A 56,657-nucleotide genomic window follows, 5' to 3' on the forward strand; every position below is an offset into this window, starting at 1 on the left:
TGCGGTAGGGGTGGTGGCGGCCGCACTCACCGCCCGGCCCCTGACCCGCGGGTCGGCCGCAGGGACCGCTGCCGCAGAGTCAGACTCGGCCGGCGGTGGTTCGGCTTCCGGCTCGGCCGACGGTGGCTCCGCCTCCGGCGGCCCGGCTGCTGGCGGCTCGACGGCCGGGTTCACCTCGACGGCCGGCTCGCGCTCCGCGGACACCGCGGCGGGCGCCCCGGTGCCGGAAGACGCGTCGGCGGCCGTCTCCGCCGGGGAATGCGGCGAAGCGGCCGGCTCGGGCGCAGGTCTGCTGGTCGGCGGATCATGCGGTGCGCCCGCCCAGAGTGCACCGGCAGCGGGCGGTGGCGGCGGTTGGTAGGCCTTGGAAGGCTCCGCCTCGGCCGGCGGCTCCGGCAGGGCGGTGCCGACCGGCGGTAGCGGTGGCAACGGGGACAGCTCGCTGTCGTCCACGCCGTCCCGACCGGAACGGGTAGCCACAGCCCGACCGTCAGGCTCGGGATCTGCCACCCCGGTCGCCGGTCTGACCTGCGGATCGTCCATTGTTGCCTCCCGCGCCCACACCCGGGCCGGTAGGCCGGGTCGGAAGTACGTCAACCCTCACCGTGCCACATCCGCGCACGAGCGCACAGCCGGCCGCAGGTCCGGCACCCTCAGTCGCTGTCGGGGCTACCGTCCGCAGCCGGGCTTGTCTGGCTACGGCTCGCGCTCGGCGTACCGCCACTCGGCTCGGCGGCCGACGTGCTGACCGGCGGCGTCTGCGGCTGCGTGCTCTGCGGAGGCCTCGGCGTCGGGGCCGGCGTCACCGGCGGGGTCGGCGGAGGCGTGGTCGGCGGGGTGGCCGGCGGCGTCGTGGGCGTCGTGGTGGGCGGCGTCGCCGGTGGCGTGGTGGGCGGCTTGGTGGTCGGCGTCGGCCGTGGCGGTGTCGTCGGCGGCCGGGTGGGCGGCGTCGTGCTCGGCGGCGGCGTGGGCGCGTTCGGTCCCGGCACCGCCGGGAAGATCCGGGTCGCGGCGTAGAACCGCGACCACCAGACGGTGGAGACCTTGACCACGTCGCCGGTGGTCGGCGCGTGCACCATCTTGCCGTTGCCGATGTACATGCCGACGTGGTGGATGGTGGTCCAGCTGTTGCCGGAGGCGAAGAAGACCAGGTCGCCGGGGAGCAGCGCCTCGCGGGCGACGCTCTGGTTACGGGTGCCGTTGTACTGGTCGCGGGAGACCCGGGGGATCCGCTTACCCACCGAGAGGTAGGAGGCGAGCATCAGACCGGAGCAGTCGAACCGGTCCGGGCCCTCGGCTCCCCACAGGTACGGGTCGCCCCGCTGGGCGAGGGCGTAACGCATCGCGGCCAGCGCCTTGGGGTGGGCGACCATCCCGGCCACGCTGTCGGTGCCGATCTGCGCACCGATGCGCTGCTCCGCGGCTTCGCGGGCGCGTTCGATCGCCGCTAGCTGGTCGGCGTTGGAGCGCTTGAGCGCCACCAGGGCGGCGGAGCGTTCCTTGTATCGCTTCTCGGTCGCCGTGAACTCGGCGCCCTTCTGCTGATAGGTCTGGGACGCGGCCTGGTAGGCGGACTCCGCCTCCTGTTCGGTCCGCAGTGCCCGGGCCACCTCGCCGGCGGCCAGTTCGGAGTCGCCGGAGCGCTGCTCGCCCCGCTCGATCCGCCGCAGCAGGTCCAGGCCGTGCAGGTCGGAGCCGAACGCACCGGGCGGCAGTGCCGCTTCGTCCTTGAGGGCGCCCGCCGCCGCGTTGTCCGCCGTCGCCCGCGCATTGGCCAGGTTCATCCGGGCCGTCTGCCGGGCACCGTCGGCGGTGGTCAGCGCGGTGGTGGCCGCGTCCCGCTCCTGCCGGAGTCGCAGCAGTTGGTCGCCGAGCTGCGCGACCTCCACCTCCATGGCGAGGATCTGGCTCGCCAGCGGGCCGTTCACGCTCGGTGGCAACGGATAGGAGGTCGTCGGCGCACCGGTGGTCGGCGCGCCGGTGGTCGGCACGTTCGGCACCCCGACCGGCTCCGGTCGCACCCCCGAGTCGGGGACCGTGTTCGGCAGTGGCGGCTCGGCGTAGACCGGGGTCGCCATCGCCCCGGCGACTATCGCACCGACCACGGCCGACCAGACCAGCGGGCGTAGCACCGGCGAAAGTTCGCTGATCGGCCGGTCCGGTCGTCCGCGCCTGCTGTTGGCCATGCCGCTCCCGTTTCCGTGCACGGCAGCGCGCGCGGCGCGGCCGTGGTATCGCCGGTGGTGGTGTATCGCGTCCCACTTTGTCTTACCTCAATGCGTCGGTGATGTCGATCCGCCGGCAGGTAACGAGACGCTGAGAAGCCGGTTAAGGCTAGCCGGTCCCGTGAACCACGTCGCTGCCGCCGGCCGTCTCCGCGAGCACACCGCCGCTCCACGTAGGCTCGACGAGGATCGTGCCTGGAAGGACGTGCTGGGATGGATGCCGGACGCAAGCGTGAGCTGGAAGAGAAGGTGTACGCGGGGGCTCGGCTCAGCCGCGCCGACGGCGAGGCGCTCTACACCGCTGACGACCTGGTCTGGCTCGGCCGGCTGGCGCACCGACGGCGTGCGGGACACGGCGGTGACCAGGTGCTCTTCGCCGTCGAGCGGCGGCTGACGCTGGCCGGGGCCGGCGCGGTCGCCGAGATCGTCCGCCGGGCGACCGAGCTGGCCGCCGACGGCATCACCGGACTGCAACTCGTCGGTCCGTCGCACCCCGGCCTGCCCTGGGAGCACTATCCGGAACTGCTCCGGGCGTTGCGGGCGGCGCTGCCGGACGTCGAGTTGACCGCGTTCTCCGCAACCGACATCCACCGGCTCGAAGAGCAGACCGGGCGGACGGCCGACGAGATCCTCGACGAACTCGTCGATGCCGGGCTGGCGTCGATGACCGGTGGCGGGGCGGAGATCTTCGACCCGGAGGTACGCGCGCAGCTCGCCGTGCACGACTGCGACTGGGCGGACTGGGTCCGGATCCATCGGGCGGCCTTTGCCAGGGGGATCGGCGCCCCGGCCACCATGCGCTACGGCCACGTGGAGGAGCCCCGGCACCGCGTCGACCACCTGCTGCGGCTGCGCGAGGTGCAGGACGAGACCGGCGGGTTTGCCACCTTCGTGCCGTTGCGCCACCGGCACGACGTGGCGGATCCGACGGTCGGCGGTCCCGGCGCCGGACCGTCGGGGCGGAGCGTTCTGCCGGGGCGGAGCGTGGAGACGTCGCCGGCCGCCTCGCTGAGGACCTTCGCCGTCTCCCGGCTGCTGCTCGACAACGTGCCGCACCTGACCGCCTGCTGGGCGACCCACGGCTTCCCGGTGGCTCAGCTATCCCTCGGTTTCGGCGTGGACGACCTGGCGGGTTCGGCGGCTGCCCCGCAGGTCGCCGGCGATGCCGACCCGTTCCCGGAGCCGAACCGGGATGTCCTGCTCGACCTGATCCGGGACGCCGACTTCCGCCCGGTCGAACGGGACACCCGCCACGCCGTGGTGCGCGAGTACGACGCCCCGCCGAGCCTGGCCGAGCGGCGGGCCGTACCGCAGCGGGTCTGGGCCTGACCGCCGCCGCCCCCGGCGGGAGACCGATCAGCGCGGACACCCGCGGCGTGTGGCCTGGCGGACGAGCCCGGCACACGCTCTTAACCTCGCCCATGTCCGGCGTGCGTGTTGGCGTGCGCCGGCTGCCAGAGCGGGCGCATAGCGTACACGGTCTGTGGAGATCGATAGCGTTCAGTCCGGTCGGGTCGGACGGGCACGCGGTGCCCTGCGGTTCCGCCGCCGCCGGCAGGTGGTGGCCGTACTCGTGGGTGTCGCCGTGCTCGCCTCGCCGGCGTACGCCACCGCGGCGCCGACCCCCGGCCCGGGAGGCGCAGGCGTGGACATCACCGTGCAGGTGGCGCCCTCCGGGAGTGCGAGTCCCACGGCCGGTCCGAGCCCCACTGCCAGCCCAGGGCCGACGGGCACCCCGACATCGCCCGCCGGGTCGGGGGGTGGGTTGCCGCGCACCGGTCGCTCGCTGGTCGCGCTGGTCGCACTCGGCGCACTTCTGCTGGTGATCGGGATGGGACTGCGGCTGCTGGCGCGTCGGCGCGGCGACGATGTCGTGAGCGACGATGTCGTGATTGGGGCGGTTCGGTCCGCTGGACGAAATCAGCGGAGCAACTGACGACACGCCGGCTACCGGCGTTATCGAGCCAATGCAGAATACGTCCCAATTCCTGACTCGCCGTGAACTGATGTTTACCCCCCGCACGTCTGGCGTGAGTATTCGGATTCACGGTGCGTCATGGGTGCTGCACAACATCATCACGGTGGTTGCCCGATCGGGACGGTGCGGACGGGCATTTCAGGCCCTTACGGGAGGGATCCGGTGCAGCATCCCAGCTTCGTCTTCCTGTCCATGTCCACAGGCTCGGATTCCCGGTCGCGCGAGGGCGCTGAGGAGGTCGTCTGGATGCTCGTTTCGCCCAACAACCGGAAACTCGGCCGGGGGGACGTGGGCTACCCGACGTACGTCGAATGCTGGGCGGCCGTCGAACGGTTGCGCGACCAGCATCACCGGGCGAATGCGCTTGCAGTGACCGACGGGTTCACCGGTCAATGGGCCTGGCGGCTGGAAATCGACGGCGGGACGGTCGCTGTCTCCAGCCGGTCCTATCTACGGGCCCGGGAGTGCAACTACAACCTGGAACGGTTCCTCGCCGCGATTCCGCTGGCCGAGATCGTCGAGGGCACCCGCCTGGTGCGGAACGGTCGTGGTGGGGGGTCGCAGGCCGACCGGGCCGGCGCGCGACGTACGGCGGGCAGCCTCCTGCAACCCCGACTCCTGCCACCCCGGCCGGACGAGGAGCTGAGCGACCCGCGACGGTCCTTCGAATCCGACCTGCTCCGGCGGATCGACGACGAGACCAGGACCCGCCGGTGGCCGCGGTAGACCTCGCCCGGAGCAGCGTTCCGGCGTCTCCGGACGGGCCGGCGAGCGGTCCCCGCCGGGTGCGGGAGCGGCGCGGACCGGCCGACCTGGTGTTCCGTGGGCTAGCGCGCGGCGGCGGTCTGGTCGTGCTCTGCGTCATGCTGCTCGTCGGGGGTTTCCTGCTCTATCAGGCGCAGGACGCGTTGAGAATCGCGGGCTGGTCGTTCCTGACCACTCAGGAGTGGGACCCGGACGCCGGTGCGGGGCACTTCGGAATCGCGGCTGTGCTGACCGGTACGGTGCTGATCGCCCTGGTGGCGATCGTGGTCGCGGTGCCGCTGGCCACGGGCGCGGCGCTCTACATCTCCGAATACGCGCCGAGGCGGATCAAGCAGACGCTGATCAGTCTCGTCGACCTGATGGCCGCGGTGCCGAGCGTCGTCTACGGGCTGTGGGGTTTCTTCCTGCTCCAGGACAACGTGCTGGGGTTGAGCAACTGGATCGCCACCTATTTCGGATGGATCCCGATCTTCGAGGTCAGGGGTTCCGACCCGCGCGATCCGCTCTCGACGATGACGGTCTACACCTCGTCGACCTTTATCGCCGGACTGGTGGTGGGCATGATGATCACGCCGATCGTCTGTTCGATCATGCGGGAGGTCTTTTCCCAGGCACCGGCCGGCGAGCGGGAGGGCGCGTATGCCCTCGGCGCGACGAAATGGGGGATGATCAGGGCGGTCGTGCTTCCATTCGGCCGCGGCGGCATGATCGGCGGAACGATGCTCGGGCTGGGCCGGGCACTCGGCGAGACGATCGCGATCGTGATGATTATTTCCCCCGTCTTCGAGATCCAGCCGCGCATCCTGGAAAACGGCGCCAGCTCGGTCGCGGCCCTGATCGCCCTCAGGTACGGCGACTCCAGTGCGGCCGGCATCTCGGCACTCTTCGCGGCCGGCCTGGCCCTGTTCGTCATGACTCTGATCGTGAACTTCCTCGCCTCGATGATCATCGCTCGAAGCCGCTCCGGCGCGGCGAGCGAGGTCTGACGGCGTGCCGACGATGAGCAAGGTGCACCGCAGATGAGCCCGAAGCACGCGATTGACGAGCGGACCACCACGCCGCAGAGTGCCCGCACCACCACCCTCCCGGTACGGCCGGACCGTCCAGAAGCGGCGGAGGTGCGCCGGGTCACCGACACGGTGCGCCGGACGGACATCTTCGCCGCGGTCGGCGCGGCGGTCGCCGCGCTGAGTCTGACCACACTGATCTACACCCAACTTGCGCCCTTCGACGGCGTGCTGGGCTTCGTCGTGATCGGCTATCTCGCGTTCCTCGGCTGCTACGCCCTGCTGGTGTCGCTGGACGAGGACGGCCCCGCCGTCCGGGACCGGCTGGTCGGCGCCGTCGTGCACAGTCTCGGGTTTCTGGTTCTCGTCGTCCTGGTGCTGGTGGTCCTCTACACCTTCACCGAGGGCTGGGCGCCCCTGACGCACCTCAACTTCTTCACCGAGGACATGTCGGTCACCGGACCGCTCGAACCCCTCACCCAGGGCGGCGCGCTGCACGCGATCGTCGGCACGTTGCAGCAGATCAGCCTGGCCCTGCTGGCCACCGTGCCGCTGGCGGTGGTCTGCGCGGTGTTCATCAGCGAGATCCCGGGGCGGTTCAGCCGGCTGGTCCGGACGATAGCCGAGGCGATGACCGCGCTGCCCTCCATCGTGGCCGGTCTCTTCATCTACGCGACCGTGATTCTCGCCCTCGGCTACCGGCACTCGAGTCTCGCCACCGCCCTGGCGATAGGCGTGATGATGCTGCCGATCATCATCCGCGCCGCGGACGTGGTCATCCGGCTGGTCCCGGGCAACCTCCGGGAGGCCGCGCTGGCCCTGGGCGCCTCCCAGTGGCGGACGGTCTGGCACGTCGTGCTGCCGACCGCGCGGTCGGGACTGACCACCGCGGTGATCCTCGGTACCGCCCGGGGCGTCGGGGAGACCTCCCCGGTGCTGCTGACCGCGGGCGGCGCCACCAGCGTAAACCTGAACGCCTTCGAGGGCTGGAACAACTCGCTGCCGCTGGCCACCTACTCGCTGACGCGTTCCCCCGAGGAGAACTTCATCGTCCGGGGTTTCGGCACGGCCGCGATCCTGATGATCCTGGTGCTGCTCCTCTTCGTCGTGGCGCGGATCGTCGGCGGGCGCGGCCCTGGGCAGCTGAGTCGCGGTCAACTGCGGCGCCGGTCCCGACAGTCGGCCCGGGACGCGGCGCGGTTCGCCCGCCGGTCCGGCATGCCTGCCGAGACCGACCACCCGATACGTCCGCTCCTGCCGGGCACCGACGTGGCGACCGGCGCTGGCGGTGATCACCACAGTGGTCACGCCGTTTCCCCACCCGACAAGGAGAATCGCGATGGCTGAGACCGCTACCCGGAGGCGCCGGGGGGTGGCCTGGCTGGTCACACTCGCCCTGGTCGCGGCGTGGGTGGTGCTCGGCACACCCGCCGAAGCCGCACCCAGGCTCGTCTCGATCACCGGGTCCGGCTCGACCTGGAGCCAGAACGCGCTCGACCAGTGGCGCGCCGACGTCCGGCAGAACGACATCACCGTGCACTACAGCGGCGTCGGCTCGACCGCCGGGCGCAATGCCTTCGCGCAGGGCACGGTCGACTTCGGCGTCTCGGAGATCGAGTACGGCGCGGAGGCGAACGAGGCCATCCCGCGCCGGAGGTTCGCGTACATGCCGATCGTGGCCGGCGGCACCTCCTTCATGTACAACCTGAAGATCGGTGGTCGGCGGGTGACCAACCTGCGGCTCTCGGGTGAGGTGATCACCAAGATCTTCACCGGGTCGATCAAGATGTGGAACGACCCGGCGATCCGGGCCGACAACCCCGGGCTCAACATGCCCGCCCGGCGGATCGTCCCGGTCGTCCGCTCCGACGGCTCCGGCACCACCGCCCAGTTCGTCAAGTGGATGAACAACCAGTACCCGTCGCTCTGGCGACCCTGGTGCCGCTCCAAGGGCCGGACCGAGGCGCAGTGCAACGTCCTGTCGTTCTATCCGCCCGGGTTCACCTCGCAGGCCGGGTCGAGCCAGATCGCCGGGTACGTCGCCGGCAGCAACGCCGAGGGCGCCATCACCTACGTCGAATACTCGTACGCCAAGGACAACGGGTTTCCGGTGGCCAAGGTGCTCAACCGGGCCGGGTACTACGTTGAGCCGACCGCCAGCAGCGTGGCGGTGGCGCTGACCAAGGCGCAGATCGAGACGAGCAATCCGCAGGCCCAGAACTACCTCACGCAGAAGCTGGAGAACGTCTACAGCGACCGTGACCCGCGGACGTACCCGCTCTCGTCGTACTCCTACATGATCATTCCGGTCGAGCGCGAGAACGGCATCACCGACGACAAGGGGTACACGCTCGGCCGGTTCGCCTACTACTTCCTCTGCCAGGGCCAGCAGAAGGTCGACCTGCTCGGCTACTCTCCCCTGCCGATCAACCTGGTGGACGCGGGCTTCAAGCAGGTGGCCCGGATCCCCGGGGTGGTGCAGGAGAGGCACCCGATCCAGAGCTGCCGCAACCCCACCTTCTCCACCGACGGGACCAACACCCTCGCCCGGAACGCGCCGCACCCCAAGGAGTGCGACAAGAAGGGCAACGGCCAACAGTGCACGACCGGCACCGGCGGTGCCGCCAACACTCCCACCCAGAACAGCAACAACGGTGGCAACGGATCCACCGGCGGCGGTACCAACGGCGGTCCCACCGGCGGTCCCACCGGCGGCGCCGGCCCGACCGCGACCGCCGGCCCGAACGCGAGCCAGTCGGCCGGGCCGGGGCAGATCGACCCGGAGACCGGTGAGGTGCTCGGTGCCGGCGCCGGCAGCGGGGGCGAGCAGTTCGTCACGGGTGTACCGGTCTCGCTGGACGGCGAGGGTGGGTGGCGGCTCCAGCACACCATGATGCTGCTTGCCGCGATCGTGCTGCTCGCCCTGGTGATCGGGCCGCCGTTCATCTTCCGGCGCTCCGGAGGCACCGGCCGGGGCAGCGCGGGGCGGTCCCGATGAGCCGCCGGCTGACCCGCCCGTCGCCACGCCGGCGCGTGGCGGCGGCGCTGATGGCGGCCCTGGTCGCGCCGCTGGCGCTGCTCGCCGTCGGTGAACTGGACACCCGGCAGCCGGCGGCGGCGGCCGTAGCCGGCGGCCGGCTCACCGACTCCGCCATGACGCAGAGCGGCCGTCGCGGTCAGTACGAGGACTTCTCCGGTCTTCAGGTCACCGTCTCGCAGACCAGGGATCTCGTCACCCAGGGGATCGAGATCAGCTGGACCGGCGGTACGCCGACCGCGCCGGAGAGCGCGTACGGGCGGAACTACCTCCAGTTCATGCAGTGCTGGGGGCCCGATCCCAATGCCCCCGACTTCCGGGAGACCTGCCAGTTCGGCGGCCTGACGGACAAGGGCGAGGTCAGCGAGGAGCTCGAACTCCAGGTGGGGGTCTCGGCCTCCGGCCGGTCCGTGAACTTCAACCTCGACGCCACCGGCAATCCGGCCGGCCGCGATCCGGCCGAACACCTACCGGCCGATGCGCAGGCCATCCCCTTCCGCTCCTCCGACGGCGACCGTACCCGGATGAAGGACTTCCCGCTGCCGGGTGCGCCCGACGACGGCGTCCCCGACATCGAGGACTTCTTCCGGCGTGACGAGACCAACGAGGTGGTGGCGGCCCGGACCGGGCCGGACGGGGCCGGCCGAGCCATCTTCGAGGTGCAGCGTGGGTCGGACGCCAAGGGGCTGAACTGCGGCGAGGTGCTGCCCGGAGCCACCACCGGCCGGCGGTGCTGGCTGGTGGTCGTCCCCCGGGGGGAGCGGGACTTCCACGGCAACGTCTACCAGAGCACCCGGCGGGCGAGCGGGTCACCGCTGCTGCCAAGCTACTTCGCCAACCGGATCGTGTTTCCGCTCGACTTCGAGCCCATCCGCCCGCCGTGCCCGCTGGGTGGCGAGGTCTTCGACACGGTCGGCTCCGAACTGGTGGCGCCGGCGGCGGTGAGCTGGCAGACCACGCTCTGCTCCGGCGGGAAGGCCGCCTTCTCGCACACGGTCACCACCGAGGTCACCGCCGACGCGGCCGTACTCGCACCCGGTGCCGAGGGCCGGGGGGTCGCCTACGTCGACGAACCGGTGGTCCGCGAGGAGACCGATCCGGCGATCGTGCACGCTCCGATCACCATCAACGCGGCGGTGATCGCTTTCCAGATCGAGGCCCGGACCTCCAGGTCGGAGGTGCCGAGCTCGACACCGGAGGCGCAGCGGCTCAACGGCCAGCCGCTGCCGGAACTGAAGCTGACCCCCCGCCTGGTGGCCAAACTGCTGACCCAGTCGTACCAGCAGGATGTGCCCAACCCGAGTCCCGAGGACCCGCAGGGCAGCAGTCCGGACATCGCCAAGAATCCGCGGTCCATACGTGTCGACACCGAATTCCTCAAACTCAATCCTGTCTTCGAGAGCTTCTTTCCCACGTCGCGGCACTACCCGATTCAGATGCCCGACGGTGAATCGGTGCTGGCCCGCCGGCTGTGGCAGTGGGTGTTGGCGGACGAGGCGGCCCGCAAATGGCTCTCCGGGCTCCCCGACAAACAGAACATGCGGGTGAACCCGGCCTACGTGCCGCTGGTCTTCGGCGACGGGCAGGGCCTTTCCCGATTTCCGAAGGAGGACCCGAGCTGCCGTACGGGTGAGGTCACCAACGGCGTGCCGAAGTTCCCGTACTGCATGCCCGGCTTCGCTCCCTGGGCAGAGAGTCTGGAGGTCGCCGCGCGGCAGACGCTGCGCAGCGACGCCCGGCAGCGGATCGTGTGGGACGAGACCGCCGGTGGCGTCGATCCGGAGAACCCGCTGGCGAGGCTGGGCGACTACAAGGCCGCACCCCCGCCGTTGCCGGGCCGGAAGTTCGGCCTCGGCATCACGGACGCGGCCTCGGCGGCCCGCTACGGACTGGCCACCGCGAGCCTCTGCGACGCGGAGGGGGAGAACTGCGTGCGGGCGGACACCGCCGGCCTGCTGGCCGGGGTCGATGCGATGGAACCCTCGGCGGTCGAGGGGGTGTTGCAGGCGAATCCGAGCAGGTCCGTGCCGGGCGCGTATCCGCTCACCATGCTGACCTACGCCGCCGCCAACCTGGAGCGGTCGGAGCCGGCCCGTCGCGAGTACGCCCGGCTGCTGCGGTACGCCGCCACGGACGGGCAGACGATCGGCTCCAAGCCCGGACAGCTTCCACCCGGCTACGTGCCGCTGCCGGAGCCGCTGCGGAACCAGACCCTGGCGGTCGCCGCCGAACTGGCGAAGTCCACACCCTCGCCGGCCACGACGACCGACCCTGCCCCACCGCCGGGATCGGATCCGGCGGCCGTGCCCCCGCCCGCGTCGACTCCGGCGCCGGGAGTGACCCCGAGCGTCGCGCCGACGCCGGGGCCCACTCCGACACCTCCGGGCACGCCGGCTCCGGTCGCCGCGACCACGCCGACCCCGGGCGAGCCGGTCGGCTGGCTGCGTTTCCTGCTCCTCGCTCTCCTCGGCGTCGGGGTGGCGAGCGGTATCTCCGGCCCGACCATGCTCACGCTCGGTTATCGCCGACCCCCGTCAACCGGGGCCGAGCCGTGAGGAATCGGCGGCCGGCAGCCGTATCGGCGACGGAATCGACGGCATATATAAGTGACGATTCATTCGGCCTACACGTTGGCGAAATACTGCGCACTGAACGTTCCCTCGACTCGGGTATCGGTGTCCCGGCCCGGCGGCTGATGCTCCAGACGGCTCGCTCACCTGGAGCAACGAGCCGGAACTCTCTTATGGAGAAAGGGAGACAATGCAGGCGAGGATAATTACCAGAGCGGTGGTCGCGTGTCTTGCCGCCGCTCTCGGTGTCGCGGCGGCGGCCAGCCCGGCCGTCGCCGACCCGAACCCGGTGACCGACTACCGGATGCTGACCGGGGTCGGCTCGGACACCACCCAGGACGTGCTGAACGGCCTGGGTGACGCGGTCACCATCAGCGGCAACAAGGTGATCGCGTCCTGGGACGCGCGGGGCAGCGCGAACGTCAAGACCAAGCTCACCGGCTGCGAATTCCCCCGGCCGAACGGCTCGACCGCGGGTCGGGTCGCGCTCCGGGACTCGGAGCTTCCGGGCAGCCCGACCGCCGGCTGCGTCGACTTCGCGCGGTCGTCGAGCAGCACCACCAACGTGCCCGCCGGGACCGGGACCTGGATCCCGTTCGCGGTGGACGCGGTGACCTTCGCCATCAACCGGAACAGCGACCTGCCGATCAACATGTCGGTGGCGCTGCTCCAGAACATCTACAAGTGCGTGATCAGCCACATCGGTGGCGTACCGATCCAGCCGCTGCTGATCCAGGCCGGCTCCGGCACCCGGCAGTTCTGGAACGGGCAGATGTCCATCACCGACCAGGAGATCGCCCTCGGCGACTACCCGTGCCTCGTGCCGGCGTCGTCGACGGTGCCGGACGGGACCGGCCAGCCGGAGGTCCAGGAGCACGACGCGCGGGTGCTGACCGGCCACAACGACTACATCATGCCGTTCTCGATCGCCCAGCACATCGCCCAGGGCAACGCCCTGCCGGGGGTCGAGGACCGGCGCGGCCCGTCGGAGCTCGGCCGGATCAACACCGTGTCGCCGTACGCCGCCGGCACGGCGCCGCCGAACGAGGTGATGAACGTCAACTTCCCGGTACGCCGGACGGTCTACAACATCGTGCCCACCGCCAAGCTGAACAACAGTGTGATCGACCAGGTCTTCACCGGTGCGGACTCGCTGCTCTGCCAGCAGGGCGCCCTCATCCAGCAGTACGGATTCGGGGTGGCCGCCGACTGCGGTTCCGTCGCCCTGCGCGGCAACCTCTGACGGCACCGCCGTAAACACCGCACCACGAAACCGTTCGTGCTCGCGGCCGGCCCGGGTCGGTCGCGAGCACGAACGTGTCGGTGCTGCGCCGCCGGGCCATTCATCTGGCCTTCATGCGGCCGAAGGATCGGGCACGAAACGTTTTCTGAATACCGGTATCGATGCCCTCGGGGACGCGAAATGCTGATCGCGGCCCATTCAAATAGGGGAATGGGTCGACCTCCTGTTTCGCGAAAGGGAGAACTATGCAGGTCAAGTCCCTCGGAAAGGCGGTGGGGACGGCGCTCGTCGCCGCACTCGCCGTCGCGACCGTGGCCACCCCGGCCTCGGCCGACCCGTTCGGCGGGTTTCCCCCGTACCCGACCGACCCTGCGGCCTACCGGATCCTGGCGGGCACCGGCTCGGACACCACGCAGGACGTGATGAACGGTCTGGGCGCGGCGATCGGCGGCGGCAGCGTGCTCGCGTCCTGGGACGCGCGCGGCACCTCGCCGATCAAGACCAAGGTCGACAACTGCGTGTTCCAGCGGCCGAACGGCTCGACGGAGGGCAACCGCTCGCTGTGGGCCTCGAAGGTGCAGTCCCCGACGGTGAGCACGATCGAGGACTGCGTGGACTTCGCCCGGTCGTCCAGCAGCACGACCCTGGTGGCGGGCGGCAACGGGACCTGGATCCCGTTCGCCCTGGACGCGGTGACGTACGCGATCAACGAGAACAGCGACCTGCCGCTCAACATGTCGCTCTCGCTGCTGCAGAACATCTACAAGTGCGTCACCCCGACGGTCGGCACCTTCCCGGTCCAGCCGCTGCTGATCCAGCCCGGCTCGGGCACGCGGCAGTTCTGGAACCAGCAGATGGGCATCACCGACGCCGAGATCAACGCCGGTGACTACCCCTGCCTGGTCCCGGCGTCGCCGACCGTGCCGGACGGTAGCGGGGTCGCGCCGGTGCAGGAGCACGACGGCCGGGAGCTGACCGGTCACCACGACTACGTCATGCCGTTCTCGATCGCCCAGCACATCGCGCAGGGGAACAGCCTGCCGGGCGTCGAGGACCGGCGTGGCCCGTCGCTGCTCGGCAGCATCAACACGGTGCGGCCGTACGCGACCGGGACCAACCCGCCGAACGAGGTGCTGAACCCGAACTTCCCGCTCAACCGGCGCGTGTACAACATCGTCGCGTCGAGCGAGTTGACCGAGGAGTGGATCGACCGGGTCTTCACCGCCGGTGGTTCCTTCGGCTCGCTCCTCTGCGACCAGAGCGGGGTCATCACCAGCTACGGCTTCGCCACGATCAACGACTGCGGGTCCGTCTCCCTGACGGGCAACATGAACACCTCCGGGTGGCCTCCGGCGTGACGTCCGGGTTCTAGTCCGGCGAGGCGTCGACGACTGTGCGGACTCGCGACCGGCGCGCCACGTCGGTCGCGAGTTCCCGTTGAAATGCGCCATCGGTCGAATGGCCGGCCGTGTGCTCCATCGAATGGTCCACAGGGCTTCCCGTTCATCTGGCCTTCATGACGGCGAAGCATTGGGCACGAAACGTTTCCGAAGGGCGGGTGTCGATGTACCCGCCGGGCGCGGAATGCTGACCGTGGTCATTTCGTCGGCCACCCCGGAGGAGCCGCGGCAGCAGTTTCCCTCCAAGCGCCGACGAATTGATCGAAATCGCAGATCAGAGCATCACCAATGGAGCAGACCGCAGAAACCGTACCGAGAGGAAGTGCTTCGTGAGCAAGGCCAAGTCTCTGCTCGGCCGGACGGCAGTAGCGCTGTCGACCGCCGCGATCGCGACCCTGGCGCTGGCCGGCCTGGCCGGCCCGGCGCAGGCGGAAAGCCCGATTCTCGGCACCGTGGCCCTGACGCCGATCAGTGGCAGCGTGCAGGACAACCCGTTCGTGACGGCGGCCACCACCTCGGCGGCCTGCCCGACCGGCTTCGGGGAGAACGCCGCGCTGAAGGTCGGCCCGCCCGGCGGCCCGTACAGCCCGCTCGCCCGCATCGGCGGCCTCGCCGACTACGACCAGGCGCCGTTCACGCTCGAGGCGAACCGATCGCTGGCCACCGCGCTCGGCGGTGCCCCGGCGGACGGGACCTACGAGGTGGCCATCTCCTGCTCGGGCGCGACCGGGGCGGCCCCGAAGGACTTCTCCACCCTCATCACCGTCGCGGGCGGGACCTGGGCGGTCAAGAACGCGGCGTCGACCAGCACCCGGCTGACCGCCAAGCCGGGACTCTTCGCCGTCAAGGGCCAGCGGGTGACGCTGACCGCCAAGGTGCGGCCGGACGCCGCCGGCAGCGTCGAGTTCTTCGCCGGCTCCACCAGCATCGGTACCGCGTCGGTGACGGACGGCAAGGCCGTCTTCGCCACAACCGCGCTGCCGAAGGGCCTGCTCCAGCTCACGGCCACGTTCACCCCGGAGGACCCGCGCCGGTACGCCGCCTCGGCCTCGCAGATCTGCTATCTCGTGATCGGTTGAGGCGCGCGCCGAGGCGCGTGACCGGCCGAGGCGCGTGACCGGGTGGCCGGGTGTCCCTCGTGGACGTCCGGCCACGTGCCCGTGTTCCCGGCGGGGACGTCCGCCCCGACCAGATGTCCCCGACCAGGTATCGCCCGTGTAGGCATCGCCCGTGTAGGCATCGCCCGTCCCACCCAGGAAGGACCGCCGTGAAAGGCCCAATCCACCGGCTCGACCGAGCCGCCTCGACGCTGATCGGGGTCGCACTGCTCTCCGGTGCCGCCATGGTCGGCACGGCGCTGGTCGGGCTCACCCCGCCCGCCCAGGCGGCTCCCTCACTCGGCACCCTCGCTCTCGCTCCGGCGACCGGTACGGTCGACGACGTTCCGGCGTTCACCGCGACCACCTCGGCGGCCTGCCCCACCGGCTGGGGCGCCCAGGCGCAGATCCGGATCAGCCCGGCCGACCAGTCGGGCCGACCGACCGGCGGCACCCTCGACCGGATCGCCAGCGACACCGGGTACGACAGCGCTCCGTTCACCCTGACCACCAACCGGTCGATCGCGAAGGCGCTGGACCCGGATGACAGGGACGCCGTGATCCCGGCCCCGGCGGACGGCGACTACCGGATCACGATCGAGTGCATGACCGAGCTGGCCGAGGCGCACGTCGACTGGTTCCAGACGGTGATCACGATCAGCGGACCGAACTGGCAGGTCAGAGACGAGCCGACCGCATCACCCGGGCCGTCCGGCTCGTCGACGCCGACCGGTACGCCCACGGCCACGCCCACGGCAACCACGAGCCCGACGTCGTCGCCCACCCCGACCGCCACGGCCAGCCCCACACCGACGGCGACCGCGAGCCCGACGCCCACCCCGACCGGGACGGCCAGCCCGACGCCGACGTCGACCGGGACGGCCAGCCCGACTCCGAGCCGGACGACCTCCACCCCGACGGGCGGAGGCGGCGGCGACCTGGCCCTGACCGGCACCTCGATGCCGATGCTGCTGACCGGTGGGACGGTCCTCATCCTCACCGGGGCCGCGGCGATGGTGCTGGCCCGCCGCCGGGACACCCCACAGGGATAGCCGGAGTTCCCGACCGCCGGGCCAGCAGAGAGGAAGCCATGTCCGTACTGGCAGGACTGACGTACCGGGGAGCGGCGCTGCTGCTCTGGACGGCCGTGGTCGCCGCGGCCGGGCTGTCGGTGCCCGCGCCGGGCGCGCGGGCGGCGTTCGCCGGGCGCGCCGTGGCGCTCGGCGCGCTCACCGTCACGCCGACGAGCGGGACCGTCGACGGCAGCCCGATGCTCGCCTCGGCCACCACCTCGACGCCGTGCCCCGCCGGCTACGGCGCGGCGGCGCTGCTCCGGGTCGGGCCGCCCGGCGGTCCGTACAGCAACATCGCCCGGCCGGCCGGCGCGGGCGGCTACGACCGGGCACCGGTCACGATGAACCCGAACCGGTCGATGGCGATGTCCCAGGGACGGCCACCCGCGGATGGCGAGTACCGGATCGTCGTCGAGTGCGTCAGCGAGACCCGGGGGACACATCCCGGGCGCTTCGAGGCACCGATCGTGGTGCGTGGCAACACCTGGCGGCTCGGTGGCGGCACGGGTGACCAGCCCGGCGGCGGCACCGGGGGGCAGCCCGACCCGAGGGGCGGCCGGCCGGGAGGTGCGACCGGCGCGCCCTCGGGTGGCGACGGCGGCCCGGCCAGCACCCCGTCCGCCGTACCGAGCGGTGCGACCGGAGAGCCGGCCGACGCGGCCAGCGGCGCGACCGGCGTACCCGAGCTGGCCTCGGGGCGGGACGGGGACGGCCCGCCGCTGCCCTGGATTCTCGGCGGGGTCGCCCTGCTGGTCGTCGCGGCCGGTGCCGCCGTGCCGCTGATCCGCCGACGCGGGGGCCGGGCGGCGGGCCGAGGAGGGGACGGGCATCCGTGACCGCGACAATCGAGCCCTCGACCGTGCCACCGGTCGACACCCGGCAGCGGAAACCGGTGGACCTGCCACCGGACGGACCACCGCCCGGCCCCGCCCGGCCGCCGTCGCAGACCCCGGCCAGGCTGCCCCGGTCGGTCGAGATTCCGGCGGTACGGATCGGCGGCACGGTGCTGACGCTTCTCGGGGTGCTGCTGCTGACCTTCGTCGTACACCTCACGCTGATCTCGCAGCTCCGCCACGAGCGGTCCCAGCAGACGGCGTACTCGGACTTCCGCAAGGAACTCGCCGAGGGAGTCGCGCCGGTGGGCCAGACCGATCTCGACGGCGGGTTGCTCCGCCCCGGCAGCTCGGTCGCCGTCCTGCGGATTCCCGCGATCGACACCAGGCAGGTGGTTGTCGAGGGGACCACCTCGGGCGTGCTCCAGGACGGTCCGGGACACCGCCGCGACACGGTGCTGCCCGGCCAGGCCGGAACCAGCGTCGTACTGGGCCGGCGTGCCGGCTACGGCGGCCCCTTCGCCGGCCTGCCGCTGTTGGGACGGGGCGACGAGATCGTCGTGGTCACCGGGCAGGGCGAGCACCGATACCAGGTCACCGGCCTGCGGCGGCCGGGCGATCCGCTGCCGCCCCGGCTGGCCGACGGCGCGGGCCGGCTCACCCTGGCGACCGCCGACGGCCGGCCGTACCTGCCGACCAACGTCCTGTACGTCGACGCCGACCTGGTCTCGCCCGCCCAACCGGCCCCGCAGCGGCGGTTCGGCGCGCAGTCCCTGACGGCGGCCGAGAGGTCGATGGCCGGCGACCCCGACGCCTGGGTGCCGCTGGTGCTCTGGGGCCAGGCGCTGCTGGTCGCCGCGTACGCGGTGAGCTGGGCCTGGGCCCGCTGGGGCGGCTGGCAGGCGTGGGTGTCGGGAATGCCGCTGCTCACCGTGCTCGGCCTCGCCGTCGCCGACCAGGCCGCCCGACTCCTGCCCAACCTCTACTGACGACCAGACATGACGACGGAGCCGAGATGAGCCTGGACACCACCTCCATCCTGCCCACCGCCCCGATCGGTCCGGCCGGTGCCCTGGCCGACCTGGAAGCACGGTCGATCTCCGCCTGGTTCGGCCGGCACAAGGTGCTCGACCGGGTCTCGCTGACCATGGCCGCCGGCGAGGTGACCGCCCTGATCGGACCCTCCGGCTGCGGCAAGTCGACGTTCCTGCGGATTCTCAACCGGATGCACGAGCTGATCCCGGGGGCGTCGCTCGCCGGCGAGGTGCTGCTGGACGGCCAGGACCTCTATGCGCCGGTCCGCCGGATCACCGACGCACGGCGGCAGGTGGGAATGGTCTTCCAGAAGCCGAACCCGTTTCCGACGATGTCCATCTACGACAACGTCGTCGCGGGCCTGCGACTCACCGGCACACGGGTCGGCCGGGACGACCGGGACGCCCTGGTCGAGGAGTGCCTGACCAAGGCCGGACTCTGGCGGGAGGTACGGGACCGGCTCCGGTCCCCGGGCGGTGCGCTCTCCGGGGGGCAGCAGCAGCGGCTCTGCATCGCCCGCTCGCTGGCGGTCCGGCCGAGGGTGCTGCTGATGGACGAGCCGTGTTCGGCGCTGGACCCGACCTCGACCCGGCGGATCGAGGAAACCGTCGCCGAGCTGGTGGCCGAGGTGACGATCGTGATCGTCACGCACAACATGCAGCAGGCGGCGCGGGTCTCCGACCGGTGTGCGTTCTTCCTCGCCGAGCAGGGCACGCCCGGCGTCATCGTGGAGCACGGGCCGACCGAGGTGATGTTCGACAGCCCGCAGGATCCGCGTACCCATGACTATGTGCACGGACGGTTCGGGTAGCCCGGCCCCGCCGGGCGGTCCCGGCCGGCGGTCGCGCCGGACGCGACCGGCTATGCCCGGGCCGGGTCCGACATCTGGCATTCATGCGGTGGATCACCTCGATTCTTCCTGCCGTCAGTCCCGTGTCAGTTTGCTCGTAACCCGCAATTTTCCTGTTGCATGTCCGGCCTTGGCGTGGGCCTGCACGACGGGTCACGGCCCGTGTGCAGCCTGATCGAGGTCGCGGCGGGTGACCTGCCTCCCATCGGGGAGAGCCGCCGCCGCACTCCTGCCGAAGGAAGTGATTCATGAAGGCAACAAAGGCCCTGCTCGGCCGGGCGACCGCGCTGGCCGGCGCGGTCGCGCTGGCCGCGGTCGGTCTGGCCGGCGTCGCGGCGCCGGCCCAGGCCGCCGTGGCGGGCACCCTTACCCTCAACCCGACCAGTGGCACCGTTACCGACAATCCGATGCTCACCGGGGCCACCACCTCGGCGGCCTGCCCCACCGGCTTCGGTGACCAGGCCGCGCTGCGGGTCGGCCCGGTCGGTGCTCAGGTGGCGAACCTCAACCGGATCGCCAGCGACACCGGATATGACACCGCTCCGTTCACCCTGACCGCGAACCGGTCGATGGCCACGGCGCTGGCCGGCACCCCGGCCGACGGCGACTACGTCGTCGTCGTCGAGTGCCTCAGCGAGCTCAACGGCGTACACCCGGACCGCTTCGAGACCGTCATCGCGGTGAGCGGCGGCAACTGGCAGGTCAAGGGCGCGGTCGACCCCGCCGTCCCGACCACCACCACGCTGGCGGCCAGCCCGACCGGACCGGTCGAGTCGGGCACCCCGGTGACCCTCACCGCCACGCTGGCTCCGGCGGAGGCGACCGGCTCGGTCGAGTTCCGCCGTGGTGGCACCGCCCTCGGCACCGCGCCGGTGTCGGGCGGTACGGCGGCACTCACCGTCTCCACCCTCCCGGTCGGAAGCAACTCGCTGACCGCCCAGTTCACCCCGGCGGACCCGGCGGCGTACGAGCCGTCCACCTCCGCCCCGCTGGGTGTCCAGGTCACCGCGCCGGGTGCCGTCACCGGCGAGCAGCGGATCAGGGCAGAGATCGCCGGCGGTGGGCTGCTGCTGGAGATGGCCGGCACCGACGTCGCCCTCACCGGCGGCACCGTGGGCGGTACGGCCACCGGCACGCTGAACACGGCGAAGGTGAGCGACCTGCGGGGCACCGGTGCCGGTTGGAACCTGACCGGCCAGGTGGAGGACTTCGTGGGGCCGTCCGCGGCCACCATCGACGGCGACCAGCTCGGCTGGACGCCGGACGCCAGCAAGGTCAGCGGCAGCGGTGCCGCCATCGCGGGTGCGGTGGCGGCGCCGGGTTCCGGCCTCGGTGAGACCAGGACCCTGTGCCGGGCCGACGAGGGCAGCAGCGCCGGCGTCTTCGAGTGCGGCGCCGGTCTGACCCTCGGCATTCCGGACACCACCACGCCGGGCAGCTACGCCGCCACCCTGACCCTGACGTTGGTCTGACCTCGGTCCGACCGCCCGAGGGGGCATTCGAACCGGTGGAGGCACCACGGGCCACCCGCCCGTGGTGCCTCCACCGCGCATCCATATCCGGACCAGACCGTCCCGCAGCCGCACCTGGCCCGATGGCGGGGGCGCCGACCGGGTCGTCGGGGCGAACGAGGAGAGATCATGACCACATACCGACCACGCCGGGTCGTCGCCGCGTTGGCCGCCGCCGCAGCCGGTCTGCTGGCCGGTACGGCCCTGCCCGGCCCGGCGGGTGCCGCCGCTCCGGGCGACGAGTTCCGGTGGACCGTCGAACCGGCCGCCGGGGGAAGCCCGCGCAGCCAGTTCAGCTATGTGCTCACCCCCGGACAGCAGATCGACGATCGCGTCGTCGTCACCAACCGGGCCGGCCGACCGCTCACCTTCACCGTCTACGCCACCGACGCCGCCACCTCGGCGGACGGTGCGTTCGCGCTGCCACCGGCCAGCCAGCCGGCACGCGACGTCGGCGCCTGGGTCGACCTCGGCCGCCAGACCCGGACCCTGCGCGCCGGTGAGCCAGCCGTCCTGCCGTTCCGGCTGACCGTCCCCGGCAACGCGACCCCCGGGGACCACGCCGCCGGGATAGTCGCTGCGGTCGTCGAACAGCAGACCAACGCCGAGGGGCAGCGGGTCACCGTCGAGCGCCGGGTCGGCGCCCGGATCTACCTCCGGGTGAACGGACCGCTGACCCCGATGCTCGACGTCACCGCGGTCGAGGTCCGGTACGCGAACCCGTGGGTGCCGTTCACCCGGGGCCCGGCGACGGTCACCTATCAGGTGGTCAACCCCGGCAACGTCCGGGCCGGCGGGACGGCGCGGGTGAGCGCCACCGGCCCGTTCGGCCTGCCGCTCGCCGGCGACCGGGAGGTGACCCTGCCGGAGATGCTTCCCGGGGCGCGGGTCACCCTGGTCCAGCGGATCGACGACGTGCTCCCGGCAGGCATGATCACCGGTACGGTACGGGTCGACGCCTCGACCAGCCAGGGGCCGCTGCCCGTGCTGATCAGCAGCGGGACCGTCTGGCACGTGCCCTGGACGTTGCTCTGTCTGCTCGTCGGAGTCGCCGGTGTGCTGCTGGTCCTGCTCCGGTGGCGGCGGCGTCGCCGCCGGAGGGTCGAGCCGATCGGGGCGTCCCCGGCCCGGCAGGGTGGTCCCGCCGAACGCCCGGACCCGGTGGTCGGGGTCGGGGGCGCCGTCGGGTAGCCGCCCTTTCCACCGGGCGCGCCGGCTCGCGTACCCTCGATGGGTCATGAGCGAGCGCAGCGAGCGAATCAGCCAGCTCAGTGCCGAGGTGCCTCGTGGCGGCACGCAGCGCAGCGGAGTGCCGTCATGAGCGAGCGCAGCGAGCGGGCGCCCTTCCCCCGGCGGGACGAGCGGGGGCGGATCGTCGTGCTCGCCGACCTGCTCGGGGTGGCTCTGGCCGGGGTGGTCGTCGGGCTGCTCGGCCTGCTGGTCTTCGACGCCGGGTTCGCCCTGCTCGGTCTCGGAGACTTCGGCGGGGCCAGCGGGTGGCTGGCGCTGATCCTGCCGGTCTGGATCTTCGTCGAGGAGTTCCGCGCCTGGAGCTTCGGTCCGGCCCGGATCGCGGCGGCGTTGGTGGCGGCGGCCGTCGGGATCGCCACGGGGCTGCTCGCCGCCGGGCTGGCCGCCTCGACCCCACCGCTGGTCTCGGGCGGGCTGGCTGCGGCGGTCTTCGCCATGGCGTACGCGTTGGTCTGGTTTGTCGGCGTCCGCTGGCTCGCCGGCCGGACGAACTGATCGGAGATGCGACGATGAGTCCCGCGGTGAAGTACACGCTGGGCCGGCTCGGGCTGTTCGTGGCGGTCGCCCTGGCGCTCTGGCCGGTGGAGATGAACATCTTCCTCAAGCTCATGCTGGCGGTGGCCTTCTCCGCGGCGCTGGCGTTCTTCCTGCTCCGGGGCTGGCGCGACGAGATGGCCCAGCAGCTGGCCGGGGCCGCGGAGCGGCGCCGGGCCGAGAAGGAGCGGCTCCGCGCCGCCCTGGCGGGCGACGAGAGGGCTGCCGGCCCGGAGAAGCCGACCGAGAAGCAGACCGAGAAGCCGACCGACAAGCCGGGCTGAGCCGGGGCCGGATGGGCACCGGCCCCGCACCCGGGCGTCGTTGACCGGGTACGGGGTCGATGATCCTCCCCAGGTGGGCTCCACCACCGGTGCGGCCACCGCCGCCGGGCGGGTCACCAGTTCGTCGAGCCGGCCAGCCTCGGCCAGGGCTTCCACCACGGCTTGATCAGGTATGCGATCCCGCCCGACCCGCCGGAGACACCGCCGTTGGCGTTGATCCGCTTGGTACGCAGCCAGATCTGCTCGAACTGGTCCCGCCGGTAGACGTTGCGCACCGCGTCGTTGCTGGACGACGCCGGATCGTTGATCACCACGTCGCCGTCGTGGGTGAAGCCGACCACCACGAAGAGGTGCCCCGAGGTGCCGTAGTTGGCCCCCTCCAACTCCTCGGCCAGGAAGGACTGGCTGGTGATCACCGGCATGCCGGCGGCGACGAAGTGCTCCACCTCGTCCAGCGAGTGCAGCCGGGTGACCTTTGCCTCCAGCCCGGGGAACGAGGCGGCGTACGCGGTGTTGAAGGGCCAGTTGCCGCAGCCGGAGTAGGCGTAGTCGTAGGTCATCCGGGCGGCGTGGTTGACCGTCGGGTCCGGATAGTCGGGGTCGACCCAGGCGGTCTCCTCGGCCGACGGCTTCCGCCCCCAGTACTCCAGCACCATCGCGGTGGAGGTCGGTGAGCACCAGGCCTGCCCGCCGCCGTTGTACTCCGGGTAGTGGCCGGCGTGGATGTTCTGCGAGTGACGGGGGACGGCCAGTTCCCGGCCCCAGGCGATCCGGCCCGTGCTCGCCGGCACGGTGAACCGGTCCGGCACCATCGAGCTCATCGCGCCGAGCATCCGGACCCGGGGCGACCGCCGGTTCTCCGGCGCCCGGTAGAGGGTCAGCCGGAGCTGGTACGCCCGCAGCAGCACCCCGTTCGTCACGTCGTCGATGGCGAAGGTGTCGGTCCAGATCGTCGACCACGGATCGCCCTGCCGGTTGACCGTGGCACGCCTGATGTCCTGGTCGCCCGCGGCCCACCGGCCCAGCACGTACCAGGGGGTCAGCTCGCCGGTGTTGTAGGTGCCCTGGAGTTCGATCTGGATCCAGGTGCCGGCCGGCGTCTCGGCGTTCCACGAGGCGACCAGCTCGCTGGCGTCGAAGCCGACCGGGGTGACCGGCGAGGTCCAGGTGGCGTACGACCAGGTGCGGGTGGTCCCGGTGTAAGGGTCGGTGTATTCGGTGCTGCCGGCCGGCCGCAGCATGGTGATTCCGGTGCGTGCGCCGGGGACGGCGACGGTGCCCTGGTGGGTCCCGCGCCGCCAGTCGGCGTAGCCGGACCAGTCCTGCCAGGTGATCTGCTCGTCGTGCGGGATCGGGCGGGGACGACCGGGTGTCGCGCCGGCCCGGGTCGGCACGCCGGTGCCGAGCATGGCGAGGGTGGAGAGGCCGGCGAGGGTGAAGCTGCGCCGGCTGATCGGGTTCGGGGAACTGGCCATCGATACTCCGCGGGGACGAAGGTCGGATCCTGACGCCACTATCCCGTCCGTCGAGAACTTTCGCCAGATGTTCAAGCAAAGAAAATCTTTGCCGGCATGAGGGTCAGACTGGCATGGGACACGGAGTGATCAATATTGATATGACCATGGTACGGATGGTGCAGTGTGCACTACCCAGCGGTGTCCTCCCTACCCCCAGGAGGTTTTACATGCTCGTCCGCACCGAAAGACCCGGGCCGTCGATCCGGCGCCGGGCCAGGGTCGGCGCGCTCGCCGGCACCGTCGTGCTCGGACTCGTCGTGGCCGGACTCGGCCCCGCCGGCACCGCCAGCGCCCGGCCGGACCGGGCCGAGGCGGAACAGGTCGCCAGCGCCGAATACCGGGTGACCGGTCCGCGTACCCTCGCCGACCGGAACGCGGTGGCGGCCACCGGTACCTCGATCGACTACGCCGAGCACGGCGCGCTCTACGTCACCGCCACGCCCGCCGAGGTCAAGGCGATCACGGCGCTCGGCTTCGAGGTGGCGGCCGTACCGGCACCGCCGGACCGGGGCCAGCACCAGCACGACGGGGACGTCGGCGTCCTCGACTTCCCGCCGGCCGACTCGGCGTACCACAACTACGCCGAGCTGAACACGGTGATCAACCAGGTGGTCGCGGACCATCCGTCGATCGCCCGCCGGTCGAGCATGGGCACCTCCTACGAGGGACGCGACCTGCCGGTCATCAAGATCTCCGACAACGTGGGCACCGACGAGAACGAGCCGGAGATCCTCTTCAACTCCCAGCAGCACGCCCGGGAGCACCTGACCGTCGAGATGGCGATCTACCTGCTCAACCTCTTCACCGACAACTACGGCTCGGACTCCCGGATCACCAACATCGTCAACACCCGGGAGATCTGGATCGTCCCGACGGTCAACCCGGACGGCAGCGAGTACGACATCGCCACCGGCTCCTACCGGTCCTGGCGGAAGAACCGGCAGCCGAACAGCGGCTCGTCGTACGTCGGCACCGACCTGAACCGCAACTGGGGCTACAACTGGGGCTGCTGCGGCGGCTCCTCCGGCTCGACCTCCTCGGAGACCTACCGGGGCCCGTCGGCCTTCTCCGCGCCGGAGACCGCCCGGCTGCGCGACTTCGTCAACAGCCGGGTCGTCGGCGGTACCCAGCAGATCAAGGTGAACATCGACTTCCACACCTACTCGCAGCTCGTGCTCTGGCCGTACGGCTACACGACCGCGAACACCGGGCCGGGCCTCAACGCCGACCAGGAGCGGGTGTTCCGCACCCTCGGCCAGCAGATGGCGGCCACCAACGGCTACACCCCGGAACAGTCCAGCGACCTCTACATCACCGACGGGGACAGCCTGGACTGGATGTGGGCCACCCACAACATCTTCGCGTACACCTTCGAGATGTACCCGGGCTCGGCCGGTGGCGGCGGCTTCTACCCGCCCGACGAGGTCATCCCGGCGCAGACCTCCCGCAACCGCGAGGCGGTGCTGATCCTGAGCGAGTACGCCGACTGCCCGTACCGGGTGGTGGGGCTCCAGGCGACGTACTGCGGCACCGGCGGTGGCGGCACCACCGTCTGGTCCGACACCTTCGAGACCGCGACCGGCTGGACCGTCAACCCGGCCGGCACCGACACCGCCACCACCGGAGCCTGGGAACGGGGTACGGCCCAGCCGACCACCTCCAGCGGTGCCAAGCAGCTCGCCCCGTACGCCGGCAGCAACGACCTGGTCACCGGCAGGCTGGCCGGCTCGTCGGCGGGTGACTACGACCTTGACGGCGGGGTGACCAGCGCCCAGTCACCGGCGATCACGCTGCCGGGCAGCGGCACGCTGACGCTCTCCCTGGCCTGGTATCTCGCGCACGGCTCGAACTCGTCCTCCGCGGACTACTTCCGGGTGAGCGTCGTGCACAGCGGTGGCACGACCCAGCTGTTCAACCAGGCCGGTGCCGCGAGCAACCGCAACGGCAGCTGGAGCACGGCCAGCGCCAATCTGTCGGCGTACGCCGGGCAGACGGTGCGGCTGCTGGTCCAGGCCGCCGACGCCTCCTCCGCCAGCCTGGTCGAGGCGGCCGTCGACAACGTCACGATCACCTCCTCCTGACCACCTCCTCCTGCCCACCTCCTCCTGACCACCTCCTCCTGCCCACCTGCTCCGAACCGCGAACGTCGGTGGCGGGGAGAGCTAGTCCGCGAGGGTGTCCAGGATCTGCTGGCCGTACTTCGCGAGCTTGTTCTCCCCGACCCCGTTGACCCCGGCCAGCTCGGCCAGGCTGCTCGGCGGCTCGGCCGCGATCTGCCGCAGCGTCGCGTCGTGGAAGATGACGTACGCCGGCACACCCTGCTCCTTGGCGGTCGCCGCGCGCCAGGCCCGCAGGCGTTCGAAGACCGGCTCGGCGGCGGGCGGCAGCGCGGCGGCGGCGCCGGCGCCCGACCTCGCGGCTCGGCCGGTCGACGCACTCCGGCCGCCCGACGCGGCCCGGGGCGCCTCCCGGCGCATCATCACCGTGCGCCGCCTGCCGAGCACGTCCCCGCTCGCCTCGGTCAGCACCAGCGTGCCGTAGTCGCCCTCGACCGCCAGCAGCCCCTGGGCGAGCAGTTGCCGCACCACCCCGCGCCACTCCGACTCGGTCAGCTCGGTGCCGATCCCGAAGACGCTGAGCGCGTCGTGCCGGTGCTGGACGACCTTGTCGGTCCGCCGGCCGAGCAGGATGTCGATAGACTGGCCGGCGCCGAACCGCTGGTCACGCTCGCGGTGCAGGCGGAGCACGGTGGAGAGCAGCTTCTGCGCCGCGATGGTGCCGTCCCAGGACTCCGGCGGGGTCAGGCAGGTGTCGCAGTTGCCGCACGCCTCGCCCTGCTGGCCGAAGTAGCCGAGCAGCTGGAGCCGCCGGCACTGCACGGTCTCGCAGAGCGCCAGCATGGCGTCGAGGTGCGCGCCGAGCGCCCGGCGGCGGGCGAGGTCGCCGTCGGAGGTCTCGATCATCTTGCGCTGCTGCACCACGTCGGCGAGCCCGTACGCCAGCCAGGCGGTCGACGGCAGACCGTCGCGGCCGGCCCGTCCGGTCTCCTGGTAGTAGCCCTCGACCGACTTCGGCAGGTCGAGATGGACGACGAAGCGGACATCCGGTTTGTCGATCCCCATCCCGAAGGCGATCGTGGCGACCATCACCAGCCCGTCCTCGCGGAGGAAGCGCTGCTGGTTGGCGGCCCGGGTGCGTGCGTCGAGGCCGGCGTGATAGGGCAGGGCGGCGATGCCCTGCTGCACCAGGAACTCGGCGGTCCTCTCCACCGACGCCCGGGAGAGGCAGTAGACGATGCCGGCGTCGCCGGGATGCTCGGTGCGGAGCAGGTCGAGGAGCTGCTTCTTCGGCTCCCGCTTCGGCACGATCCGGTACTGGATGTTGGGCCGGTCGAAGCTGGCGACGAAGTGCCGGGCGTCCTTGAGGTTGAGCCGGGCCGCGATCTCGGCGTGGGTCTCCGGGGTGGCGGTGGCGGTCAGCGCGATCCGGGGAACCGCCGGCCACCGCTCGTGCAGCATCGACAGCGCCAGGTAGTCGGGACGGAAATCGTGGCCCCACTGGGCGACGCAGTGCGCCTCGTCGATCGCGAAGAGCGCGACGGTGCCCCGGTCGAGCAGCCGGAGCACGGAGTCGGCGCGCAGCGCCTCCGGCGCGAGGTAGAGCAGGTCGATCTCGCCCGCGAGGAAGGCCGACTCGACCAGCCGGCGGTCTTCGAGGTCCTGGGTCGAGTTGAGGAAGCCGGCGCGGACGCCGAGGGTGGTCAGGGCGTCGACCTGGTCCTGCATCAGCGCGATCAGTGGCGAGATGACGACACCGACCCCGTCGCGCAGCAGGGCCGGGATCTGGTAGCAGAGCGACTTGCCGCCACCGGTCGGCATCAGCACCAGCGCGTCGCCGCCGCCGACGAGCTGGTCGATGATCTCTCGCTGCTCGCTCCGGAAGCTGTCGTAGCCGAAGACCCGGCGCAGCACCTCGAGAGCGCGATCGGGCGCTTGGTCGCCATCGACGATGGGGAGGGCCATTCGCCGGATTCTACGAGCACCGCCCGACGGAAACCTTCCGCTGGGCCGGAGTCACGGAGCCGCTGGGCGGAGGTCACGGAGCCGCTGGGCGGAGGTCACGGAGCGGATGCGCTACCGTTCACCCCGGACCACCCCGCAGCGAAGCCGGTGCGAAACCGGCGCTGTCCCGCAACTGTGATGCCTCCCGTCCGTCCGCCGCCGCGCCGTCGCGGCATGCGCCGGAGCATGGCGAGGATGAGCCAGGTCGCCTGCGGTGCGGTCGCGGAAAGCGCCTTCGAGGAAGGGCGCCCCGCAGGCGGGCGCAGCGGCACCTGTCGGCGGAGCACCGGACCTCGTCCGACAGGAGGACCCGATGTCCCGACGACGCATGCCCCGGTTGCTGGCCGCGCTGCTGGCCGGAGCGATGCTGGCCCTGGCCGGCTGTGCCACCGACGATCCCGGTCCGGAGCCGACCTCCGGTGCCGGCGGCGCCACATATCCGGTGACGGTGGGCACGCTCACCCTCGACAAGCGCCCCGAGAAGATCGTCGTACTCGGGCCGACCGCCACCGAGATGCTCTTCGCGATCGGCGCCGGTGACCAGGTCACCGCCGCCGACGACAACTCGAACCATCCGGCGGACGCGCCCAGGACCGAGCTGTCGGCGTTCACCCCGAACGCCGAGGCGGTGGCGGCGAAGAACCCCGACCTGGTGGTGCTGACCAACGACCTGAACAAGATCGTCGACCAGCTCGGCCAGCTGAGGATCCCGTACTACCTGGCACCGGCGGCGGGAACGCTTGACGACACGTACCGGCAGATCACCGACCTCGGCGCGCTCACCGGGCATCCGGCGGAGGCGGCCGACCTGGTCACCCGGATGAAGGGCGACATCGCGACGCTGGTCGGCGACCTGCCGCAGCGGGAGAAACTGAGCTACTTCTACGAACTCGGTCCGGAGTACTACACGGCGACCAGCAGGACCTTCGTCGGCTCGCTCTTCACGATGGTCGGGCTGGAGAACATCGCCGACCCGGCCGACGCCGACGGGTCGAAGGGCGGCTATCCGCAGCTCGCCGAGGAGGCGATCATCGCGGCAGATCCCGACCTGGTCTTCCTGGCCGACACCAAGTGCTGCCAGCAGTCCGCGGAGACCGTCGCGGCCCGCAAGGGCTGGTCCGGGATGACCGCCGTGCGGGACAACCGGATCGTCCCGCTCGACGACGACATCGCGTCCCGGTGGGGTCCCCGGGTCGTCGACCTGCTCCGGGCGATCGTGGACGCGGTCGCCAAGGTCCCCGCTTGAGTTCAGCCGGGACCGCGGCGGGCGTCCCGACCGGAGCCGGCCGCTCATCCCGGGACGGCCGGGCGCCCGGGCCGGTCCGCCCGGTCCGCCCGGCCCGGCCGGCCCGGCCGGCCGGGCTGCGCCGCCGGTGGCTCGTCGCCGGCTTCGGCGCGGTGGTCGTCGCCGCGCTGGCCGGCATCGCGTTCGGGCCGGTCAGCCTGCCACCGGGCAGCGTCGCGGTCGAGCTGCTGAACCTCGTACCCGGGGTGGACCTGCACAGCGGCCTGCACGAGCGCGAGATCGCGATCGTCACCGAGCTGCGGCTGCCCCGGGTGGTGCTCGGCCTGCTGGTCGGCGGGATGCTGGCCCTGGCCGGCGGCTGCTACCAGGGCGTCTTCCGCAACCCGCTGGCCGACCCGCACCTGCTCGGCGTCGCCGCCGGCGCCGGCCTCGCGGTCACCGCCGTGATCGTGGCGCGCGGCGTCACCGGTGCCGACGTCACGGTCGGGCTGCCGGTCACCGTCCCGCTCGCCGCGTTCGTCGGTGCGATCGGCGCGGTGCTGCTGACCTACCTGCTCGGCGCGGCCGGCGGACGGGACCGCTCCCCGGCCACGCTGATCCTGGCCGGGGTCGCCGTCTCCGCCTTCCTCGCCGCCGGCCAGACCTACCTGCTGCAACGCAACGCCGAGAGCATCCAGGACGTCTACTCCTGGATGCTGGGCCGGCTCGCCACCGCCGGCTGGCACGACGTGCTGGTGGTGCTCCCGTACGCGCTCTTCACCACCGCCGTGGTGCTGGTGCACCGACGCGAACTCGACGTGCTGGCCCTCGGCGACGACGAGGCGAGCAGTCTGGGGCTGCATCCGCAGCGCTCCCGGCTGCTGCTGGTGGCCGCCGCCTCGCTCGGCACCGCCGCCGCCGTCTCGGTCTCCGGACTGATCGGCTTCGTCGGCATCATCGTCCCGCACATCGTGCGGATGCTGGCCGGGGCGAGCTACCGGGCGATCCTGCCGCTCTCGGTCCTCTTCGGCGGCGCCTTCCTGACCCTGACCGACCTGGCCGCGCGTACCGTCGCGGCGCCGGCCGAGATCCCGATCGGCGTGGTCACCGCGCTGCTCGGCGGCCCGTTCTTCGCGATCGTGCTGCGCACCACCCGGCGGGTGGCGGAATGACCGCCGTTGCCCCGGGCACCGTCGCGGTCGAGGTGACCGGGCTCGACATCACCCTCGGCGGGGCGCGGATCCTGACCGGGGTGGAGCTGTCGGTCCGGGCCGGGGAGTGGGTCACGGTGATCGGCCCGAACGGCGCCGGCAAGTCGACGCTGCTCCGCGCGGTCGGCGGGTTGCTGCCGGCCGGCACCGGGGCGATCTCCCTCTTCGGTACGCCGATCGCCCGGCTCCGCCGCCGCGACCGGGCCCGCACGGTGGCGACCGTGCCGCAGTCCCCGGTCGTGCCGGCCGGGATGGCGGTGCTCGACTACGTGCTGCTCGGCCGCACCCCGTACGTGCCGCCGTTGGGCCGGGAGTCCGCCGCCGACCTGGTGGCGGCGTCCGACGTCCTCGACCGGCTGGACCTGACCGGATTCGCCGCCCGGCCGCTGGCGACGCTCTCCGGCGGGGAGCGGCAGCGGGTCTTCCTGGCCCGGGCGCTGGCCCAGGGCGCCCCGCTGCTGCTGCTGGACGAGCCGACCAGCGCACTGGACATCGGTCACCAGCAGGAGGTGCTGGAACTCGTCGACCAGCTCCGCACCGACCACGGCCTGACGGTGCTGGCCACCATGCACGACCTCTCGGTCGCCGGCGAGTACGCCGACCGGATGGTGCTGCTCGCCGGCGGTGCGGTGGTCGCCGACGGCCCGCCCCGGGAGGTGCTCACCGACGACATCCTCGGCGCGCACTACCGGGCCCGGGTGCGGGTGATCGAGGGCGAACACGGTCCCCTCGTCGTCCCGGTCCGGGCCCGGCGTGCCACCGACCGACCGTCGTGCGGCGGCTAGCTGAACCGCCGTCCCTCGTCCCGGCGGTACGCCCAGCCGGCGATCGTGGCCAGCACCACGATCCAGACGCCGAGCATCGTCAGCGAGAGCGGGTTGACCGGGAAGTCGCCGACCGCCGCCCACATCAGCTCCACCGCGCCCCGGGTCGGCAGGAACGGGGCGATCGTCTGGATGAATCCCGGTGACTGGTCGGGCGGGAAGAGCAGCCCGCCGCCGACCGCCAGCGGGAAGAAGAGCACCTGGGCGACGACGATGGCGGCCCTGCTCGGCAGCGAGTAGCCGATCGCGAGCCCCATCAGGGTGAACGGCACCGCGGCCACGACGACCGTGCCGAGCGCGGCCAGGAACGCCGGCCCGGTCACCCGGGCCGCGGTGCCCACCGCGCCGATCACGACCACCGGGATCAGCGACAGCATGGTCAGGAGCAGGCCGGCGAGGATCCGGCCGGCGAACCGGGGCGCGGCACCGGCGGGCAGCGTACGGAGGTACGGATCCCAGGGCTGCGCACGGTCCTCGGCGACCCCGATGCCGTACTGGAAGATGTTGGTGGTCATCACCGAGAAGGTGACCATCGAGGCGGTGGCGTAGGTGGCGGTCACCGGGTCGTCGCCGCTGAACGGGACGACGAAGAAGAGCATCGAGGCGGCCGGGAAGAAGGCGCTGCCGACCAGCGCGATCGGGATCCGTACCGTCTCCAGCAGTTGATATCTCGTGTGCACGAGCGCGAGTCGCACGTCGATCCTCCGTCAGGCGTCGGCGGGTTGGGCGGCGTGCCGGTGCTCGGGCCGCGCTCCGGCGGTGGGCTGCGCTCCGGCGGCTGACGGCGCTCCGGCGGTGGGCTGCGCACCGGTGATGTGCAGGAAGGCGTCCTCCAGGCTCGTCGGCCGGATCTCCAGGCCGGCGAAGGGCGCGCCACTGCGCACCAGGTCGCGGACGAGCTGGTCCGCGTCGGCGGTGATCAGGTGGGTCACCCCGTCGATCCGCTGCACGCCGCGTACGCCGGGCAGCGGCGGCAGTTCCGGTGCGACCAGGCTGACCCGGTGCACCCCGACCAGGTCGCGGACCGCGCCGACCGTGTCGTCGGCGAGCACCCGCCCGCCGCCGAGCACCACCACCCGGTGCGCCAGCGCCTCGATCTCCTCCAGGTAGTGGCTGCTGAGCAGCACCGTGCCGCCGTCCGCGTGGAACTGACGGATGCCGTCCCAGAGCTCGCGCCGGGCGGTCACGTCCAGCCCGGTGGTCGGCTCGTCGAGGAAGACGAGCCGGGGGCGGCCGACGAAGGCCAGCGCCACGGCGAGCCGGCGCTTCTGTCCGCCGGAGAGACCGCCGGTCTGGCGCCGGACCAGGTCGTCGAGGCCGAACCGGCCGAGCAGTTCGGCCCGGGGCACCGGGTCGGCGTAGTGTGCGGCGACGAAGTCGACCACCTCGCCGACCCGCAGGGTGGGCGGCAGGCCGGTCTCCTGCGGCGTCATCCCGATCAGCCGGCGTGCTGCCGGGGTGCGGGGGTCGGCACCGAAGAGTTCGACCCGGCCGGCGTGCGCCCGGCGCAGCCCGACCAGCAGGCTCAACAGGGTGCTCTTGCCGGCGCCGTTGGGGCCGAGCAGGCCGACCAGCTCGCCGGCCGGCAGTTCGAGGTCGACCCGGTCGAGGGCAGTGACGTCGCCGTACCGGCGGGTGGCCTGGACGGCGCGGGCGACAATCATGACGTCTTCTCCTCCTCCGGCTGGGGTGGATCGAGCAGGGCGCGGACGGCGAGGGTGTATTCCTCGAAGGCGAACCGGCCGCGCCGGGTCAGCCCGACGAGCGTGGTCGGGGTACGGCCGTGATGGGTCTTGACGATCTCGACGTAGCCGGCCTCCTCGAGCTTGCGCAGGTGCACCGAGAGGTTGCCGGCGGTCATCTGGAGGATGTCCTGGAGCCGGGGGAAGGCGATCCGGTCGCCGTCGTGCAGCGTGGCGAGGGTGGCGGTCACCCGCAGCCGGGCCTGTGCGTGGATCACCGGATCGAGTTCCGGCGGGCCGGCGCTCACCGGGCGCGCCGGGAGTCGTTGCTCGGGGAGCCCTCGCTCGGGGAGCCCTCGCTCCGGGCGGCTCCGCCGCCGGCGGTGCCCGCCAGGCCGGCGGTGAGGTCCCGGCCGCGCCGACGGTCGCGGAGCAGGAAGAGAACGCCGGCCGCCAGCATCCCGCCGCCGCCGAGGAGCGAGATCACCAGGGCGTGCCAGCCGACCCCGGCGGCCATCCCGGCGATGTTGATGACGCTGATCCAGACGCCGAGCCGGAAGAGGTTGCGATCCAGCCAGATCGCGCCGCCGGCCATGTGCAGGGCGCCGGTGAGGCCGACCGTGACCCCCGCCCAGAGCAGCCCGGCGGCGTCGTCGGGCAGCTGGTCGGAGACCTGGCCCAGCACCGAGCTGATGCCGCTGAAGCCGAGTCCCCAGGCCAGGCCGTACCAGAGGCCGCGCCGCTTGGAATCGCCGGTGACCTGGCCGTAGGTTCGGCCGCCGACGATCCCGGAGACGATCCCGGCGCCGATCAGCAGGCCGAGGAGCGTGAGCAGGGGCAGCCAGCTGGGCAGGTCGACGAAGACCCGACCGTCCGGCCCGAACCGCAGGAAGAAGAGGCCGAAGCCGATCAGCCAGGCCAGCCCCCAGGGCCAGTAGTACCAGAGCAGGTTCGGGTTGAGCTTGCGGGCCGCCTCGGCCTGCTGGTCGGCGATCAACCGGAGCGCGGCGGCCGGATCGGGCGGCGGCAGTTCGTCGCGGTGGTCGATGGGCTCGTGCTCAAAGTTCCCGGTCATATAAACGAGTTTACAACGCAAACTCCACGCCCGCACCAACTAGTTTTCCCGCGCTGACAGGGTGCGCTGAGGCGGTGCGCGCTGAGGCGGTGCGCTCTGAGGCGGTGCGCGCTGAGACGGCGCGCACCGCCTCAGCGCCGGGACAGGACGGGCAGCGGGAGTCAGCGCCGGGACAGGACGGGCAGCGGGGCGGCCAGGGCCGCCGTGCCCGGGGCCGGGGTCAGCAGCCCGTGCCCGGCCCGGCCGGTGAGGGTACGCCGCCCCGCCGTCGGCTCCCCGAACGCGGTGAGGATGAACCGGAAGAGTGCCTCGCTGATCGGGTCGGGCTGCCCCGGCACCCAGTAGTGGGTGGCGTTCAGCGCCACGGTGACCTGGCGGCGGCCGTCCGGCGAGTGCAGCGACATCGTGTGGTGCCCGAGCACCACTCCGTCGTGCCCCCAGACGAGCCCGCCCGGCAGCGGCAGGCTGAGCAGGCCGAGCCCGTAGCCGGTGCCCTCCGGGACGCTCGGGTCGGCCGGCACGGTCCGGCGCATCTGCGCCAGCTCGGCCGGGCGGAGCAGCCGGCCGCCGAGCAGAGCCCGGAAGAACCTGTTCAGGTCGGTGGTGGTGGAGACCAACGCCCCGGCCGTCCAGGCCCAGGACATGTTGTAGACGCTGAAGTCCTGCAGTGTGCCGCCGACCCAGGGCACGTACCCGGCCGAGTGCGGGCCGTCGATCGTGGGGTCCGTACCCGGGAAATAGCTGCGCCACAGGCCGAGCGGGCGCAGCACGCGGCGGCGGACCTCGACGGTCGCCGGCCGCCCGGTGATCCGCTCCAGCAGCAGCCCGGCCAGAATGTAGTTGGTGTTGGAATAGGAGTGCCGGGCACCGGGCGGGTTCGTCGGCTCCTGGCCCAACCCGATCTCGACCAGCTCGCGTGGCCGGATCGTGGTGTGCTGGTATTTCTCGATGCTCTCCACCGTGCCGAAGATGACGTGGTCGTAGTCGTTGATCCCGCTGGTGTGGTCGAGCAGCATCCGGACGGTCACCCCGTCCGGAGCGAGCCGGGGCAGGTAGCGGCGCAGCGGCGCGTCGAGCACCAGCCGGCGCTCGGCGACGAGCTGCAGCAGTGCGGTCGCCACGAACGTCTTGGTGATGCTGCCGACCCGGTGCAGGAGGTCCGGGCGCATCGGCCGGCCGGTGGTCACGTCGGCGACGCCGCTGGCGCCCCGCCAGGTCGCGCGGCCGTCGCGCACCTCGGCGAAGACACCGGGCATCCCGGCATCGGTGATCGCCCGCAGCCCGGCGCGGAGCGTCTCGTCCGGCAGCGAACCACCGGAGCCGGTGGGCGCCGCACCGACCGGGGCGGCCACCGCCGGGGCGGCACCGGCGACGAGCGCGGTCGCCGCCACGCTCGACCCCACGGCGGTACGCAGGAAGTCGCGTCGGGACTGGTACGGACGGAACGCGCTCACGGATCCTCCCCAGACAGGTGTCAAGTTCTTCCCCCGCATCATGTCCCGCCCGGCCCGGTGGAACGTCCACTCCGGTGCCGAACCGCGTCTCGGCACCGTGGACGATCCGCCGGCACCGGCTCCGCCGCCTGGTTCCACCCTGCGGCGGACGCGATGCAAGGAAGGGCCCCTTCTTATCGCTTTTTGTATATGCGGGGGCCCTTCCTAACATGCCTCGGCGTCAGAGCGGTGCGGGGAGCGGCTCGGTGTGCAGCACGGCGAGTCGGGACACCGCCCGGGTCAGCACCACGTAGAGCCGGTGCAGGCCGCGCGGTTCCGCCGCCACGATCCGGGCCGGCTCCACCACGATCACGTGGTCGTACTCCAGGCCCTTCGCCAGGGTGGCCGGGACGACGGTGACCCGCGCCGCCACCGCGACCTCGTCGGCGGTCGCGGTCGGGATGCCGGCAACGGCGAGCGCCGCGCGGAGCCGCTCCGCCTCGTCGTCGGCGGCGATCACCGCGATCGAGCCGTCGTGGGCCAGCGCCGCGCGCACCTCGGCCACCGTCGCGGCCGGCAGGTCGGTCACGGTACGGATGTCGAGCGCGCCGTCGGAACGGAGCGACTCGGCCGGCGGTACGTCGACGGCGAGCGCCGGCAGCAGCCGGTTGGCCAGCGCCAGCACGGCGGCCGGCACCCGGAAGCCGAGGGTCAGCGGCACCACGGAGGCGTCCGGCTTGCCGAGGTGTCGCAGTGTCTCCCGCCAGTCGGTGGCGGCCCACGGCGCGGTGCCCTGGGCGAGGTCGCCGAGGAGCGTGATCGAGCCGTGCTCGCTGCGCCGGGCGATCAGCCGGCACTGCATCGGGGAGAGGTCCTGTGCCTCGTCCACCACCACGTGCCCGAAGCTGGGCAGCCGCTCGACCAGCCCGGCGGCCTCGTCGACGAGTACGGCGTCGGCCGCGCTCCACCTCGCCGCCTTCGGGGTGCGGGGCGGCTTCGGCCAGCTCAGCAGCCTCTGCTCGGCCTCGGTGAGCAGCCCGTCGGCGGCGTCGGCCAGCACCTGCGGGTCGGCGAGCAGCCGGTGCAGCAGCCCGTCCGGGGTGACCGCCGGCCAGCACCGGTCGAGGAACGCGGTGACCGGCTTCGACCGGCCCATCCGGCGCAGCCAGCCCTCGCCGGGCGAGTCGCCCCGGCGCGCCTCCGACTGCCGTTGCAGCAGGCCGACGACCCGGGCCCGGACCCGGTCCCGGCCGGTCGCGTACGGCAGCCGCTCCCGGCGGGCCTCCTCGACCACCCGGCGCAGCGCCTCGGCCGTGACCCGCCACCGGTAGGAGCCGTCGGAGACCACGATCGGCTCCTCCGGGGTGCGGAGCTGACCGACCAGGGCCCGGCGCAGCACCTCGGCCATCCGGGGGTCGTGTTTCAGCGCGGCGGTGGCCGGCGGGTCGACCGCGCGCACCGGGATGGGAAGCAGGTCCTCGACGGTCGCCTGGGTCACCTCGACCTCGCCGAGCGCGGGCAGCACCGCCGAGATGTAGGAGAGGAAGGCCCGGTTCGGCCCGACCACCAGTACGCCGGAGCGGCGCAACCGCTCCCGGTGCAGATAGAGCAGGTACGCCGCCCGGTGCAGCCCGACCGCCGTCTTCCCGGTCCCCGGCGCACCCTGTACGCAGATCGAGTCGGCCAGGTCGGCCCGGACCAGCTCGTCCTGCTCGGGCTGGATGGTGGCGACGATGTCCCGCATCGGCCCGACCCGGGGGCGTTCGATCTCGGCGGTGAGGATCCGGCTGCGGGTGCCGTACTCCTCACCCCGGTCCAGGTGTTCGTCCTCGAAGCTGGTCAGCTCGCCGCCGCCGAAGCCGAACCGCCGCCGGACGACGACCCCCTGCGGGTCCCGGACGCTGGCCCGGTAGAACGAACGGGAGATCGGGGCCCGCCAGTCGAGCACCATCGGCTCCCCGCGCGGGTCGGTGACGTGCCGGCGGCCGATGTGGTGGCTGGCGTCGGCGAAGTCGAGCCGGCCGAAGAAGAGCGGGGTGTTCGGGTCGTCGGCGAGTTCGGCGACCCGCCGGGAGAGGGTCCGGCCGAGCGTCTCGGCCGCGTACGCGTCCCCGGCGACGTCCTGGCCGGTGCGGAAGAGCGACTCGGCGTGCTCCCGCATCCGCCGCAGGGCGGCCCGGGAGGCGGTCAGGTGTGCGCGTTCGTGCTCCAGGTCGGTGTCGAGATCGTGTGCGGGCATGCTGGTTTCCCATCGGCGCGGCTGCGCGTCGGCTGCTCGCTCGCGTGTCCGGGGCGGATGGCCGGCACCCGGCGCGGGGACGTCCGCTGCGGTGCATTCTCACCTCGGCCGTCAAGCGGCCAGCCAGCCTACCCGCGGCCCGGCACCCGCTCCACTGATTTTCGGGGTACCACGAACAGTTTGTAGTAGCTGGGAGGCCGGGCCCCTGCCCCGGGTTGTGCCGGAGGCGGAATCATGGCGGCATGACCGAACGTCCGGTGGAACAGCGCCCGATGATGATCAGCGACCCGCAGGTGATGCGGGCCCTGGCGCACCCTGCCCGGCTGGGGATCATGGAACATCTGAGCACCACCGGGGCGGCCGTCACCGCCACCGAGTGTGCCGAGATCGTGGGGCTCTCGCCGAGCGCGGTCAGCTACCACCTGCGGGAGCTGGCGAAGTTCGGCCTGGTCGAGCAGGCGCCGAGCCGGGGCGATGCCCGGGAGCGGCTCTGGCGCAGCGGCGTCGGTTCCTGGGGCGTGGAGGCCGGGCACTCCGTCGATCGGGCCGGCCGGCAGCCGGGACGCGTCGCCGGAGGCGAAGGCCGCGCTGGAGACCCTGATCGAGGTCTACGCCGCCCGCGACATGGAGCGGATCCGGCAGTGGGGCCCGGCGTGCCGGCGAGGAGCCGAAGGAGTGGTACGACGCCTCCCAGTACGGCGGCGCGGTGCTGATGCTGACCGCCGAGGAGTTGACCGAGCTGAACGACGCGATCCGGGAGTTGATGCGTCCGTACCGGCGCCGCGAGCGGGTCGACCCGCCGGAGGGCTCCCGCCCGGTGATGGTCCACTACGCGGCGCTGCCGATGGAGTGACCCCGGCGGTACCGGCACGTCCGGTGCTTGCGACCGGGCTCGCCGGCCTGGCCGTGGTCGCCGCCGTGACCCCGGTCGTGTTCCGGGCCACCCGGCGGGAACGGACCCGCCTGCGTCCCGCGCCACTTCCGGCCCGGTCCGCCGGGCGGCAGGTCGAGCCGACGGCTACGGTCGGATCATGACCGAGCTGCGGCGACCCCGGGTAGGACATATCCAGTTCCTCAACTGCCTGCCGATCTACTGGGGGCTGATGCGCTCCGGCGCGTTGATCGACGTCGAGCTGCACAAGGACTCACCGGAGCGACTGAGCGCCGCCCTGGTCGCCGGTGACCTCGACATCGGCCCGATAACCCTTGTCGAATACCTCAGGCACGCCGACGAGCTGCTGCTCCTGCCGGATCTGGCGGTCGGCAGCGACGGCCCGGTGCTCTCGGTCAACATCGTCTCGACCCGGCCGCTGGCCGAGCTGGACGGCGCCAGGGTCGCCCTCGGCTCCACCTCCCGGACCGGGGTGCTGCTGGCCCGGATGCTCCTCGCCGACCAGTACGGCGTACGGCCGGAATATTTCAGCTGCCCGCCCGACCTGACGACCATGCTGCTGGAGGCCGAGGCCGGCGTGCTGATCGGTGACGTCGCCCTGCGTGCCCTCTACGAGGCGCCCCGCCGCGGCCTGGCAGTGACCGACCTCGGGCAGGCGTGGCGGGAGTGGACCGGGCTGCCGATGGTCTTCGCCGTCTGGGCGGTACGCCGGGACTTCGCCGCCGAGCACCCGGGACAGGTCAAGGACGTGCACCAGGCGTTCCTGCGCTCCCGCGACCTCTGCCTCGCCGAACTCGACGAGGTGGCCGAGGCGGCGGCCCGGTGGGAGCCGTTCGACGCGGGCACCCTCGCCACCTACTTCCGGACGCTCGACTTCTCGCTCGGGCAGCGGCAGGTGGCCGGGCTGCGGGAGTTCGCCCGCCGTGCCGTCGACCTGGCCGGTGTCCCGGCCCTGCCGGTCGACGGCCCGGCCTTCTACTCCGCCTGATCGGGCCGGGTCGGACCGACGGCGGGGGCGCGGCCGGCCTCAGCCGGCGTCGGAGGCGTCTCAGCCGGCGTCGGAGGCGGCGGCCCGCAGTTGCCGGGCCACGTCCTCGCAGATCTTGGCCCCGTAGGTGTAGCCGAGGTCGAGCGCGTAGCGGGTCTCCACCGCCATCGTCCAGCCGTCGCCGATGGCCAGGCAGTTGACCGTGTACCTCTGCTCGCGCTGCCGGTCCACCCAGCCGTTCTTGATCCCGATGCCCTTCTGCTCGGCGGCCGGGAACGCCTTGCGGATGCCGAAGTTGCCGACCCCGCGTACGGCGCGCATCTCGTCGAGGAGCCACCTGGTCCACTTCGGACCAGCGGCCCGCCCGTCGGCTATGCAGGCACCCATCCGCGCGGTGTCCCGGGCCGAGAGCGCGGTACGGCTCCAACCGCCGTCGGCGGCCGGGCTGCTGTCGGTCAGGTCGCAGATGCTGATCAGGCGCTTGATCGACGCGGTGCCGCCGTTCAGTTCGTAGAGCGTCTGCGCGGCGTTGTTGTCACTGTCCCGGATCATGATCGAGACCTGGTTCAGCCGGCTGTCGCTCGGGGTGTCACCCTTCTCGGCGGCCCGGCGCAGGTAGTCCGCGCCGATCCATGCCTTGATCATCGAGGCGGTCGGGTTGGTCTCGTCCATGTTGTCCGACCCGGAGATCTTGCCGGTCCGGGTGTCCATCAGCGCCCAGTTCCACCAGCCGTCTTTGCTGATCTTCACGTCCGTCGGGGCCACCGGCAGCGGCGGCAGTTCCGGGCTCGGCGTCGGGGTGGGCGTGCTCGGCCGCTCGCCAGGGGTCGCGTCGGTGGATGCCGTCCTCGACGCCGGCTGACCCCACTTGGCGGCGGCGGTACTGGCGAACGGCGAGCCCGGCATCAGCCGGAGCCCGGCCAGCACCAGAGCCAGCAGTACGCCGGTGAACAGGGCGAGCCGGAGCAGGGTGCTGCGGTTGGCCCGGGCCCGGCGCCGTGCGGCGCGTTCCTCGGCGCCCATCAGGGCTTTGCCACGGTGAGGGGCTGCGGGACCTTGAGCACCGCACCGGGCAGCGGCGTGACCAGTTGGCTGGCGACGCTGGCGCAGACGTCGGCGCCGTAGTCGAGGCCCTTGCGGCCGGAGTACCGGGTCATCACGGCAAGCACCCAGTCGTCACTGATCGCCAGGCAGTTGAGGTGCCACTTGCCGTCGGCGAAGATCAACGTCCAGCCGTTCTTGATCGCGACCGGGCCCTGCGCCAGGACCCCCTTGGGCAGGCCGTCGATGATCCCCCAGCGCCCGCCGGCCTCTTTGGCCTTCTGGTCCTTCGGGGCGGTGGTGCCGCGTACCTTGGCCATCTCGTCCAGCACCCACTTGGTCCACGTCGGTCCGGCGGCGGTGCCGTCCTTGACGCACTCGCCCATCCGCACCGCGTCCCGGGGCGACATCTCGGTGTAGCTCCACCAGACGGACTTTTCGCCCGGTGGCACGACCTTGCGGGTGTCGGTCAGGCCGCACATCTTGATCAGGCGATCGATCACCGCGCCCCGGCCACCCAGGCTGTAGAGCCGCTCCGCCGAGATGTCGTTGCTGTCGCGGATCGCGGTGCTGCCCGCCCGCAACATCGACTCCGGCGGTGTCTTGTCGCCGAGCCGGCGAAGATAGTCGGCGACGATCCAGACCTTGATCATCGACTCGGTCGAGTTGGTCGAGGTCATGTTCTTGGCCCCGGAGATCTTTCCGCTCTCCCGGTCGAGGAGCGCCCAGGAGAAGAAGCCGTCGACATCGCGGACGGTCACCGGCGCGGCGGCCAGCGTCGGCGGCGGTGGCGTGGACGGCTCGATGCCGACCAATGCCGACTCTCCCGAGGCCAACGTCCCGCCCGGCTCGATCAGTCGGGCATACGCGGCGGGGACGATCAGTAGGCCGCCAAGCACGACTGCCGTGATGGCGAGCACCAGGATCACGCGGGGACGCATGAGTTGGGGGCTCCAAGGGTGAGGTCGGGGGGCCGGGACAGTCCCGCAGGCTGCCTCGTGTTACTGCTGCCGGTAGTGGTCGTCGACGCGGCCCGCCAGCCCCACACCGGCGGTGCTCCGCGTCCGGCCTGCCGGGGGAGGCGACAGGACGGAACGGGGAAAGTTTACGTGCCGCAGCCCGATCCGCCAGATGGTGAAGCCGAGGACTCCTTCGATACGGCGGCGAAATCACCGGTTATGTGGTAATAAACTCCAAATATCAAGGCGCTGTGACCAGACTCATTCACCCATCAGTGCGACATTTGGTCCCGGTCGTCACGGCCATGGGACGCGGGCACTGGGCGGCATTTCTATTACACGTCTTGGTTACTGGCTAGTTGAGCTGTAACACTTGGTACGTGTACGGACATGACTTCCCGGTCCCCGACGACGGAGCCGCCAGCGGCCTGCTCGATCAGGTCGAGGCGGCGGAGGCGGCGCTGCGGACCGCCGCCGACCGGGGACGCCCCGGGCACGGCGCGGCGGACGACGCCGGCCCGCAGGAGTACTTCACCGCGCTGATCGACGCCGACCAGAAGATCGAGCCCCGGGACTGGATGCCGGAGGCGTACCGGAAGACCCTGGTCCGGCAGATCGCCCAGCACGCCCACTCCGAGATCATCGGCATGCAGCCAGAGGGGAACTGGATCAGCCGGGCGCCCTCGCTGAAGCGCAAGGCGATCCTGCTCGCCAAGGTCCAGGACGAGGCCGGGCACGGGCTCTACCTCTACGCCGCCGCCGAGACCCTCGGGGTCACCCGGGACGAGCTTGTCGAGTTGCTCCTCTCGGGCCGGCAGAAGTACAGCTCGATCTTCAACTACCCGACTCTGACCTGGGCGGACGTCGGAGCCATCGGTTGGCTGGTGGACGGCGCGGCAATCGTCAACCAGGTCCCGCTCTGCCGGTGCTCGTACGGGCCCTACGCCCGAGCGATGATCCGGATCTGCAAGGAGGAGTCCTTCCACCAGCGGCAGGGCTACGAGATCCTCTACACCCTCGCCACCGGCACCCCCGCCCAACGGGCGATGGCCCAGGACGCGGTGGACCGCTGGTGGTATCCGTCGTTGGCGATGTTCGGCCCGCCGGACGGCGACTCCACGCACTCCCAGCAGTCGATGGCCTGGAAGATCAAGCGTTTCTCCAACGACGAGCTGCGCCAGCGCTTCGTGGACATGTGCGTGCAGCAGGCCGAGGTGCTCGGCCTGACCCTGCCCGACCCGGACCTGCGGTGGAACGAGTCGCGGCAGGCGTACGACTACACCCAGCCCGACTACGCGGAGCTGATGCGGGTGATCTCCGGCGACGGGCCGTGCAACCGGCAACGGATCACACACCGCCGCCGGGCGCACGCCGACGGCGCCTGGGTACGCGAGGCCGCCGCCGCGTACGCCGCCAAGCGCTCCGCCGACCGGGCCGGGCACCCGGCCGACCGGACGGCGGTGCCGGCATGACGGCGGCACAGGGGGACCGGGCGGAGCCGCAGCGGGACCGGGCCGGGTGGCCGCTCTGGGAGGTCTTCGTCCGCGCCCGGCGCGGCCTCTCGCACACCCACGTCGGCAGCCTGCACGCCCCCGACGCCGAGCTGGCGCTCCGCAACGCCCGCGACCTCTACACCCGGCGGCAGGAGGGGGTGTCGATCTGGGTCGTGCCGGCGCACGCGATCACCGCGTCGAGCCCCGACGAGAAGGACGCCTTCTTCGCGCCCGCCGCCGACAAGGTCTACCGGCACCCCACCTTCTACCCGGTGCCCGACGGGGCGGCGCACCTGTGAACGCCCCCGGCACGCCCCCCACGCTCGACTACCTGCTCGGGCTCGGCGACGACGCCCTGGTCGCCGCGCAGCGGCTCGGCGAATGGGTCGCCGCAGCACCTGAGCTGGAGGAGGACGTCGCGTTGGCCAACATCGCCCTGGACCAGCTCGGCGCCGCCCGGCTGCTGCTGAGCTACGCCGGGGAGCGGGAGGGGGCCGGCCGGGACGAGGACGCGCTGGCGTACCTGCGCGACGACCGGGAGTACCGCAACTGCCTCCTGGTCGAGCTGCCCAACGGCGACTTCGCGGTCACCATGGCCAAGCTGCTCTTCCTCGCCGCCTACCAGGTGCCGCTCTACGCCGCGCTCGCCGGCTGCGCCGACGAGCGGCTCGCCGCCATCGCCGGGAAGGCCCGCAAGGAGGTCGCCTACCACCTCGACCACGCCAGCCTCTGGACGGTACGCCTCGGCGACGGCACCGAGGAGTCGCACCGGCGGATGCAGGCGGCGGTGGACGAGGTGTGGCCGTACACGCACGAGCTCTTCGTCGCCGACCCGGCCGCACCGGTCGACCCGGCCGGGCTGCGCGCTGCCTTCCTCGCGGCCGTCGAACCGGTGCTGGAAACCGCGACGCTGCAGCGCCCGGCTGACAGCTGGGCCCCGAGCGGCGGCCGGGCAGGGCTGCACACCGAACACCTCTCCTACCTGCTCGCCGAGATGCAGGTGCTGCACCGGTCGCATCCGGGAGCCCGCTGGTGAGCGCTGACCGGCTTCCGGAGGCGAGCGCTGACAGCGCTGACCGGCCTCCGGAGGCGAGCGCTGACCGGCTCCCGATGGTGGGCGCTGACAGCGCTGACCGGCTCCCGGTGGTGGGCGCTGACCGGCTTCCGGAGGCGCGCCGGGCGGCCGCCGCGGTGGTCGACCCGGAACTGCGGGTGCTGACCATCGAGGACCTCGGCGTGCTCCGCGGCGTCACGGCGGACGCGGCGACCGGCCGGATCACCGTGACCATCACCCCCACCTACACCGGCTGTCCGGCGATGGACGTGATCCGCGCCGACATCCGGGCCGCACTGGCCGCCGCCGGGCACCCGGACGCCGAGGTCGTCACGGTATTCGCCCCCGCCTGGAGCACCGACTGGATCTCCGAGGCCGGCCGGGCCAAGCTGGCCGCCGCCGGCATCGCCCCACCGGGACCGGCCACCGGCGCCGACGTGTTAGGCGGGGGCCCTTCTACGACAGAAAACGATATGCGGGGGCCCTTCCTTGCACCGGTGCGGGTGGCGTTGAGTGTGCGGTGCCCGCATTGCGGGGCGCCCGACACCGAGCAGGTCAGCCGGTTCGGCTCCACCGCCTGCAAGTCGCTGTGGCGGTGCCGGGCCTGCCGGGAACCCTTCGACCACCTGAGGGCCTTCTGAACGTGACGACCAACCCGAGGGTGCACCAATGAGCGTGACGATCAGACGGCCGGTACGCCGACGGCCGGTCTTCCATCCGTTGCCGGTCGCGGCGGTCGACGTGTTGACCGAGGATGCTGTCGCGGTCACCTTCGAGGTGCCGGCCGAGTTGCGTGAGAGCTTCGCCTTCCGGGCCGGCCAGCACCTGACGGTGCGGCGGTTCGTCCCGGACGGGGCGGAGGTGCGACGGTCGTACTCGATCTGCTCGACCCCGGCCGAGCTGGCGGCGACCGGGAAGCTCCGAATCGGTGTACGGGAGGTGCCGGGCGGCGCCTTTTCCAGCTTCGCGGTCTCGGCGCTGCGGGCCGGCGACACCGTGGAGGTGTTGCCGCCACTGGGGCAGTTCGGTACGGCGTTCGCGCCGGACCGGGTCCGGCACTACGCCGGGGTGGTCGCCGGGTCGGGCATCACCCCGGTGCTCTCGCTGGTCGCCACCGCGCTCGCCGTCGAGCCGGCCAGCACCTTCACCCTGGTGTACGGCAACCGCCACAGCCGGACCGTGATGTTCGTGGAGGAGCTGGCCGACCTGAAGGACCGGTATCCTGAGCGGCTGCACCTGGTGCACGTGCTCTCCCGGGAGCCGGGGGAGTCGCCGCTGCTCTCCGGCCGGGTCGACGCGGACCGGCTCGGCCGGCTGCTCGACAGCATCGTGCCGGGGGACCGGATCGACGAGTGGTTCCTCTGCGGGCCCTACCAGATGGTGTTGGACGCGCGGCGGGTGCTCGCCGAGCGCGGGGTGCCGGTGGCGGCCGTACACGCGGAGTTGTTCCATGTGGATGCGCCGCCCGCGCCAGTGGTCCGGACGGCGAGCACGGCGGCCGACGCCGGTTCCGAGGTGACGATCCGGCTGGACGGCCGGGCGTCGAGATTTCGGATGGGGCGCGACGAGCGGGTGCTGGACGCGGCGCTGCGGGTCCGCGGCGAGCTGCCGTACGCCTGCAAGGGCGGAGTCTGTTCGACCTGCCGGGCCAAGGTGGTCGCGGGCGAGGTGTCGATGGCCCGCAACTATGCCCTGGAGCCGGACGAGGTCGCCGCCGGATACGTGCTGACCTGCCAGTCCAGCCCGCTCACCGACACGCTGGTCGTCGACTACGACGGCTGAGCGGGCGGGCGGTCTCCGCCCGGCTGGACGCACTGTCGAGCTGCCCCGCTTGTGCGCCCGCTACGCCGGCCGCATGCCGGCGCCGGTGGCGATCGAGGCAAGGGCCGCTGGCAGTGTGCACGACCTCGTCACACGGCACGGCTGGCCGCCTAGAGTTTTTCCGGGGTGACCGTGACCGTCGCGGGTGAGTCGAGGAGCCAACCCTGCATCCGGACCGCCAGCCAGGGCAGGCGCAGTGCCAGCACCAGCATGACGAGGCCGAGCACGATGAACAGCACGCCCTGCGGATCGGCCGGGTCGAGCGCCGCGATCGTGACGCCACCCAGCACGATGATCAGGCAGCCGACCCAGACGATCGCCCCGTACGGCCGCATCGCCCGTCGGGTTGCCCGGACCCGGCGCCGACGGTCCGGGGACACCTGGAAGACGACCTGCACCGTTTGCCTCCGAACTGGCTCGTGGGCTGCGGTCCCGCGCGGTCCGGACCGCAAGCGGTTGAAAAATTCCTGCGCAGAGTGTTGCTCGATTGAAACATTTATACTAGTAACGGGGTATGAGAAGTCTGGGCCCGCGCCGTACCCCCGTCAACGCCGCACTGGCGTCCTGTGCCGTGCTCGGGATGCTGGCGGCGATCCTGCCCGCCCCGACCGCGACGGCCGCCGCCGCTCCCGCACCGGACGGGGCCGCTGCCGCCGCCGACCCGTTCCCGGCGTACACCCGGTTCAACATCCCGGCCGAGGACGGCACCCGGGACCGGGCGATCGAGGACGAGCTGGTCCGGCTCGCCGACGGCGTGCCGGCCGGCAGCTACATCCGGGGCATCATGTACAGCTGGAGTTCCCCGGTGGTGGCGGAGGCGTTGCAGCGGGCGGCGACCCGGGGCGTCGTCGTCCGGGTGGTGCTGGACGAGACCGGCGGCGGGGTGAACACCCGGGCCGACAACACGGCGGTGCCGCTGCTCAAGTCGGCGAACCTGGACGACCTGGTGATCTGCGGCAGGACCTCGTCGACGGTGGCCGGCTCGACCGCCTGCATCGGCAACAAGAGCAACTCGATCAACCACAACAAGGTCTTCACGTTCTCCACCAGCGGCACCATGAAACGGGTCGTCTTCGTCAGCTCGCAGAACCTCACCTTCAGCCAGAACAACCTCTTCAACAGCGCGCTGATCGTGCACGAGGACTACGAGCTGTACGACCACTTCACCGCGTACTTCAACGACATGCGGGCGCAGCGGAAGAACAACGACTACTTCAACGCCGCCAACGGCTACTACAAGTCGCCGACCACCGCCGTCACGGTCTACCACTCGCCCCGGGCGGACAGCGACACCCTGGCGAACCGGCTCGCCGAGGTGAACGCCTATGCCAGCGGCTGCTCGGTCGACGTGGCGCACGCCCAGTTCACCAACGCCCGCCCACGCGTCGCCGAGCAACTGCGCCGGATCGGCCGGATGGGCTGCCGGGTCCGGGTCGTCTACGGCTCGATGGGCAGCACCGCGTACGCCACCCTGAACGGGCAGCCGAACGTCTCGTTGAAGAAGTACCACGACGCCGAGGCCAGCAACTACGACGGCCGGGTGGTCAGCCTGCACTCCAAGAACATCATCATCCGGGGTACCTTCGCCGGTGTGGCCGGCCGCAGCGTCGTCTTCACCGGCTCGCACAACGTCACCGACCCGGCCCTGACCGACCACGACGAGACCCTGGTGAAGATCGAGCACCCGACCGTCTGGAACGACTTCCACGACAACTTCGAGACGGTGTGGAGTCGGGCCAAGTGCGTCAACCCCGACAACGGAAGCTGCACGCTCTGACCGGTGGGCCGACGGTTGGGCGCGCGCCGCACCTGCCTTTCGACCGCCATCGCGTACCCGGAACGCCATCGCGTACCCGGAACTCGGTGAGCGGGTACAGCCGGGTAGCGCCGGCCGGGTCCTTCTCGGTGAGCCAGACCTGATCCCTGCCCAGGGTGACCCCGTGGTGTCGTCCGAGCAGCCCGACATCGTGGCTGTTGAAAACGAGCTGTGCGCCACGTTGGTTCGTTGCCGGATCGTGGCCACTCTCGCTGGACAACTTCGTCGTCCAGGGCGAAGCCGAACTCGTAGCGCACTTCGCCGACGACGATGTCGAAGGCGAACTCGCTCGGCCGGGCGGCGCTGCCCGTATCGAGCCGGAACGGCCAGCGCTCCGGGATCGGCTCCTCCGGCAGCCAGCGCTGGTGCGAGTAGCGAGCCGCATCCCTGGCGAAGTGCAGGGCCTTGATCACGTTCGACCTGCCGGAGGCGTTCGTGCCGAAGATGCCGACCGTGGCCCAAATGAGGAGGGTGCCGCCTCTCAACGCGTCCGGCTCGCCGTGCTGCCGCCGAAGGCGTCGGCGGGTTTCCCCGCACCCGGGTCGGGATCACATCGGCCGGGACGGAGGTCGAGGTGGGGCGGGCCACGACGTACCCTCGGGGGTGTGACGGTGAGCCGGGAGATCGACAGCATCCTGCAGCGTGGCGCGGAGGGCGGGCGGATCAGCCCCGAGGAGGCGCTGCTGCTCTACACCGAGGCGCCCTTCCATGCCCTGGGCGAGGCCGCGGACGCGGTACGCCGACGCCGGTACCCGGACAACATCGTGACGTACCTGATCGACCGCAACATCAACTACACCAACGTCTGCGTCACCGCCTGCAAGTTCTGCGCCTTCTACCGGGCGCCGAAGCACCGGGAGGGCTGGACGCACCCGACGGAGGAGATCCTGCGCCGCTGCGCCGAGGCCGTCGAGCTGGGCGCGACCCAGGTGATGCTCCAGGGCGGCCACCACCCGGACTACGGGGTGGAGTACTACGAGGAGCTCTTCTCCTCGGTCAAGCGGGCGTACCCGCAGCTCGCCATCCACTCGATCGGGCCGAGCGAGATCCTGCACATGGCGAAGGTCTCCGGTGTGAGCCTGGACGAGGCGATCAGCCGGATCAAGGCCGCCGGGCTGGACTCGATCGCCGGCGCCGGCGCCGAGATGCTGCCCGAGCGGCCGCGCAGGGCGATCGCCCCGCTGAAGGAGTCCGGCGCGCGCTGGCTGGAGGTGATGGAACTCGCACACCGGCAGGGCATCGAGTCGACCGCGACGATGATGATGGGCACCGGGGAGACCAACGCCGAGCGGATCGAGCACCTGCGGATGATCCGCGACGTGCAGGACCGTACCCGGGGCTTCCGGGCGTTCATTCCCTGGACCTACCAGCCGGAGAACAACCACCTCAAGGGCCGCACCCAGGCGACCACCCTGGAATACCTGCGGCTGATCGCGGTGGCCCGGCTATTCTTCGAGACCGTGCCGCACCTGCAGGCGTCCTGGCTGACCACCGGCAAGGAGGCGGGCCAACTCGCCCTGCACATGGGGGTGGACGACCTCGGCTCGATCATGCTGGAGGAGAACGTCATCTCCTCGGCCGGGGCACGGCACCGGTCGAACCTGCACGAGCTGATCTGGATGATCCGGTCCGCCGGCCGGATCCCGGCCCAGCGGGACACCCTCTACCGGCATCTCGCGGTGCACCGGACCCCGGCGGACGACCCGACAGACGACCGGGTCGTGTCGCACTTCTCCTCGATCGCGCTGCCCGGTGGCGGCGCCGGCCGGAGCCTCCCGCTCGTCCAGGCCCGCTGAGGCAGCCGCCGTGCCGGGGCAGCCGCCGCGTTGAGGCAGCCGCCCGCCCGGGGGCACGCCGGCTTCCGCGTGCCGTGGCCGCTCCAGTTACCCTCGTCCATTCGGTCAGTGCCAGGTGGGCGAGGGGGCGGTCCTGGGCGCCGATCCGACGACAATGCGCCGGCCGAGCCGGATAAATAGCCCCTGAGCAGGACATTCTTGGGAGCCGGGCGCACTCCGGTGGTCATAACAGTTGGATCAAGGGAGCGCGAGCGGGGCCGCGGAACCGATAGCGTCGCCGACACGTACCGCTGACCGTCGCGGACGGACCGGCCCGGGCGGGCCGGGACGCGGCGCACCGGGGGTCGTCCTCTATCGGTCCATGAGGGCCGTTCACATAACGCACCGCAGCACGGGCGAGGTGGGAGACCACCTCGCCCGTGGTGTCTGCGCCCTCGCCCGTGGTGGTTGCGCCCCGGCACGGGCGGACGGGCAGGGGCTGGCAGACTAGTCCGGCGTGACCCGTACCCCGTCCGGACGGCGGGCCAGCCTCGAGAAGCAGCCGCACGAGGTGGCGGCGATGTTCGACGAGGTGGCCTCCCGGTATGACCTGACCAACACCGTGATCTCGTTCGGCCGGGACCGGCGGTGGCGCCGGGCCACCCTGGCCGCCCTCGAACTCCGCCCCGGCGACCGGGTGCTGGACGTGGGGGCCGGCACCGGGGTCTCCACCGCCGAGCTGGCCACCTCCGGGGCGTACGCGGTGGGGCTCGATCTCTCGATCGGGATGCTCCGGGCGGGCCGGCGGAGCCGGCCCGAGCTCCCGCTGCTGGCCGGTGACGCGCTCCGGCTGCCCTTTCCGGACGAGGCGTTCGACGCGGTCACCATCTCGCTGGCGCTGCGCAACGTGGTCGACACCGGGGCGGCGCTCCGGGAGATGGCCCGGGTCACCCGGCCCGGCGGCCGGCTGGTGGTCTGCGAGTTCAGCACCCCGACGAACCCGGTCTTCCGCACGGTCTACCTCTCCTACCTGATGCGGTCGCTGCCGGCGGTCGCCCGGGCCGTGGCGAGCAACCCGGACGCCTACGTCTACCTGGCCGAGTCGATCCGGGCCTGGCCGGACCAGGCGGGGCTGGCCGCGCAGATCGGCCGCTCCGGATGGCACCGGGTCGGCTGGCGCAACCTGACCGGCGGCATCGTCGCGCTGCACCGTGCGGTCCGGTCCTGACAAGATGCGTTCGGGGCGCTTTCGGCGGGTTTGATCCGCGAAGGGGCATTCCACCCCGTAGGCTGCGCCCATGGCGGGGGCAGACCGGCAGGCCGACGGCGAGCAGCCGGCCGAGGAGACGCCGGCGATCGCCGGTCCACCGGTCGCGCGGCCCCGGGGTGACGAGGCCCCGGGGCGGGAGGCGGCCGATCCGAGGGCCGAGGCCGCCGAGCTGATCGCGCAGATCCGGGAACTGGCCGGACCCGATCCGGAGGCGATCCGGACCGTGGTCGCGGACGTGCTGGCCGCGCTCGACCGGGTCAGCGGCGGCGCGCTACGCGAGCAGTTGCCGTACGAGCCCGAGCGGCCATCGGAGGAGCAGAGGGCCGGAGCCTCCGGCGGCCCTCGGGACGCAACGCCCGGCGCTTCACACAATGCCACGCCCGGCGGCACCCCCAACGGCAGCGCGTCGACGCCCGGCTATCCGGTCGAGCCGCGTCCGACCAGCCCGAACCCGCCGGAGCCGCATCCGGCCCGCCCCGGTCCGGGGCAGCCACAGCCCGGCCGGCCCGGCCCGGCCGACCCGCATCCGGCGACACCCGGTCCGGTCGAGCCGCATCCGGCGGAGCCACGGCCCACCGATCCGCATCCGGTACGGCCGCCGAGCGATCCGCACCCGGCCGAGCCGGCACCGGGCACGCCGGGACCGATCGAGCGCCGGCCGGCCCGCAGGGAGGGCGAGGACCGGACCTGATACCGGACCGCCGACCCGACCTGACGGGATCCACCGGCGCATAACCGGCCCGGAAACGTATCCACCACGCCTACCTCGGCAAGTTAGGTTCACCTAACCGGCTGCCGGCCACGTGGCGGTCTTAGACTCCTCCCCTGACGAGGCTTGTGAAGCATTTCACGAGCGACGGCGAGGGGAGGCGCGGATGACCACGGTCGACAACGACGCCGATGTCATCGTCGTGGGCGCCGGTCCCGGCGGATCCACCACCGCCTATCACCTGGCCCGGCACGGTGTGCGCGTGCTGCTGCTGGAGAAGACCGAGTTCCCGCGTGAGAAGGTCTGCGGTGACGGGCTCACCCCGCGCGCCGTCAAGCAGCTCGTCAAGCTCGGCGTGGACACCTCGCCCGGGTCCGGCTGGCTGCGCAACCGTGGGCTGCGGGTCATCGGCGGCGGCGTACGCCTCGAACTCGACTGGCCGGACCTGGCCAGTTTCCCCAACTACGGCCTGGTCCGGACCAGGCTCGACTTCGACGACCTGCTCGCGAAGCGGGCCGTCGAGGCCGGCGCCGAGCTGCGTACCGGGGTCAACGTCACCGGGCCGGTGCTCGCCGAGGACGGCCGGGTGACCGGGATCACCGCCGAGGTCGGCCCGGACAAGACCCCGGCCACCTTCACCGCGCCATTGGTGGTCGCCTCCGACGGCGTCTCCGGGCGGCTGCCGCTGGCGCTCGGGCTGGCCAAGCGGGAGGACCGGCCAATGGGGGTCGCGGTCCGCCGCTACTACCGCTCGCCGGTGAGGCACGAGGACGACTACCTGGAGTCGTGGCTGGAGCTGCGCAGCAAGGAGAACCCGGAGAAGCTGCTTCCCGGGTACGGCTGGATCTTCGGCATGGGTGACGGCCGGGTCAACGTCGGGCTCGGGGTGCTCAACTCCTCGGCGGCGTTCGGCCGGACCAACTACCGGCGGCTGCTGGTCGACTGGCTCGCCGGCACCCCGGCCGAGTGGGGCATGGCCGACGAGGCCAACGCGGACGGACCCGTCCTCGGCGCCGCCCTGCCGATGGGCTTCAACCGGGTGCCGCACTACACCCGCGGGGTACTGCTGGTCGGCGACTCCGGCGGCATGGTCAACCCGTTCAACGGCGAGGGCATCGCGTACGCGATGGAGTCCGGTGAGCTCGCCGCCGAGATCATGGTGCAGGCGCTGGCCCGCCCGGCCGGCCCCGAGCGGGAACGCGCGCTGGCCGGCTACCCCGCCGAGCTGAAGGTCCGCTACGGCGGCTACTACCGGCTCGGCAACGTCTTCGTGAAATTGATCGGAAATCCGCACGTGATGCGGATCGCCACCAAGCACGGCATGCCGCATCCGACCCTGATGCGGTTCGTGCTGAAGCTGATGGCGAACCTCACCGATCCGCGCGGCGGCGACGCCATGGACCGGATCATCAACGGGCTGGCGAAGGCGGCTCCGGCCGTGTAGACCGCTGACGGGCCGGTCAACGGCGACCAGTGGCCCCCCGGGCGGCACCGTCCGGGCGACTGTGAATAGTGTGAATTCGGAAATCGACCGAGGCCGGGAAGGACGAGCAGGGAAACGATGTCGCTCTCGCCGTACGTACCCATCATCGGGCTCTTCGCCCTCGCTGCGGGGTTTGCGCTGTTCTCCGTCGCCGCGGCGCGCTTCGCCGGCCCTCGGCGCTACAACAAAGCCAAGCTCGAGGCGTACGAGTGCGGCATCGAGCCGAGCCCGCAGCCGGTCGGCGGCGGCCGGTTCCCGATCAAGTTCTACCTGACAGCGATGCTGTTCATAATCTTCGACATCGAGATCATCTTCCTGTACCCCTGGGCGGTCAACTTCGACGCGCTCGGGGTGTTCGGCTTCGTGGAGATGGTGCTGTTCATCGTCGCGGTCTTCGTCGCGTACGCCTACGTGTGGCGGCGCGGCGGCCTGGACTGGGACTGAGGGAGGTCGTCAGATGGGTATCGAGGAGAAGCTCCCGTCCGGGATCCTGCTGACCTCGGTCGAGAAGCTGGTCAACTGGTCCCGCAAGTCGTCGTTCTGGGGCGCCACCTTCGGGCTGGCCTGCTGCGCGATCGAGATGATGGCGGCCGGTGGCGCCCACTACGACCTCGGCCGGTGGGGCATGGAGGTCTTCCGGGCCTCGCCACGCCAGGCGGACCTGATGATCGTGGCCGGCCGGGTGAGCCAGAAGATGGCCCCGGTGCTCCGGCAGATCTACGACCAGATGGCCGAGCCGCGCTGGGTGCTCTCGATGGGCGTCTGCGCCAGCAGCGGCGGCATGTTCAACAACTACGCGATCGTGCAGGGCGTGGACCACGTCGTACCGGTCGACATGTACCTGCCCGGCTGCCCGCCCCGGCCGGAGATGCTGATCGACGCGATCCTCAAGCTGCGCGAGAAGATCGGCCACGAGCCGCTCGGCCCGAACGGCCGCAAGATGCTCGAGGCGCGCCGGGCGCGCGGCGACGTGCCGCTGGTGGTGCCCGGTTCGATGCCGTCGTCGTACCGCAACGACCGGGCACGACGGGCCGAGTGGACCCGGGCGGTCGCCGAGGGGCGCGAGGAGCAGCTCCGGATCGAGAACTGGATGAAGGCACAGAACCACCTCGTCGGGGGGAACGGCCGATGAGCGAGCCCAACGGGACCGGGCCCAAGGCGGAGCCGGAGAAGACCGGGTCCGACGCGGTCGAGCCCAACAAGACCAGCGACCGGCCGGGCGGCGGCGTGCCGGTGGCCCGGCCGCCGATCGGGGCGACCAGCGGGGCGCCGGCCGAGTACCCGCCGGCCAGCCCTGCCGGGCGCGGCATGTTCGGCATCCACGGCAGCGGCGACACCTCCGGCTTCGGCGGGCTGGTCCGGCAGCGGGTCGGCGTGGTGAGCAGCCCTCGGCCGTACGGCGGCTACTTCGACGAGGTCGCCGACGCGCTGGAGGAGGCGTACCCGGGCTTCGGCGACGCGGTCGAGAAGGTCGTGGTCGACCGGGGCGAGCTGACCCTGCACGTCCGGCCCGAGCGGATCGCCGAGGTCTGCCAGGTGCTCCGGGACGACCAGGCGCTCCGCTTCGAGCTCTGCTCCTCGGTCTCCGGCGTCGACTACCTCGGCACCGACACCCGCCGGCTGCACGTCGTCTACCAGCTCACCTCGATGACCTACCGCCGGCAGCTCCGGCTGGAGGTCGCGGTGACCGCCGAGGAGCCGAGGGTGCCGAGCGTCACGTCGGTCTACCCCACCGCCGACTGGCAGGAGCGGGAGACGTACGACATGTTCGGCGTCGTCTTCGACGGCCACCCCGGTCTGACCCGGATCCTGATGCCGGACGACTGGGAGGGCCACCCGCAGCGCAAGGACTACCCGCTCGGCGGCGTGCCGGTCGAATACAAGGGCGCCGAGATCCCACCGCCCGACCAGCGGAGGTCGTACCAATGACTTCGACGAACCCGAGCTACGCCGAGTCCCGGGAGACCACCGAGGGCCGGGTCTTCACCGTCACCGGTGGCGACTGGGACCAGGTGGTCGGCGGGCACGACCCGATCAACGACGAGCGGATCATCGTCAACATGGGTCCGCAGCACCCGTCCACGCACGGCGTGCTCCGGCTGATCCTGGAGCTGGAGGGCGAGACCGTCCGGGAGGCCCGCGCGGTCGTCGGCTATCTGCACACCGGGATCGAGAAGAACCTCGAATACCGCAACTGGGTGCAGGGCAGCACCTTCGTCACCCGGATGGACTATCTGGCGCCGCTGTTCAACGAGACCGCCTACAGCCTGGCGGTGGAGAAGCTGCTCGGCATCACCGACGAGGTGACCGAGCGGGCCACCACCATCCGGGTGCTGATGATGGAGCTGAACCGGATCTCGTCGCACCTGGTCTGGATCGGCACCACCGCGCTGGAGCTGGGCGCGATCAACGTGATGCTCTACGGCTTCCGGGAGCGCGAGTACATTCTCGACATCTTCGAGCTGATCACCGGTCTCCGGATGAACATGGCGTACGTCCGGCCGGGTGGAGTCGCCCAGGACATCCCGGACGAGGCGATCGTCAAGATCCGCGAGTTCCTGAAGCTGCTGCCGAAGCGGCTCAAGGAATACGAGGACATGCTCTCCGGCCAGCCGATCTGGCTGGAGCGGACCAGGGACGTCGGGGTGCTGGACGTGACCGGCTGCGTCGCGCTCGGCGTCACCGGCCCGGTGCTCCGCTCGGCCGGGCTCGCCTGGGACATCCGCAAGACCATGCCGTACTGCGGCTACGAGAACTACGAGTTCGACGTGCCGACCACCGAGAGCGGCGACGTCTGGGGCCGCTACCTGGTCCGGATGGCCGAGATGCGGGAGTCGCTCAAGATCGTCGAACAGGCTCTCGACAGGCTCCGCCCCGGCCCGATCATGGTGGCCGACAAGAAGATCGCCTGGCCCGCGCAGCTCGCCATCGGCGTCGACGGGATGGGCAACTCGCTGGAGCACGTCGCCACGATCATGGGTCAGTCGATGGAGTCGCTGATCCACCACTTCAAGCTGGTCACCGAGGGCTTCCGGGTGCCCGCGGGCCAGGTCTACGTCGGCATCGAGTCGCCCCGGGGCGAGCTGGGCGTGCACGCCGTCTCCGACGGAGGCACCCGGCCGTACCGGGTGCACTACCGCGAGCCCAGCTTCGTCAACCTCCAGGCGCTGCCGGCGATGGCCGAGGGTGGCCTGATCGCGGACGTGATCGCGGGCGGCGCGTCGCTGGACCCGGTGATGGGTGGGTGTGATCGCTAATGACCGAAACTCAGTTTGGCAGTTCGGCGGCCCGGCTCGACGGCCTGGTGACCGGCCCCGGCGAGGTGCCGGCACAGCGTGTCGGCGAGCCGCGCAGCGCCGAGCTGCACGCGAAGCTCGACGAGCGGGCGCGGGAGAT

The 56,657-nt window shown here is 71.8% G+C and carries 52 protein-coding genes, 1 pseudogene and 1 riboswitch (2 of these 54 cut by a window edge); of the genes and pseudogenes, 39 read left to right on the top strand and 14 right to left on the bottom strand.

Annotation, left to right across the window (positions count from 1 at the left end; all coding sequences use genetic code 11):
• Window positions 1-480, bottom strand: partial view of a hypothetical protein gene (locus ACN28C_RS07285; RefSeq protein ID WP_422772786.1) — the beginning only. It extends 1,521 nt beyond the left edge of the window; the window shows 480 of its 2,001 coding nt (coding positions 1-480); its start codon is at window positions 478-480; its stop codon lies beyond the left edge, outside the window.
• 173 nt (window positions 481-653) lie between these two features.
• The gene (locus tag ACN28C_RS07290; protein ID WP_422772787.1) at window positions 654-2,186 is read right to left on the bottom strand and encodes an NlpC/P60 family protein; all 1,533 of its coding nucleotides are present in this window, start codon (window positions 2,184-2,186) and stop codon (window positions 654-656) included.
• A gap of 252 nt (window positions 2,187-2,438) precedes the next feature.
• On the opposite strand from ACN28C_RS07290, the gene ACN28C_RS07295 reads away from it, so the two are divergent.
• The 17 genes from ACN28C_RS07295 to ACN28C_RS07375 all read left to right on the top strand — a co-directional run bounded on the left by ACN28C_RS07295 (window position 2,439) and on the right by ACN28C_RS07375 (window position 22,693).
• On the top strand, window positions 2,439-3,554 hold the full coding sequence (locus tag ACN28C_RS07295; RefSeq protein ID WP_422772788.1) for an aminofutalosine synthase MqnE: 1,116 nt from the start codon (window positions 2,439-2,441) through the stop codon (window positions 3,552-3,554).
• A gap of 895 nt (window positions 3,555-4,449) precedes the next feature.
• Window positions 4,450-4,929 carry a hypothetical protein gene (locus tag ACN28C_RS07300; protein ID WP_422772789.1) on the top strand — a complete coding sequence of 160 codons (480 nt, stop codon included), beginning with the start codon at window positions 4,450-4,452 and terminating at the stop codon, window positions 4,927-4,929.
• Window positions 4,917-5,954 (top strand): phosphate ABC transporter permease subunit PstC, encoded by a 1,038-nt coding sequence (gene pstC / locus ACN28C_RS07305; protein WP_422772790.1) that lies wholly within the window; start codon window positions 4,917-4,919, stop codon window positions 5,952-5,954. The genes ACN28C_RS07300 and pstC overlap by 13 nt, the downstream gene beginning before the upstream one ends.
• A gap of 33 nt (window positions 5,955-5,987) precedes the next feature.
• The gene (pstA, locus tag ACN28C_RS07310) at window positions 5,988-7,322 is read left to right on the top strand and encodes a phosphate ABC transporter permease PstA (RefSeq protein ID WP_422772791.1); all 1,335 of its coding nucleotides are present in this window, start codon (window positions 5,988-5,990) and stop codon (window positions 7,320-7,322) included.
• On the top strand, window positions 7,315-8,973 hold the full coding sequence (pstS, locus tag ACN28C_RS07315) for a phosphate ABC transporter substrate-binding protein PstS (RefSeq protein ID WP_422772792.1): 1,659 nt from the start codon (window positions 7,315-7,317) through the stop codon (window positions 8,971-8,973). Before pstA ends, pstS begins: the two co-directional genes overlap by 8 nt.
• Window positions 8,970-11,567, top strand: a complete 2,598-nt coding sequence (locus tag ACN28C_RS07320; RefSeq protein ID WP_422772793.1) for a hypothetical protein — start codon at window positions 8,970-8,972, stop codon at window positions 11,565-11,567. Before pstS ends, ACN28C_RS07320 begins: the two co-directional genes overlap by 4 nt.
• 232 nt (window positions 11,568-11,799) lie before the next feature.
• The gene (locus ACN28C_RS07325) at window positions 11,800-12,825 is read left to right on the top strand and encodes a hypothetical protein (RefSeq protein ID WP_422772794.1); all 1,026 of its coding nucleotides are present in this window, start codon (window positions 11,800-11,802) and stop codon (window positions 12,823-12,825) included.
• 245 nt (window positions 12,826-13,070) lie between these two features.
• Window positions 13,071-14,183, top strand: a complete 1,113-nt coding sequence (locus ACN28C_RS07330) for a hypothetical protein (protein WP_422772795.1) — start codon at window positions 13,071-13,073, stop codon at window positions 14,181-14,183.
• A 371-nt stretch (window positions 14,184-14,554) separates the two neighbouring features.
• Entirely contained in the window at window positions 14,555-15,304 is a 750-nt protein-coding gene (locus ACN28C_RS07335) for an Ig-like domain-containing protein (RefSeq protein WP_422772796.1), read from the top strand.
• Between the two features lie 188 nt (window positions 15,305-15,492).
• Complete coding sequence (locus ACN28C_RS07340; protein WP_422772797.1) at window positions 15,493-16,374, top strand: hypothetical protein; 882 nt, start codon at window positions 15,493-15,495, stop codon at window positions 16,372-16,374.
• Window positions 16,375-16,412: 38 nt separating this feature from the next.
• Window positions 16,413-17,231, top strand: a complete 819-nt coding sequence (locus ACN28C_RS07345; RefSeq protein WP_422772798.1) for a hypothetical protein — start codon at window positions 16,413-16,415, stop codon at window positions 17,229-17,231.
• Entirely contained in the window at window positions 17,228-18,217 is a 990-nt protein-coding gene (locus tag ACN28C_RS07350; protein WP_422772799.1) for a sortase, read from the top strand. Before ACN28C_RS07345 ends, ACN28C_RS07350 begins: the two co-directional genes overlap by 4 nt.
• 26 nt (window positions 18,218-18,243) lie before the next feature.
• Window positions 18,244-19,074, top strand: a complete 831-nt coding sequence (locus ACN28C_RS07355) for a phosphate ABC transporter ATP-binding protein (protein ID WP_422772800.1) — start codon at window positions 18,244-18,246, stop codon at window positions 19,072-19,074.
• A gap of 287 nt (window positions 19,075-19,361) precedes the next feature.
• Window positions 19,362-20,585 (top strand): Ig-like domain-containing protein, encoded by a 1,224-nt coding sequence (locus ACN28C_RS07360; protein WP_422772801.1) that lies wholly within the window; start codon window positions 19,362-19,364, stop codon window positions 20,583-20,585.
• Window positions 20,586-20,753: 168 nt separating this feature from the next.
• The gene (locus ACN28C_RS07365; protein WP_422772802.1) at window positions 20,754-21,815 is read left to right on the top strand and encodes a DUF916 domain-containing protein; all 1,062 of its coding nucleotides are present in this window, start codon (window positions 20,754-20,756) and stop codon (window positions 21,813-21,815) included.
• Between the two features lie 126 nt (window positions 21,816-21,941).
• A complete protein-coding gene (locus tag ACN28C_RS07370; RefSeq protein WP_422772803.1) occupies window positions 21,942-22,370 on the top strand; it encodes a hypothetical protein in 429 nt (142 codons plus the stop codon).
• A 14-nt stretch (window positions 22,371-22,384) separates the two neighbouring features.
• Complete coding sequence (locus ACN28C_RS07375) at window positions 22,385-22,693, top strand: DUF4229 domain-containing protein (RefSeq protein WP_422772804.1); 309 nt, start codon at window positions 22,385-22,387, stop codon at window positions 22,691-22,693.
• 113 nt (window positions 22,694-22,806) lie between these two features.
• On the opposite strand, the gene ACN28C_RS07380 is transcribed toward ACN28C_RS07375, so the two are convergent.
• Window positions 22,807-24,168, bottom strand: coding sequence for a C39 family peptidase (locus tag ACN28C_RS07380; RefSeq protein WP_422772805.1), 1,362 nt, complete (start codon window positions 24,166-24,168; stop codon window positions 22,807-22,809).
• 209 nt (window positions 24,169-24,377) lie between these two features.
• On the opposite strand from ACN28C_RS07380, the gene ACN28C_RS07385 reads away from it, so the two are divergent.
• Complete coding sequence (locus tag ACN28C_RS07385) at window positions 24,378-26,291, top strand: M14 family zinc carboxypeptidase (protein ID WP_422772806.1); 1,914 nt, start codon at window positions 24,378-24,380, stop codon at window positions 26,289-26,291.
• An 81-nt stretch (window positions 26,292-26,372) separates the two neighbouring features.
• Here the strand turns inward: ACN28C_RS07385 and recQ are convergent, their stop codons facing one another.
• Window positions 26,373-28,232, bottom strand: a complete 1,860-nt coding sequence (recQ, locus tag ACN28C_RS07390) for a DNA helicase RecQ (protein WP_422772807.1) — start codon at window positions 28,230-28,232, stop codon at window positions 26,373-26,375.
• A 143-nt stretch (window positions 28,233-28,375) separates the two neighbouring features.
• Window positions 28,376-28,476, top strand: a riboswitch (cobalamin riboswitch).
• 108 nt (window positions 28,477-28,584) lie between these two features.
• Between recQ and ACN28C_RS07395 the strand changes: the two genes are divergently transcribed.
• The 3 genes from ACN28C_RS07395 (at window position 28,585) to ACN28C_RS07405 (ending at window position 31,492) form a co-directional block, all read left to right on the top strand.
• A complete protein-coding gene (locus tag ACN28C_RS07395) occupies window positions 28,585-29,517 on the top strand; it encodes an ABC transporter substrate-binding protein (protein ID WP_422772808.1) in 933 nt (310 codons plus the stop codon).
• A gap of 116 nt (window positions 29,518-29,633) precedes the next feature.
• Window positions 29,634-30,668 (top strand): FecCD family ABC transporter permease, encoded by a 1,035-nt coding sequence (locus tag ACN28C_RS07400; RefSeq protein ID WP_422774563.1) that lies wholly within the window; start codon window positions 29,634-29,636, stop codon window positions 30,666-30,668.
• Complete coding sequence (locus ACN28C_RS07405) at window positions 30,665-31,492, top strand: ABC transporter ATP-binding protein (protein ID WP_422772809.1); 828 nt, start codon at window positions 30,665-30,667, stop codon at window positions 31,490-31,492. The genes ACN28C_RS07400 and ACN28C_RS07405 overlap by 4 nt, the downstream gene beginning before the upstream one ends.
• On the opposite strand, the gene ACN28C_RS07410 is transcribed toward ACN28C_RS07405, so the two are convergent.
• From ACN28C_RS07410 to ACN28C_RS07435, 6 genes are all read right to left on the bottom strand, one after another.
• Complete coding sequence (locus ACN28C_RS07410) at window positions 31,489-32,226, bottom strand: ABC transporter permease (RefSeq protein WP_422772810.1); 738 nt, start codon at window positions 32,224-32,226, stop codon at window positions 31,489-31,491. The genes ACN28C_RS07405 and ACN28C_RS07410 overlap by 4 nt on opposite strands.
• A gap of 12 nt (window positions 32,227-32,238) precedes the next feature.
• Entirely contained in the window at window positions 32,239-33,195 is a 957-nt protein-coding gene (locus tag ACN28C_RS07415; protein ID WP_422772811.1) for an ABC transporter ATP-binding protein, read from the bottom strand.
• The gene (locus ACN28C_RS07420) at window positions 33,192-33,521 is read right to left on the bottom strand and encodes a transcriptional regulator (protein ID WP_422772812.1); all 330 of its coding nucleotides are present in this window, start codon (window positions 33,519-33,521) and stop codon (window positions 33,192-33,194) included. Before ACN28C_RS07420 ends, ACN28C_RS07415 begins: the two co-directional genes overlap by 4 nt.
• Window positions 33,518-34,288 (bottom strand): transporter, encoded by a 771-nt coding sequence (locus tag ACN28C_RS07425; RefSeq protein ID WP_422772813.1) that lies wholly within the window; start codon window positions 34,286-34,288, stop codon window positions 33,518-33,520. Before ACN28C_RS07425 ends, ACN28C_RS07420 begins: the two co-directional genes overlap by 4 nt.
• Window positions 34,289-34,449: 161 nt before the next feature.
• On the bottom strand, window positions 34,450-35,544 hold the full coding sequence (locus ACN28C_RS07430; RefSeq protein ID WP_422774564.1) for a serine hydrolase domain-containing protein: 1,095 nt from the start codon (window positions 35,542-35,544) through the stop codon (window positions 34,450-34,452).
• 418 nt (window positions 35,545-35,962) lie between these two features.
• Window positions 35,963-37,960: a HelD family protein gene (locus tag ACN28C_RS07435; protein ID WP_422772814.1), complete on the bottom strand. Its 1,998-nt coding sequence runs from the start codon at window positions 37,958-37,960 to the stop codon at window positions 35,963-35,965.
• Window positions 37,961-38,202: 242 nt separating this feature from the next.
• On the opposite strand from ACN28C_RS07435, the gene ACN28C_RS07440 reads away from it, so the two are divergent.
• From ACN28C_RS07440 to ACN28C_RS07450, 3 genes are all read left to right on the top strand, one after another.
• On the top strand, window positions 38,203-38,673 hold the full coding sequence (locus ACN28C_RS07440; RefSeq protein ID WP_422772815.1) for an ArsR/SmtB family transcription factor: 471 nt from the start codon (window positions 38,203-38,205) through the stop codon (window positions 38,671-38,673).
• On the top strand, window positions 38,667-38,813 hold the full coding sequence (locus tag ACN28C_RS07445) for a hypothetical protein (RefSeq protein WP_422772816.1): 147 nt from the start codon (window positions 38,667-38,669) through the stop codon (window positions 38,811-38,813). Before ACN28C_RS07440 ends, ACN28C_RS07445 begins: the two co-directional genes overlap by 7 nt.
• Before the next feature lie 178 nt (window positions 38,814-38,991).
• The gene (locus tag ACN28C_RS07450; RefSeq protein ID WP_422772817.1) at window positions 38,992-39,840 is read left to right on the top strand and encodes a menaquinone biosynthetic enzyme MqnA/MqnD family protein; all 849 of its coding nucleotides are present in this window, start codon (window positions 38,992-38,994) and stop codon (window positions 39,838-39,840) included.
• Between the two features lie 60 nt (window positions 39,841-39,900).
• Here the strand turns inward: ACN28C_RS07450 and ACN28C_RS07455 are convergent, their stop codons facing one another.
• Together ACN28C_RS07455 and ACN28C_RS07460 are read right to left on the bottom strand one after the other, a co-directional pair.
• Entirely contained in the window at window positions 39,901-40,863 is a 963-nt protein-coding gene (locus tag ACN28C_RS07455; RefSeq protein ID WP_422772818.1) for a serine hydrolase, read from the bottom strand.
• Window positions 40,863-41,822, bottom strand: coding sequence for a hypothetical protein (locus ACN28C_RS07460; RefSeq protein WP_422772819.1), 960 nt, complete (start codon window positions 41,820-41,822; stop codon window positions 40,863-40,865). The genes ACN28C_RS07455 and ACN28C_RS07460 overlap by 1 nt, the downstream gene beginning before the upstream one ends.
• A 398-nt stretch (window positions 41,823-42,220) precedes the next feature.
• On the opposite strand from ACN28C_RS07460, the gene paaA reads away from it, so the two are divergent.
• The 5 genes from paaA to paaE all read left to right on the top strand — a co-directional run bounded on the left by paaA (window position 42,221) and on the right by paaE (window position 46,169).
• The gene (paaA, locus tag ACN28C_RS07465; RefSeq protein WP_422772820.1) at window positions 42,221-43,312 is read left to right on the top strand and encodes a 1,2-phenylacetyl-CoA epoxidase subunit PaaA; all 1,092 of its coding nucleotides are present in this window, start codon (window positions 42,221-42,223) and stop codon (window positions 43,310-43,312) included.
• Window positions 43,309-43,632, top strand: a complete 324-nt coding sequence (gene paaB, locus ACN28C_RS07470; RefSeq protein ID WP_422772821.1) for a 1,2-phenylacetyl-CoA epoxidase subunit PaaB — start codon at window positions 43,309-43,311, stop codon at window positions 43,630-43,632. Before paaA ends, paaB begins: the two co-directional genes overlap by 4 nt.
• Complete coding sequence (paaC, locus tag ACN28C_RS07475) at window positions 43,629-44,369, top strand: 1,2-phenylacetyl-CoA epoxidase subunit PaaC (protein WP_422772822.1); 741 nt, start codon at window positions 43,629-43,631, stop codon at window positions 44,367-44,369. The genes paaB and paaC overlap by 4 nt, the downstream gene beginning before the upstream one ends.
• Window positions 44,370-44,443: 74 nt before the next feature.
• Entirely contained in the window at window positions 44,444-45,028 is a 585-nt protein-coding gene (gene paaD, locus ACN28C_RS07480; RefSeq protein WP_422774565.1) for a 1,2-phenylacetyl-CoA epoxidase subunit PaaD, read from the top strand.
• A 28-nt stretch (window positions 45,029-45,056) separates the two neighbouring features.
• On the top strand, window positions 45,057-46,169 hold the full coding sequence (gene paaE, locus ACN28C_RS07485; protein ID WP_422772823.1) for a 1,2-phenylacetyl-CoA epoxidase subunit PaaE: 1,113 nt from the start codon (window positions 45,057-45,059) through the stop codon (window positions 46,167-46,169).
• A 149-nt stretch (window positions 46,170-46,318) separates the two neighbouring features.
• On the opposite strand, the gene ACN28C_RS07490 is transcribed toward paaE, so the two are convergent.
• On the bottom strand, window positions 46,319-46,606 hold the full coding sequence (locus ACN28C_RS07490) for a hypothetical protein (RefSeq protein ID WP_422772824.1): 288 nt from the start codon (window positions 46,604-46,606) through the stop codon (window positions 46,319-46,321).
• A 116-nt stretch (window positions 46,607-46,722) separates the two neighbouring features.
• On the opposite strand from ACN28C_RS07490, the gene ACN28C_RS07495 reads away from it, so the two are divergent.
• Window positions 46,723-47,985: a phospholipase D-like domain-containing protein gene (locus tag ACN28C_RS07495; RefSeq protein WP_422772825.1), complete on the top strand. Its 1,263-nt coding sequence runs from the start codon at window positions 46,723-46,725 to the stop codon at window positions 47,983-47,985.
• Between the two features lie 272 nt (window positions 47,986-48,257).
• On the opposite strand, the pseudogene ACN28C_RS07500 reads toward ACN28C_RS07495, so the two are convergent.
• Window positions 48,258-48,437, bottom strand: a pseudogene (locus tag ACN28C_RS07500) (ATP-binding protein); the annotation flags it as partial.
• Window positions 48,438-48,629: 192 nt separating this feature from the next.
• Here ACN28C_RS07500 and mqnC point away from each other — a divergent pair.
• The 9 genes from mqnC to nuoE form a co-directional block, all read left to right on the top strand.
• On the top strand, window positions 48,630-49,820 hold the full coding sequence (gene mqnC / locus ACN28C_RS07505) for a cyclic dehypoxanthinyl futalosine synthase (protein ID WP_422772826.1): 1,191 nt from the start codon (window positions 48,630-48,632) through the stop codon (window positions 49,818-49,820).
• 496 nt (window positions 49,821-50,316) lie between these two features.
• Window positions 50,317-51,027 (top strand): demethylmenaquinone methyltransferase, encoded by a 711-nt coding sequence (locus ACN28C_RS07510; RefSeq protein WP_422772827.1) that lies wholly within the window; start codon window positions 50,317-50,319, stop codon window positions 51,025-51,027.
• Between the two features lie 70 nt (window positions 51,028-51,097).
• The gene (locus ACN28C_RS07515) at window positions 51,098-51,760 is read left to right on the top strand and encodes a hypothetical protein (RefSeq protein WP_422772828.1); all 663 of its coding nucleotides are present in this window, start codon (window positions 51,098-51,100) and stop codon (window positions 51,758-51,760) included.
• A 184-nt stretch (window positions 51,761-51,944) separates the two neighbouring features.
• Window positions 51,945-53,222 carry a geranylgeranyl reductase family protein gene (locus ACN28C_RS07520; protein WP_422772829.1) on the top strand — a complete coding sequence of 426 codons (1,278 nt, stop codon included), beginning with the start codon at window positions 51,945-51,947 and terminating at the stop codon, window positions 53,220-53,222.
• A gap of 117 nt (window positions 53,223-53,339) precedes the next feature.
• The gene (locus tag ACN28C_RS07525) at window positions 53,340-53,705 is read left to right on the top strand and encodes an NADH-quinone oxidoreductase subunit A (RefSeq protein WP_422772830.1); all 366 of its coding nucleotides are present in this window, start codon (window positions 53,340-53,342) and stop codon (window positions 53,703-53,705) included.
• Between the two features lie 13 nt (window positions 53,706-53,718).
• The gene (locus ACN28C_RS07530; protein ID WP_422772831.1) at window positions 53,719-54,393 is read left to right on the top strand and encodes a NuoB/complex I 20 kDa subunit family protein; all 675 of its coding nucleotides are present in this window, start codon (window positions 53,719-53,721) and stop codon (window positions 54,391-54,393) included.
• Complete coding sequence (locus tag ACN28C_RS07535) at window positions 54,390-55,190, top strand: NADH-quinone oxidoreductase subunit C (RefSeq protein WP_422772832.1); 801 nt, start codon at window positions 54,390-54,392, stop codon at window positions 55,188-55,190. The genes ACN28C_RS07530 and ACN28C_RS07535 overlap by 4 nt, the downstream gene beginning before the upstream one ends.
• The gene (locus tag ACN28C_RS07540; RefSeq protein WP_422772833.1) at window positions 55,187-56,518 is read left to right on the top strand and encodes an NADH-quinone oxidoreductase subunit D; all 1,332 of its coding nucleotides are present in this window, start codon (window positions 55,187-55,189) and stop codon (window positions 56,516-56,518) included. Before ACN28C_RS07535 ends, ACN28C_RS07540 begins: the two co-directional genes overlap by 4 nt.
• Window positions 56,518-56,657, top strand: the 5' end (the start) of a protein-coding gene (gene nuoE / locus ACN28C_RS07545; RefSeq protein WP_422772834.1) for an NADH-quinone oxidoreductase subunit NuoE. Its footprint extends 973 nt past the window's final position; the window shows 140 of its 1,113 coding nt (coding positions 1-140); its start codon is at window positions 56,518-56,520; the stop codon falls past the right edge of the window. Before ACN28C_RS07540 ends, nuoE begins: the two co-directional genes overlap by 1 nt.

This window comes from Plantactinospora sp. WMMC1484 (genome assembly GCF_049315195.1).
Lineage (GTDB): Bacteria > Actinomycetota > Actinomycetes > Mycobacteriales > Micromonosporaceae > Plantactinospora.

What these genes read in the sequence shown, in the direction of transcription:
- ACN28C_RS07290 (WP_422772787.1), bottom strand. Translation starts at nt 2,186, where the DNA reads ATGGCCAACAGCAGGCGCGGACGACCGGACCGGCCGATCAGCGAACTT.
- ACN28C_RS07295 (WP_422772788.1), top strand. Translation starts at nt 2,439, where the DNA reads ATGGATGCCGGACGCAAGCGTGAGCTGGAAGAGAAGGTGTACGCGGGG.
- ACN28C_RS07300 (WP_422772789.1), top strand. Translation starts at nt 4,450, where the DNA reads ATGCTCGTTTCGCCCAACAACCGGAAACTCGGCCGGGGGGACGTGGGC.
- pstA (WP_422772791.1), top strand. Translation starts at nt 5,988, where the DNA reads ATGAGCCCGAAGCACGCGATTGACGAGCGGACCACCACGCCGCAGAGT.
- pstS (WP_422772792.1), top strand. Translation starts at nt 7,315, where the DNA reads ATGGCTGAGACCGCTACCCGGAGGCGCCGGGGGGTGGCCTGGCTGGTC.
- ACN28C_RS07320 (WP_422772793.1), top strand. Translation starts at nt 8,970, where the DNA reads ATGAGCCGCCGGCTGACCCGCCCGTCGCCACGCCGGCGCGTGGCGGCG.
- ACN28C_RS07330 (WP_422772795.1), top strand. Translation starts at nt 13,071, where the DNA reads ATGCAGGTCAAGTCCCTCGGAAAGGCGGTGGGGACGGCGCTCGTCGCC.
- ACN28C_RS07345 (WP_422772798.1), top strand. Translation starts at nt 16,413, where the DNA reads ATGTCCGTACTGGCAGGACTGACGTACCGGGGAGCGGCGCTGCTGCTC.
- ACN28C_RS07355 (WP_422772800.1), top strand. Translation starts at nt 18,244, where the DNA reads ATGAGCCTGGACACCACCTCCATCCTGCCCACCGCCCCGATCGGTCCG.
- ACN28C_RS07360 (WP_422772801.1), top strand. Translation starts at nt 19,362, where the DNA reads ATGAAGGCAACAAAGGCCCTGCTCGGCCGGGCGACCGCGCTGGCCGGC.
- ACN28C_RS07365 (WP_422772802.1), top strand. Translation starts at nt 20,754, where the DNA reads ATGACCACATACCGACCACGCCGGGTCGTCGCCGCGTTGGCCGCCGCC.
- ACN28C_RS07370 (WP_422772803.1), top strand. Translation starts at nt 21,942, where the DNA reads ATGAGCGAGCGCAGCGAGCGGGCGCCCTTCCCCCGGCGGGACGAGCGG.
- ACN28C_RS07375 (WP_422772804.1), top strand. Translation starts at nt 22,385, where the DNA reads ATGAGTCCCGCGGTGAAGTACACGCTGGGCCGGCTCGGGCTGTTCGTG.
- ACN28C_RS07380 (WP_422772805.1), bottom strand. Translation starts at nt 24,168, where the DNA reads ATGGCCAGTTCCCCGAACCCGATCAGCCGGCGCAGCTTCACCCTCGCC.
- ACN28C_RS07385 (WP_422772806.1), top strand. Translation starts at nt 24,378, where the DNA reads ATGCTCGTCCGCACCGAAAGACCCGGGCCGTCGATCCGGCGCCGGGCC.
- recQ (WP_422772807.1), bottom strand. Translation starts at nt 28,232, where the DNA reads ATGGCCCTCCCCATCGTCGATGGCGACCAAGCGCCCGATCGCGCTCTC.
- ACN28C_RS07395 (WP_422772808.1), top strand. Translation starts at nt 28,585, where the DNA reads ATGTCCCGACGACGCATGCCCCGGTTGCTGGCCGCGCTGCTGGCCGGA.
- ACN28C_RS07405 (WP_422772809.1), top strand. Translation starts at nt 30,665, where the DNA reads ATGACCGCCGTTGCCCCGGGCACCGTCGCGGTCGAGGTGACCGGGCTC.
- ACN28C_RS07415 (WP_422772811.1), bottom strand. Translation starts at nt 33,195, where the DNA reads ATGATTGTCGCCCGCGCCGTCCAGGCCACCCGCCGGTACGGCGACGTC.
- ACN28C_RS07425 (WP_422772813.1), bottom strand. Translation starts at nt 34,288, where the DNA reads ATGACCGGGAACTTTGAGCACGAGCCCATCGACCACCGCGACGAACTG.
- ACN28C_RS07430 (WP_422774564.1), bottom strand. Translation starts at nt 35,544, where the DNA reads ATGCCCGGTGTCTTCGCCGAGGTGCGCGACGGCCGCGCGACCTGGCGG.
- ACN28C_RS07435 (WP_422772814.1), bottom strand. Translation starts at nt 37,960, where the DNA reads ATGCCCGCACACGATCTCGACACCGACCTGGAGCACGAACGCGCACAC.
- ACN28C_RS07440 (WP_422772815.1), top strand. Translation starts at nt 38,203, where the DNA reads ATGACCGAACGTCCGGTGGAACAGCGCCCGATGATGATCAGCGACCCG.
- ACN28C_RS07450 (WP_422772817.1), top strand. Translation starts at nt 38,992, where the DNA reads ATGACCGAGCTGCGGCGACCCCGGGTAGGACATATCCAGTTCCTCAAC.
- ACN28C_RS07455 (WP_422772818.1), bottom strand. Translation starts at nt 40,863, where the DNA reads ATGGGCGCCGAGGAACGCGCCGCACGGCGCCGGGCCCGGGCCAACCGC.
- ACN28C_RS07460 (WP_422772819.1), bottom strand. Translation starts at nt 41,822, where the DNA reads ATGCGTCCCCGCGTGATCCTGGTGCTCGCCATCACGGCAGTCGTGCTT.
- paaB (WP_422772821.1), top strand. Translation starts at nt 43,309, where the DNA reads ATGACGGCGGCACAGGGGGACCGGGCGGAGCCGCAGCGGGACCGGGCC.
- paaD (WP_422774565.1), top strand. Translation starts at nt 44,444, where the DNA reads ATGGTGGGCGCTGACAGCGCTGACCGGCTCCCGGTGGTGGGCGCTGAC.
- paaE (WP_422772823.1), top strand. Translation starts at nt 45,057, where the DNA reads ATGAGCGTGACGATCAGACGGCCGGTACGCCGACGGCCGGTCTTCCAT.
- ACN28C_RS07495 (WP_422772825.1), top strand. Translation starts at nt 46,723, where the DNA reads ATGAGAAGTCTGGGCCCGCGCCGTACCCCCGTCAACGCCGCACTGGCG.
- ACN28C_RS07515 (WP_422772828.1), top strand. Translation starts at nt 51,098, where the DNA reads ATGGCGGGGGCAGACCGGCAGGCCGACGGCGAGCAGCCGGCCGAGGAG.
- ACN28C_RS07520 (WP_422772829.1), top strand. Translation starts at nt 51,945, where the DNA reads ATGACCACGGTCGACAACGACGCCGATGTCATCGTCGTGGGCGCCGGT.
- ACN28C_RS07525 (WP_422772830.1), top strand. Translation starts at nt 53,340, where the DNA reads ATGTCGCTCTCGCCGTACGTACCCATCATCGGGCTCTTCGCCCTCGCT.
- ACN28C_RS07530 (WP_422772831.1), top strand. Translation starts at nt 53,719, where the DNA reads ATGGGTATCGAGGAGAAGCTCCCGTCCGGGATCCTGCTGACCTCGGTC.
- ACN28C_RS07535 (WP_422772832.1), top strand. Translation starts at nt 54,390, where the DNA reads ATGAGCGAGCCCAACGGGACCGGGCCCAAGGCGGAGCCGGAGAAGACC.
- ACN28C_RS07540 (WP_422772833.1), top strand. Translation starts at nt 55,187, where the DNA reads ATGACTTCGACGAACCCGAGCTACGCCGAGTCCCGGGAGACCACCGAG.